General features: G+C 68.0%; 59 protein-coding genes (2 of these 59 only partly in view). 32 read left to right on the top strand and 27 right to left on the bottom strand.

Annotated features, from left to right (window positions below; genetic code table 11):
- The 4 genes in view from bla to HQ308_RS12180 are tightly spaced (at most 60 nt apart) and all read right to left on the bottom strand, a layout consistent with a single transcriptional unit that may run on beyond the window.
- Positions 1-136 carry the start of a class A beta-lactamase gene (gene bla, locus HQ308_RS12165; RefSeq protein ID WP_222628048.1) on the bottom strand. The gene continues 788 nt to the left of window position 1, outside the view, so the window shows 136 of its 924 coding nt (coding positions 1-136); its start codon is at positions 134-136; its stop codon lies off the left edge, out of view.
- Positions 133-402: a metal-sensitive transcriptional regulator gene (locus HQ308_RS12170; RefSeq protein ID WP_027504397.1), complete on the bottom strand. Its 270-nt coding sequence runs from the start codon at positions 400-402 to the stop codon at positions 133-135. Before HQ308_RS12170 ends, bla begins: the two co-directional genes overlap by 4 nt.
- A 60-nt stretch (positions 403-462) precedes the next feature.
- The gene (locus tag HQ308_RS12175; protein ID WP_027504396.1) at positions 463-882 is read right to left on the bottom strand and encodes a DUF302 domain-containing protein; all 420 of its coding nucleotides are present in this window, start codon (positions 880-882) and stop codon (positions 463-465) included.
- 25 nt (positions 883-907) lie between these two features.
- Positions 908-2,974: an MMPL family transporter gene (locus HQ308_RS12180; RefSeq protein WP_222646662.1), complete on the bottom strand. Its 2,067-nt coding sequence runs from the start codon at positions 2,972-2,974 to the stop codon at positions 908-910.
- Between the two features lie 362 nt (positions 2,975-3,336).
- Here HQ308_RS12180 and HQ308_RS12185 point away from each other — a divergent pair, with 362 nt between their 5' ends.
- Both HQ308_RS12185 and HQ308_RS12190 read left to right on the top strand, forming a co-directional pair.
- Positions 3,337-3,768, top strand: a complete 432-nt coding sequence (locus HQ308_RS12185; protein ID WP_222646534.1) for a DUF6153 family protein — start codon at positions 3,337-3,339, stop codon at positions 3,766-3,768.
- An 85-nt stretch (positions 3,769-3,853) separates the two neighbouring features.
- Positions 3,854-4,480, top strand: a complete 627-nt coding sequence (locus tag HQ308_RS12190) for a DUF305 domain-containing protein (protein WP_222646535.1) — start codon at positions 3,854-3,856, stop codon at positions 4,478-4,480.
- Between the two features lie 57 nt (positions 4,481-4,537).
- Here HQ308_RS12190 and HQ308_RS12195 read toward each other — a convergent pair whose 3' ends face one another.
- From HQ308_RS12195 to HQ308_RS12205, 3 genes are read right to left on the bottom strand one after another with little or no spacing between them, the layout of a single operon-like run.
- Complete coding sequence (locus HQ308_RS12195; RefSeq protein ID WP_027504392.1) at positions 4,538-4,948, bottom strand: low molecular weight phosphatase family protein; 411 nt, start codon at positions 4,946-4,948, stop codon at positions 4,538-4,540.
- The gene (gene arsB, locus HQ308_RS12200; protein WP_222646536.1) at positions 4,948-6,036 is read right to left on the bottom strand and encodes an ACR3 family arsenite efflux transporter; all 1,089 of its coding nucleotides are present in this window, start codon (positions 6,034-6,036) and stop codon (positions 4,948-4,950) included. The genes HQ308_RS12195 and arsB overlap by 1 nt, the downstream gene beginning before the upstream one ends.
- Positions 6,033-6,395 (bottom strand): helix-turn-helix transcriptional regulator, encoded by a 363-nt coding sequence (locus HQ308_RS12205; RefSeq protein WP_222646537.1) that lies wholly within the window; start codon positions 6,393-6,395, stop codon positions 6,033-6,035. Before HQ308_RS12205 ends, arsB begins: the two co-directional genes overlap by 4 nt.
- 128 nt (positions 6,396-6,523) lie before the next feature.
- Between HQ308_RS12205 and HQ308_RS12210 the strand changes: the two genes are divergently transcribed.
- Both HQ308_RS12210 and HQ308_RS12215 read left to right on the top strand, forming a co-directional pair.
- Complete coding sequence (locus HQ308_RS12210) at positions 6,524-8,029, top strand: SulP family inorganic anion transporter (protein WP_222646538.1); 1,506 nt, start codon at positions 6,524-6,526, stop codon at positions 8,027-8,029.
- A gap of 79 nt (positions 8,030-8,108) precedes the next feature.
- Positions 8,109-8,492 carry a MerR family transcriptional regulator gene (locus HQ308_RS12215; protein ID WP_222646663.1) on the top strand — a complete coding sequence of 128 codons (384 nt, stop codon included), beginning with the start codon at positions 8,109-8,111 and terminating at the stop codon, positions 8,490-8,492.
- A gap of 1 nt (position 8,493) precedes the next feature.
- Here the strand turns inward: HQ308_RS12215 and nhaA are convergent, their stop codons facing one another.
- The 3 genes from nhaA to HQ308_RS12230 all read right to left on the bottom strand — a co-directional run bounded on the left by nhaA (position 8,494) and on the right by HQ308_RS12230 (position 12,649).
- The gene (nhaA, locus tag HQ308_RS12220; RefSeq protein WP_027504387.1) at positions 8,494-9,816 is read right to left on the bottom strand and encodes a Na+/H+ antiporter NhaA; all 1,323 of its coding nucleotides are present in this window, start codon (positions 9,814-9,816) and stop codon (positions 8,494-8,496) included.
- Between the two features lie 25 nt (positions 9,817-9,841).
- Entirely contained in the window at positions 9,842-11,629 is a 1,788-nt protein-coding gene (locus HQ308_RS12225) for a BCCT family transporter (protein WP_235578789.1), read from the bottom strand.
- 147 nt (positions 11,630-11,776) lie between these two features.
- Entirely contained in the window at positions 11,777-12,649 is an 873-nt protein-coding gene (locus HQ308_RS12230) for an alpha/beta fold hydrolase (protein ID WP_222646540.1), read from the bottom strand.
- A gap of 174 nt (positions 12,650-12,823) precedes the next feature.
- Here HQ308_RS12230 and HQ308_RS12235 point away from each other — a divergent pair, with 174 nt between their 5' ends.
- Positions 12,824-13,183, top strand: coding sequence for a VOC family protein (locus HQ308_RS12235; RefSeq protein ID WP_222639723.1), 360 nt, complete (start codon positions 12,824-12,826; stop codon positions 13,181-13,183).
- Positions 13,184-13,247: 64 nt separating this feature from the next.
- On the opposite strand, the gene HQ308_RS12240 is transcribed toward HQ308_RS12235, so the two are convergent.
- From HQ308_RS12240 to HQ308_RS12255, 4 genes are all read right to left on the bottom strand, one after another.
- The gene (locus tag HQ308_RS12240; protein ID WP_056446493.1) at positions 13,248-14,108 is read right to left on the bottom strand and encodes a helix-turn-helix transcriptional regulator; all 861 of its coding nucleotides are present in this window, start codon (positions 14,106-14,108) and stop codon (positions 13,248-13,250) included.
- 62 nt (positions 14,109-14,170) lie between these two features.
- Positions 14,171-15,217, bottom strand: a complete 1,047-nt coding sequence (locus HQ308_RS12245; RefSeq protein WP_222646541.1) for an NAD(P)-dependent alcohol dehydrogenase — start codon at positions 15,215-15,217, stop codon at positions 14,171-14,173.
- An 81-nt stretch (positions 15,218-15,298) separates the two neighbouring features.
- Positions 15,299-15,961: an SDR family NAD(P)-dependent oxidoreductase gene (locus HQ308_RS12250; RefSeq protein ID WP_222646542.1), complete on the bottom strand. Its 663-nt coding sequence runs from the start codon at positions 15,959-15,961 to the stop codon at positions 15,299-15,301.
- 28 nt (positions 15,962-15,989) lie between these two features.
- Positions 15,990-17,207, bottom strand: a complete 1,218-nt coding sequence (locus HQ308_RS12255) for an MFS transporter (protein WP_308115767.1) — start codon at positions 17,205-17,207, stop codon at positions 15,990-15,992.
- A gap of 233 nt (positions 17,208-17,440) precedes the next feature.
- Between HQ308_RS12255 and HQ308_RS12260 the strand changes: the two genes are divergently transcribed.
- From HQ308_RS12260 to HQ308_RS12285, 6 genes are read left to right on the top strand one after another with little or no spacing between them, the layout of a single operon-like run.
- Complete coding sequence (locus tag HQ308_RS12260) at positions 17,441-18,607, top strand: VOC family protein (protein ID WP_222646543.1); 1,167 nt, start codon at positions 17,441-17,443, stop codon at positions 18,605-18,607.
- Complete coding sequence (locus HQ308_RS12265; protein WP_222646544.1) at positions 18,604-19,539, top strand: fumarylacetoacetate hydrolase family protein; 936 nt, start codon at positions 18,604-18,606, stop codon at positions 19,537-19,539. The genes HQ308_RS12260 and HQ308_RS12265 overlap by 4 nt, the downstream gene beginning before the upstream one ends.
- Entirely contained in the window at positions 19,536-21,083 is a 1,548-nt protein-coding gene (locus tag HQ308_RS12270; protein WP_308115768.1) for a bifunctional 3-(3-hydroxy-phenyl)propionate/3-hydroxycinnamic acid hydroxylase, read from the top strand. Before HQ308_RS12265 ends, HQ308_RS12270 begins: the two co-directional genes overlap by 4 nt.
- Entirely contained in the window at positions 21,073-22,275 is a 1,203-nt protein-coding gene (locus HQ308_RS12275; RefSeq protein WP_222646545.1) for a cytochrome P450, read from the top strand. Before HQ308_RS12270 ends, HQ308_RS12275 begins: the two co-directional genes overlap by 11 nt.
- Positions 22,272-22,469 carry a ferredoxin gene (locus HQ308_RS12280; RefSeq protein ID WP_027504376.1) on the top strand — a complete coding sequence of 66 codons (198 nt, stop codon included), beginning with the start codon at positions 22,272-22,274 and terminating at the stop codon, positions 22,467-22,469. The genes HQ308_RS12275 and HQ308_RS12280 overlap by 4 nt, the downstream gene beginning before the upstream one ends.
- Positions 22,466-23,596, top strand: coding sequence for an NAD(P)/FAD-dependent oxidoreductase (locus HQ308_RS12285; protein ID WP_222646546.1), 1,131 nt, complete (start codon positions 22,466-22,468; stop codon positions 23,594-23,596). Before HQ308_RS12280 ends, HQ308_RS12285 begins: the two co-directional genes overlap by 4 nt.
- A 60-nt stretch (positions 23,597-23,656) precedes the next feature.
- On the opposite strand, the gene HQ308_RS12290 is transcribed toward HQ308_RS12285, so the two are convergent.
- Positions 23,657-24,610, bottom strand: a complete 954-nt coding sequence (locus tag HQ308_RS12290) for a manganese catalase family protein (protein ID WP_222646547.1) — start codon at positions 24,608-24,610, stop codon at positions 23,657-23,659.
- Between the two features lie 207 nt (positions 24,611-24,817).
- Here HQ308_RS12290 and HQ308_RS12295 point away from each other — a divergent pair, with 207 nt between their 5' ends.
- Complete coding sequence (locus HQ308_RS12295) at positions 24,818-25,543, top strand: YoaK family protein (protein ID WP_222639708.1); 726 nt, start codon at positions 24,818-24,820, stop codon at positions 25,541-25,543.
- A 16-nt stretch (positions 25,544-25,559) separates the two neighbouring features.
- Here HQ308_RS12295 and HQ308_RS12300 read toward each other — a convergent pair whose 3' ends face one another.
- Positions 25,560-26,132 (bottom strand): TetR family transcriptional regulator, encoded by a 573-nt coding sequence (locus HQ308_RS12300; protein ID WP_222639705.1) that lies wholly within the window; start codon positions 26,130-26,132, stop codon positions 25,560-25,562.
- A gap of 119 nt (positions 26,133-26,251) precedes the next feature.
- On the opposite strand from HQ308_RS12300, the gene HQ308_RS12305 reads away from it, so the two are divergent.
- The 7 genes from HQ308_RS12305 to HQ308_RS12330 all read left to right on the top strand — a co-directional run bounded on the left by HQ308_RS12305 (position 26,252) and on the right by HQ308_RS12330 (position 29,400).
- On the top strand, positions 26,252-27,298 hold the full coding sequence (locus tag HQ308_RS12305; protein ID WP_308115769.1) for an NAD(P)-dependent alcohol dehydrogenase: 1,047 nt from the start codon (positions 26,252-26,254) through the stop codon (positions 27,296-27,298).
- Positions 27,299-27,368: 70 nt separating this feature from the next.
- The gene (locus HQ308_RS12310) at positions 27,369-27,515 is read left to right on the top strand and encodes a hypothetical protein (RefSeq protein WP_197027715.1); all 147 of its coding nucleotides are present in this window, start codon (positions 27,369-27,371) and stop codon (positions 27,513-27,515) included.
- Positions 27,516-27,524: 9 nt separating this feature from the next.
- Complete coding sequence (locus HQ308_RS12315) at positions 27,525-27,815, top strand: YrhK family protein (RefSeq protein ID WP_308115770.1); 291 nt, start codon at positions 27,525-27,527, stop codon at positions 27,813-27,815.
- Positions 27,816-27,926: 111 nt separating this feature from the next.
- A complete protein-coding gene (locus HQ308_RS22610) occupies positions 27,927-28,091 on the top strand; it encodes a hypothetical protein (RefSeq protein WP_261776058.1) in 165 nt (54 codons plus the stop codon).
- A complete protein-coding gene (locus tag HQ308_RS22615; protein WP_261776059.1) occupies positions 28,088-28,261 on the top strand; it encodes a hypothetical protein in 174 nt (57 codons plus the stop codon). Before HQ308_RS22610 ends, HQ308_RS22615 begins: the two co-directional genes overlap by 4 nt.
- Positions 28,262-28,398: 137 nt before the next feature.
- Positions 28,399-28,755 (top strand): cyclophilin-like fold protein, encoded by a 357-nt coding sequence (locus HQ308_RS12325; protein WP_261776060.1) that lies wholly within the window; start codon positions 28,399-28,401, stop codon positions 28,753-28,755.
- 78 nt (positions 28,756-28,833) lie between these two features.
- Positions 28,834-29,400: a hypothetical protein gene (locus tag HQ308_RS12330; RefSeq protein ID WP_027504369.1), complete on the top strand. Its 567-nt coding sequence runs from the start codon at positions 28,834-28,836 to the stop codon at positions 29,398-29,400.
- Position 29,401: 1 nt separating this feature from the next.
- Here HQ308_RS12330 and HQ308_RS12335 read toward each other — a convergent pair whose 3' ends face one another.
- The 4 genes from HQ308_RS12335 to HQ308_RS12350 all read right to left on the bottom strand — a co-directional run bounded on the left by HQ308_RS12335 (position 29,402) and on the right by HQ308_RS12350 (position 33,570).
- A complete protein-coding gene (locus HQ308_RS12335) occupies positions 29,402-30,130 on the bottom strand; it encodes an SDR family NAD(P)-dependent oxidoreductase (protein ID WP_222639697.1) in 729 nt (242 codons plus the stop codon).
- Between the two features lie 71 nt (positions 30,131-30,201).
- On the bottom strand, positions 30,202-31,983 hold the full coding sequence (locus HQ308_RS12340) for an FAD-dependent monooxygenase (RefSeq protein WP_222646548.1): 1,782 nt from the start codon (positions 31,981-31,983) through the stop codon (positions 30,202-30,204).
- Positions 31,980-32,906 carry a fumarylacetoacetate hydrolase family protein gene (locus HQ308_RS12345; RefSeq protein ID WP_222639691.1) on the bottom strand — a complete coding sequence of 309 codons (927 nt, stop codon included), beginning with the start codon at positions 32,904-32,906 and terminating at the stop codon, positions 31,980-31,982. Before HQ308_RS12345 ends, HQ308_RS12340 begins: the two co-directional genes overlap by 4 nt.
- A 25-nt stretch (positions 32,907-32,931) precedes the next feature.
- Positions 32,932-33,570, bottom strand: coding sequence for a VOC family protein (locus HQ308_RS12350; RefSeq protein ID WP_222639689.1), 639 nt, complete (start codon positions 33,568-33,570; stop codon positions 32,932-32,934).
- Positions 33,571-33,681: 111 nt separating this feature from the next.
- On the opposite strand from HQ308_RS12350, the gene HQ308_RS12355 reads away from it, so the two are divergent.
- The 6 genes from HQ308_RS12355 to HQ308_RS12380 all read left to right on the top strand — a co-directional run bounded on the left by HQ308_RS12355 (position 33,682) and on the right by HQ308_RS12380 (position 40,233).
- A complete protein-coding gene (locus HQ308_RS12355; RefSeq protein WP_222639687.1) occupies positions 33,682-34,269 on the top strand; it encodes a TetR/AcrR family transcriptional regulator in 588 nt (195 codons plus the stop codon).
- Positions 34,270-34,409: 140 nt separating this feature from the next.
- Positions 34,410-34,934 carry a thioesterase family protein gene (locus HQ308_RS12360; RefSeq protein ID WP_261776088.1) on the top strand — a complete coding sequence of 175 codons (525 nt, stop codon included), beginning with the start codon at positions 34,410-34,412 and terminating at the stop codon, positions 34,932-34,934.
- Positions 34,934-36,424, top strand: coding sequence for an NAD(P)/FAD-dependent oxidoreductase (locus HQ308_RS12365; protein WP_051613002.1), 1,491 nt, complete (start codon positions 34,934-34,936; stop codon positions 36,422-36,424). The genes HQ308_RS12360 and HQ308_RS12365 overlap by 1 nt, the downstream gene beginning before the upstream one ends.
- The gene (locus tag HQ308_RS12370) at positions 36,421-38,187 is read left to right on the top strand and encodes an alpha/beta fold hydrolase (protein WP_222646550.1); all 1,767 of its coding nucleotides are present in this window, start codon (positions 36,421-36,423) and stop codon (positions 38,185-38,187) included. Before HQ308_RS12365 ends, HQ308_RS12370 begins: the two co-directional genes overlap by 4 nt.
- Positions 38,181-39,014 carry an SDR family NAD(P)-dependent oxidoreductase gene (locus HQ308_RS12375; RefSeq protein ID WP_222646551.1) on the top strand — a complete coding sequence of 278 codons (834 nt, stop codon included), beginning with the start codon at positions 38,181-38,183 and terminating at the stop codon, positions 39,012-39,014. The genes HQ308_RS12370 and HQ308_RS12375 overlap by 7 nt, the downstream gene beginning before the upstream one ends.
- 34 nt (positions 39,015-39,048) lie before the next feature.
- A complete protein-coding gene (locus HQ308_RS12380) occupies positions 39,049-40,233 on the top strand; it encodes a CdaR family transcriptional regulator (RefSeq protein ID WP_222646552.1) in 1,185 nt (394 codons plus the stop codon).
- On the opposite strand, the gene HQ308_RS12385 is transcribed toward HQ308_RS12380, so the two are convergent.
- Positions 40,177-41,043 carry a short-chain dehydrogenase/reductase gene (locus tag HQ308_RS12385; protein ID WP_222646553.1) on the bottom strand — a complete coding sequence of 289 codons (867 nt, stop codon included), beginning with the start codon at positions 41,041-41,043 and terminating at the stop codon, positions 40,177-40,179. The two genes, HQ308_RS12380 and HQ308_RS12385, sit on opposite strands and share 57 nt — an antisense overlap.
- Positions 41,044-41,229: 186 nt before the next feature.
- On the opposite strand from HQ308_RS12385, the gene HQ308_RS12390 reads away from it, so the two are divergent.
- From HQ308_RS12390 to HQ308_RS12400, 3 genes are all read left to right on the top strand, one after another.
- A complete protein-coding gene (locus HQ308_RS12390; protein ID WP_374198532.1) occupies positions 41,230-42,195 on the top strand; it encodes an acyl-CoA dehydrogenase in 966 nt (321 codons plus the stop codon).
- A complete protein-coding gene (locus HQ308_RS12395; protein WP_308115771.1) occupies positions 42,192-42,944 on the top strand; it encodes a PIG-L family deacetylase in 753 nt (250 codons plus the stop codon). The genes HQ308_RS12390 and HQ308_RS12395 overlap by 4 nt, the downstream gene beginning before the upstream one ends.
- A gap of 161 nt (positions 42,945-43,105) precedes the next feature.
- Positions 43,106-43,648: a trans-aconitate 2-methyltransferase gene (locus tag HQ308_RS12400; RefSeq protein WP_222646667.1), complete on the top strand. Its 543-nt coding sequence runs from the start codon at positions 43,106-43,108 to the stop codon at positions 43,646-43,648.
- Here the strand turns inward: HQ308_RS12400 and HQ308_RS12405 are convergent, their stop codons facing one another.
- The 3 genes from HQ308_RS12405 to HQ308_RS12415 all read right to left on the bottom strand — a co-directional run bounded on the left by HQ308_RS12405 (position 43,649) and on the right by HQ308_RS12415 (position 47,549).
- On the bottom strand, positions 43,649-44,341 hold the full coding sequence (locus HQ308_RS12405; RefSeq protein ID WP_222646554.1) for a glycosyltransferase family 2 protein: 693 nt from the start codon (positions 44,339-44,341) through the stop codon (positions 43,649-43,651).
- 61 nt (positions 44,342-44,402) lie between these two features.
- Positions 44,403-46,790: an HAD-IC family P-type ATPase gene (locus tag HQ308_RS12410; protein ID WP_222646555.1), complete on the bottom strand. Its 2,388-nt coding sequence runs from the start codon at positions 46,788-46,790 to the stop codon at positions 44,403-44,405.
- A gap of 36 nt (positions 46,791-46,826) precedes the next feature.
- On the bottom strand, positions 46,827-47,549 hold the full coding sequence (locus HQ308_RS12415; protein ID WP_222646556.1) for an ANTAR domain-containing protein: 723 nt from the start codon (positions 47,547-47,549) through the stop codon (positions 46,827-46,829).
- A 314-nt stretch (positions 47,550-47,863) separates the two neighbouring features.
- On the opposite strand from HQ308_RS12415, the gene HQ308_RS12420 reads away from it, so the two are divergent.
- A complete protein-coding gene (locus tag HQ308_RS12420; RefSeq protein ID WP_222646557.1) occupies positions 47,864-50,218 on the top strand; it encodes a pyruvate dehydrogenase in 2,355 nt (784 codons plus the stop codon).
- A gap of 13 nt (positions 50,219-50,231) precedes the next feature.
- On the opposite strand, the gene HQ308_RS12425 is transcribed toward HQ308_RS12420, so the two are convergent.
- From HQ308_RS12425 to HQ308_RS12435, 3 genes are read right to left on the bottom strand one after another with little or no spacing between them, the layout of a single operon-like run.
- The gene (locus HQ308_RS12425; RefSeq protein ID WP_027504356.1) at positions 50,232-50,558 is read right to left on the bottom strand and encodes a multidrug efflux SMR transporter; all 327 of its coding nucleotides are present in this window, start codon (positions 50,556-50,558) and stop codon (positions 50,232-50,234) included.
- Positions 50,558-50,890, bottom strand: a complete 333-nt coding sequence (locus HQ308_RS12430; RefSeq protein ID WP_222646558.1) for a multidrug efflux SMR transporter — start codon at positions 50,888-50,890, stop codon at positions 50,558-50,560. The genes HQ308_RS12425 and HQ308_RS12430 overlap by 1 nt, the downstream gene beginning before the upstream one ends.
- A 24-nt stretch (positions 50,891-50,914) precedes the next feature.
- Entirely contained in the window at positions 50,915-51,208 is a 294-nt protein-coding gene (locus tag HQ308_RS12435; RefSeq protein ID WP_037184031.1) for a chorismate mutase, read from the bottom strand.
- 152 nt (positions 51,209-51,360) lie between these two features.
- Between HQ308_RS12435 and HQ308_RS12440 the strand changes: the two genes are divergently transcribed.
- The 3 genes from HQ308_RS12440 to HQ308_RS12450 all read left to right on the top strand — a co-directional run.
- Positions 51,361-52,365, top strand: a complete 1,005-nt coding sequence (locus tag HQ308_RS12440) for an iron-siderophore ABC transporter substrate-binding protein (protein ID WP_222646559.1) — start codon at positions 51,361-51,363, stop codon at positions 52,363-52,365.
- A gap of 285 nt (positions 52,366-52,650) precedes the next feature.
- Complete coding sequence (locus tag HQ308_RS12445; RefSeq protein ID WP_222646560.1) at positions 52,651-53,172, top strand: MarR family winged helix-turn-helix transcriptional regulator; 522 nt, start codon at positions 52,651-52,653, stop codon at positions 53,170-53,172.
- 13 nt (positions 53,173-53,185) lie between these two features.
- Positions 53,186-54,187, top strand: the 5' portion of a protein-coding gene (locus HQ308_RS12450) for a CaiB/BaiF CoA-transferase family protein (protein WP_222639630.1). It continues 195 nt past the right edge of the window; 1,002 of the gene's 1,197 nt are visible here — the first part of the coding sequence; the start codon lies at positions 53,186-53,188; its stop codon lies beyond the right edge, outside the window.

Raw genomic sequence — 54,187 nt, forward strand, 5'->3', positions numbered from 1 at the left:
GCTCTGCTCGACTCGACGTGGAAGCCGGCGAGACGGGCACACCGCCCGAGGGAGCGCACGCGGTGAGGGCCAGGGCGACGACAGCGAGCGCGACGCGCGGTCGGGCCGCCGTGTGCAGGAGTGCTCGTCTCGTCACGCGAGTGCGAGGAACAGCTTCTCGAGTTCCGCCTCGGTCATGGGTTCCTTGTTGTCGGCGGTGGCACCGGTCATACATTCGCGCAGGCCGGTGGCGACGATCTTGAACCCTGCCCTGTCGAGCGCGCGCGAGACGGCGGCGAGCTGGGTGACGACCTCCTTGCAGTCGCGGCCGTTCTCGATCATCGAGATGACCCCGGTGAGTTGGCCGTTGGCGCGCCGGAGTCGGTTGAGTACCAGTGCGATGCTGTCGTCGTCGCCGACCATGATGAACTCCTGTCAGAACTGCCGTGAGCTGTCGATGGTACCCCCGGGGGCATCAGAGTCTCAGTGTCCGGGTGCCGGTTCGTCGGCGAGTGTGGCGATGGCAGCGCGGAGCTTGGTCGCTGCGTCGTGGGCGACGTCGCCGAGCGCCGGCACTCCGGTCGACTGGACCATGATGTCGGGGTTCATGGCGTCGACGATGATCACGTCGGCGTTGTCCGGGTCCTCGCGGACGACGACGTTGCAGGGGAGCAGCAGGCCGATCTGTCGCATGACGCCGACGGCGCGGTGGGCCAGGGGCGGGTTGCACGCGCCGAGAATCAGGTAGCGCTCCATGTCCTCACCGAGCTTGGCTTTCAGGGTGGCCTGCATGTCGATCTCGGTGAGCACGCCGAAACCCTGCTCTGCCAGGGCGTCTCGGGTGCGCTGGACGGCGGTGTCGAAGTCGGTGTCGGTCAGAGTGGTGGTCAGAGCGATGGTCACGAGTGTCGTCCTTCGGTCGGGGGTGTCAGTGGGAGAAGCTGATGGACGGGAGGGCCTTGCGGAGCCAGGCCGGTGACCACCAGGCGGCGGAGCCGGTCAGTCGGAGCAGGACGGGCAGCAGGATCAACCGAATCAGGATGGCGTCGAGAAGCACGGCGACGCCGAGGATGATGCCCATCTCCTTCGGCGGGAGCGGGTCGGCGAGGGCGAAGGTGAAGAACACCGCCACCATCACCGCGGCCGCGGCGAAGATGACCCGCCCGGAGTGGGCGAGACCGTCGATCATCGCCGTCGTCGCGTCGCCGGTGCGCTCGACGTGCTCCTTGGCGGTGGCGAGGAGGAACACGGTGTAGTCCATGGCGATGGCGAAGATCATCGCGAAGAAGAACACCGGTCCCCACCCGTTCAGGAAGCCCTGCGGAGTGAAGCCGAGCAGCGAGGCGCCGTGCCCGTCCTGGAAGATCAGCTTCGCGACGCCGAACGCGGCGGCGGTGGAGAGCAGGCTGACCGCGGTGCCCAGGAACGCGATCAAGGGTGCTTGCAGTGCGACGAGGAGCAGCACGAACCCGAGGATCAGGATGATCGTGACGACGAGCGGCAGGTAGTCGTTCAGGGCCTGCTGCAGGTCGAGGTTCTCCGCGGGTGCGCCGCCGACCAGCGCCGACTCCGGAAGTTCGCCGCGCAGGTCGGCGAGGATGGTGCCCATCGACTCGTCGGAGGGGTCGACCGCCGGAATCGCCTGCAGCAGTGCGTAGCCGGAGCCGTCGGCGGCGGGTTGCGGTGGGGTGACCATGGCGATGCCGGGCACCTGCGCCGCGGCGGCGGCCGTGTCGGCGGCGTCGGCCGAGGGGACGACGATCTGCAGTGCGCCGGGGGCGCCGTCGCCGAACTGCTGCTGGACGAGGGCGTAGCCCTGCCGCACCGGTGCGTCCTCGGGGACCACGGAGATCGACGGCATCGCGACCTTCAGGCCGAGAACAGGAAGTGCGAGTGCGACGAGGACGCCGATCGAGGCGAGCGCGAACGGCCACGGGTGCTTGTGCAGGAGAGCGCCCCACGCGGCGAACATCGGCGAGCGGTGCTGCTGACGCTTGGCGTAGGGGAGGGACGCGGCGTTGACCTTCGAGCCGAGCGCGCCGAGGGCGGCGGGGAGCAGGGTGAGCGTGGCGAGCAGGACGAAGGTGACGGCGAGCATGATGCCGACGGCCATGGTCCGCACCGCGGGGGCGGGAACGATCAGCACGGCGGACAGGCTGACGAGGACGGTGAGTCCGGACAGGACCACGGCTTTGCCCGCGGTGTCCATGGTCTCGGCGACGGCCGCGCGGGGATCGCGGGAGCGCAGGGCGTCGCGGAAGCGGGCGACGAGGAACAGTGCGTAGTCGATGCCGAGTGCGAGCGCGAACATCATGGCGAAGTTCATGGCCCACACCGAGATCGGGGTGATCTCGTTGAGCAGGACCAGCCCGCCCGCGGAGGCGACGAGACCGGCGATGGTCAGCAGCAGCGGGAGTCCGGCGGCGACGAGTGAGCCGAACGCGAGGACCATGATGGCGAGGGTGACGGGCCAGGAGATGAGTTCGGCCTGGATCATCGCGTCGTGGTTGGCCTTGTTGAAGTCCGACCACAGCGCCGACGCCCCGGTGGGGTAGACCTCGACACCGTCGCCGGAGAGTGCGGTGAGCTGGTCCTTGACGTCGTCGACGGCGGTGACCATCTCGTCGGTGGTGCCGTCGGCGCCGGCGATGAGGATGCCGGTGCGTCCGTCCGGGCTGATCGTCATCCCCGGCTGCGGGGGCACGATCTCGCCGAAACGCGGGTCCGCGTTCAGGATGTCGGTCGCGCCGGTGAGCGCGGCGGTCGCTGCCGGGTCGCTCAGCGCACCGGAGTCGCTGTGGACGACGACCTGCACCGCGGCGGAGGAGTTGCCGCCGAAGTGTTCCTCGGCCAGCTCGCGGACCTGCACCGATTCCGATCCGTTCGCCTGCCACCCGGCGCCGGCGAGGGACGAGAACACCGACGGTGCAGCGGATCCGAGGGCGATCAGCAGAATCAGCCAGGTGCCGAAGACCCAGCGGCGGCGGGTGACCATGGCTGCGCCCCACCGGCCGAGGCGGCCGGGGGCACTGTCGTGGTGGTCGCCGGGCCGGGATTCGGCGACGGTGTCGGACTGGGACACGGTGGACTCCTATACGGGTGGGGGTATCCGAGCAGCCTGGATCGGCCATCGTCGAGAAGTGGTGTGAGGGTGTGCTCAGCGGTGGAACTGTGAGCATTCGGCAGGGGGGGGCCACAGGACACTCCTTCCGCGTTCGATCCGCTGGACTGCGCACACCGTGTCACATACGAGGGGGGGTATGCAAGTACCCCCTGGGGTATCTGACCGAGGTTGCCGGGTGTCGGTGCGACGACCGCCGACGTACCCCCAGGGGGTACGTCGGTACACTGGGGCCCGTGTTGCACAGTCTTCGGCAGCGACGTTCGCTGACCCTCGCTGTGCAGATGGCCTGGTGGGCCGTCTCGATCGCACTGGGCGTGGTGCTGATGCACATGGTGGTGCCCGTCCAGACCGCCGCGGCCCATGAAGCGATGCCGAACCACCACGCGTCGATGGACGCGGAGGTCCACGCTGGCGCCGCCACGCACACCGCGGAGCCCGGTCCGGCGGCGGAGCGACTGCCGTGCCCCGGCGGTCACGACATGATGCATCCGTGCATCGGGACGGTCACCTCGTTCCCGCCGATGTCGGTCCCGATCGGGGCCGTCGAGTGCCTGCCGGCGCTCGATGACGCATCCGACCGTGTCGTCGTGATCGTCGCCCGCGCAGGGCGAGCTCCACCATGGGCGCTGTCCTCGCTGGACGACTCGGTACTTCTGCGGGTGTGACGGGGAGCCCGGGGCAGTGATGCCCCGGCGGATCGCACGTCGATTCAGACCCCTTTTCCGTTCGACACACCTCAGGAGTACGCCCATGCATGTCAAGAACACGACAGTCACCACACTCGCCGCTGCCGCGATCGGAGTCGCCCTCGTCGCCGGTTGTGGCGACGACGGGTCGTCCGCGTCGATGGAGGGCCACTCGATGGGTTCCTCGTCCATGGAGTCCGCGCCGTCTCAGGATCCCGCTGCGGACTTCGCCGACGCCGACCTCGCGTTCGCATCGATGATGTACCCGCACCATGCTCAGGCTGTCGAGATGGCCTCCATGGTCGACGGGCGTTCCACGAACCCGGACGTGGTCACGCTCGCCGACGAGATCGCGGACGCGCAGGGACCCGAGATGGACCAGTTGGCCTCATGGCTGGCGGAGTGGGGTCAGCCGTCTCCGTCGGCAACGCCCGACGACATGCAGGGCATGGATCACGGGTCGGGGAGCGGAATGATGAGTTCGCAGGACATGGCCTCCCTGACGGCCTTGTCCGGCGACGAGTTCGACCAGCGGTGGCTGACGATGATGATCGACCATCATCGAGGTGCGGTCGCCATGGCGGAGACGGAGATCGAGGAGGGCTCGAACGACGACGCGGTCGCGATGGCTCGCACGATCGTCGACACGCAGAACGCCGAGATCGCCAGGATGGAACAACTTCTCGGTTGACCTCCGGCCGACGGCCGCCACTCCGACGGGAGTGCCGGCCGTCGGGTGCGGCCCGTGTCAGATCCGCAGTCGCGCCGCGAGTTCGTCGACGCGCGTGGCGATGTCGTCGCGCACCAGGCGCATCCGCTCGATGCCCTCGATACCTCGCGTCGACGGCTCGTCGGTGTCCCAGTTCAGGTAGGTCGGTCCCTCGACCGGGTCGACGGTCGCCTCGGTGCCGAGGGTGACGACGAAGTCCATCCGGGACATCAGATCCGGATCGATCGGCTTGGGGTGCTCACCGGTGAGATCGACTCCGACCTCACGCAGCGACTCGGCCGACAGAGCATTGACTGCACTGCCGGGGGCAGTCCCGGCGGAATGCACCTCGACATCGTCACCGGCGACCGTGCGCATCAGCCCTGCGGCCATCTGCGACTTGCCGCCGTTCTTCACGCAGACGAACAACACACTCGGCTTGCGGTACATCAGGATTCCTTCGTCTGTCGGGCGGGTGAAAATCGTCTGCGCAGTGCCAGCGAGACGTAGACGAGTCCCACGAGCACTGGGACTTCGATGAGGGGTCCGACGACGCCGGCGAGGGCTTGACCGGACGTGGCGCCGTAGGTGGCGATAGCGACAGCGATGGCGAGTTCGAAGTTGTTGCCCGCCGCGGTGAATGCCAGGGTGGTGGTGCGCTCGTAGCCCAGTCCCATGGCGGCGCCGAGGGCGTATCCGCCGCCCCACATCACGGCGAAGTACACCAGCAGCGGGATCGCGATGCGAACGACGTCCAGGGGCTGGGAGGTGATGCGGTCGCCCTGCAGGGCGAACAGGACGACGATGGTGAACAGCAGTCCGTAGAGCGCCCACGGCCCGATTTTCGGGATGAACGAGGTCTCGTACCAGTCGCGGCCCTTGGCGCGTTCGCCGAAGTACCGAGAGGCGAATCCGGCGATCAACGGGATGCCCAGGAAAATCAGCACGGACTTCGCGATCTGCCACGGTGATGCCTCGATGGTGGTCTGGTCGAGACCGAGCCAGCCGGGGAGCACGGAGAGGTAGAACCAGCCGAGGACGGCGAACATGATCACCTGGAACACCGAGTTGATCGCCACGAGAACGGCGGCGGCTTCGCGGTCGCCGCAGGCGAGGTCGTTCCAGATGATGACCATCGCGATGCAGCGGGCGAGTCCGACGATGATGAGTCCGGTGCGGTACTCGGGCAGGTCGGGGAGGAACAGCCAGGCCAGCGCGAACATCAAGGCGGGGCCCAGGATCCAGTTGAGAGCGAGAGAACCGAGCAGGAGCTTTTTGTCACCGGTGACGGTGTCGAGGCGGTCGTAGCGGACCTTGGCCAGCACCGGGTACATCATGATCAGCAGGCCGATCGCGATCGGGAGGGAGACGCCGTCGACGGAGATGGACGACAGGGCGTCGTTCATCCCGGGGATCAGTCGTCCGAGCAGCAGCCCGACGACCATCGCGACGCCGATCCACACCGGCAGGAAGCGGTCGAGGGTGGAGAGCTTGCCGACGACGGCGGGGTGGCCGCTGGTGTTCGCCGCGGTGCTCATGCGGTCACCAGCGTCGGGTCGACGGTGGCCATGACGGCCGACAACTGCTGCAGCGCAGCGGGAATCACGCGGTAGTAGACCCAGGTTCCGCGCCGCTCGGAGCCGAGCAGGCCGGCCTGGCGAAGCACCTTGAGGTGGTGGGAGATGGTCGGCTGCGACAGGTCGAAGGATCCAGAGATGTCGCACACGCACGCCTCACCACCGTCGTGACTCGCGATGAGACTGAGCAGGCGCAACCGGACCGGGTCGCCCAGCGCCTTGAACATCGACGCGAGGATGTGCGACTGCTGCTCGGTCAGAGGTTCACGAACCAGGGGCGAGCATCGGACACCCGTGTCGGGCTCTGACTGATTCGACATTCTTCTATATTGACGCTTGTCGATGGTCTCGGTCAATTCGCACTCTACTCTCCGGTGAGAGTAGGGTTCGGCGCAGTGGAGGGCCGTGCTCGGCCTCCGGCAGTCCCGCACCGTGAAAGAGGCTCGTCATGTCCCACGCCGGCTCGACCGTCGCCCCACCCGAGGACACCTCGGTGCTGGCCGCGCTGCGCTCACCTCGTCGTCTGAAGACCGAGGTGCTGGCGGGCCTGGTCGTCGCGCTGGCGCTGATCCCGGAGGCGATCTCGTTCTCCATCATCGCCGGTGTCGATCCCCGCGTCGGACTGTTCGCGTCCTTCACGATGGCGGTCACCATCTCGATCGTCGGCGGTCGTCCGGCCATGATCTCCGCCGCCACCGGAGCGATCGCCCTCGTCGTCGCGCCACTGTCACGCGAGTACGGCCTCGACTACCTCATCGCCGCCGTGATCCTCGGTGGCGTCCTGCAGATCGTGCTCAGCGTCGTCGGAGTGGCGAAGCTGATGCGCTTCATTCCGCGCAGCGTGATGATCGGGTTCGTCAACGCGCTCGCCATCCTCATCTTCACGTCGCAGTTGCCCTACCTCATCGGCGTGCCCGCCCTGGTGTATCCCCTCGTGGCAGTGGGTCTCGTGGTCATGGTGTTCCTTCCCAAGCTGACGACCGTAGTGCCCGCACCGTTGATCGCCATCGTGATGCTCACCGCCGCCACCCTCGTGTTCGCGCTGCAGGTTCCCGATGTCGGCGACGAGGGCGAGCTGCCGTCCTCGCTTCCGACGCTGCTGCTCCCGAACGTGCCGTTCACCCTCGACACCCTGTCGATCATCGCGCCGTTCTCGCTCGCCATCGCACTGGTGGGTCTGCTCGAATCACTCATGACCGCGAAGCTGGTGGACGACATCACCGATTCGCGCTCGAACAAGACCCGCGAGGGTTGGGGCCAGGGTGTCGCCAACCTCGTCACGGGCTTCACCGGCGGCATGGGCGGCTGCGCGATGATCGGCCAGACCATGATCAACGTGAAGGTCTCCGGCGCACGTACCCGGATCTCGACCTTCCTCGCCGGAACGTTCCTGCTGATCCTCGTGGTGGGACTCGGCGACATCGTGGCACTCATCCCGATGGCCGCGTTGGTCGCGGTCATGATCATGGTCTCGGTGGGCACGTTCGACTGGCACAGCATCCGTCCGTCGACCCTGCGGCGCATGCCCAAGAGCGAGACGCTGGTCATGATCGCCACGGTGGCCGTGACCGTCGCGACCCACAACCTGGCCTACGGCGTCGTCGTCGGTGTCGTCACCGCGATGGTGCTCTTCGCGCGGCGGGTCGCGCACCTCACCGAGGTGGTCGACGTGGCGCACCCGGACGAGAACACGCGCGTCTACAAGGTCCTGGGAGAGCTGTTCTTCGCCTCCAGCAACGATCTGATCCACCAGTTCGACTACGTCGGTGACCCCGAGAACATCGTCATCGACATGTCGGAGTCCCACATCTGGGACGCCTCCACGGTCGCGACGCTCGATGCCGTCACCACGAAGTACGCGGCGAGGGGCAAGAAGGTCGAGATCGTGGGGCTGAACGCGTCGTCCGTGGAACGACGGGACCGGCTCAGCGGAAACCTCGGCGCAGGACACTGATCGGGCCCGGTCTCCGGGTCGGAACTAGAGTCGACGCACACTCGACGTACGACGAAGGAGCGGGACAGTGGGCGAGAGCATGCAGATCGGTGAGGTCGCCGAGCGCACGGCACTGTCCATTCGCACACTGCGCCACTACGACTCGGTGGGTCTCGTCGTCCCGTCGGCGCGATCGGCCGGCGGATTCCGGCTCTACACCGAGGCCGACGTCGAGCGGTTGTTGGTGATCCGGCGGATGAAGCCGCTGGAGTTCACGCTGGCCGAGATGGGCGAGCTGCTCGCAGCCCTCGACGTCCTCGGGAACGGCGATGCCGACGATGAGGACCGAACTGCCGCAACACAATTCGTCGACCAGTGCCACGACAAGGCGCTGGACCGGTGCGAGACGTTGCGACGCCATCTCGCCTACGGCGAGGAGTTCGCAGCTCTGCTCGCGGCCCGCAGGCCGGTCACCGAACTCTGAGTCAGCTCTCCTCGCGGCGCTGATACACGTCGGGGATGCCGTCGTGATCGTCGTCGCGGGTCTCCTCCTCGTGGATCAGCTTGTACGCGCGGTTGCGGCTGCGCAGAATCGCGGCGGCGATGCACGCCGAGATCACCGATCCGGTCAGCACTCCGACCTTGACGTGATCGTCTCGCTCGGTGCTCTCACCGAAGGCGAGGTCGCCGATCAACAGCGAGACGGTGAAACCGATGCCGGCGAGAACGGCGACGCCGAACACGTCACGCCACGCGAGTCCGGCATCGAGAGTGGCACGGGTGAAGCGGGACACGAGATACGTGGTGCCCAGCACGCCGATGGTCTTGCCGACCACCAGTCCCGCGACGATGCCGATGGCGATCGGGTCGCCGAGCGCCTCGAAGAAGCCCGACACGCCGCCGACGGTCACGCCGGCGGCGCAGAATGCGAAGAGCGGCACTGCGACACCGGCAGAGAGAGGTCGGATGCGATGTTCGAAGTGTTCGGCCATACCGGGACCGGCCTCCGGACCGCCGGCGGCGCGGCTGCGGATCACCGGCACCGCGAATCCGAGCAGCACGCCGGCGACCGTGGCGTGAACGCCGGACTCGTGCATGAGAACCCAGGTGACGACCGCGAGGGGAATGAGAATCCACCACGACCGGATCCGTCGCTGCACGGCGACGGCGAAGAGGGCGAGCGGGATCATCGCGGCGCCGAGCGCCACGAAGTTCAGGTCGGCGGTGTAGAAGATCGCGATCACCGTCACCGCGAGGAGATCGTCGACGACGGCCAGCGTGAGCAGAAAGGTGCGCAATGCGAGCGGTAGGTGCGTGCTGACGACGGCGAGAACGGCGACCGCGAAGGCGATGTCGGTCGCGGTGGGAATGGCCCACCCCAGCAGTGCGCCGTCACCGGTGCGCAGATTGACGACGACGAAGATCAGTGCGGGCACGGCCATGCCGCCGATCGCGGCCGCGATGGGCAGGGCCGCACGCGCCGGGTCGCGGAGGTCGCCGGCGACGAACTCGCGCTTGAGTTCGAGGCCCACGACGAAGAAGAAGATCGCGAGCAGGCCGTCCGCGGCCCACGTGGAGAGAGTGAGATCGAGGTGGAGCGCGGACGGGCCCACTCGTGTCGCCATGAGCGTGTCGTAGGCGGCCGACCACGGGGAGTTGGCCCAGACGAGAGCGATCACCGTGGCGACCAGCAACAGGGCACCCCCGACGGTCTCCTTGCGCAGCACGTCGGTGATGCGCGAGGCTTCGGACCACGACCCCCGCGAGAGCAGACTGCGACGCGTGGGAGGTGGCGAGGATGACGTCATGGGGTGCCCTTCGGTGCTCTGACGATCAGGAGTTGTCGTACGCGGTGGCGTCGGTACGGCGTTGGTGGGCTTCGCCTTCGGCGGAGTCCGCGAACTCGGGGGTGTCGAAGACCTCGCCGCCGAGCGGATCGACCGGCTCGTCGTGCTCCGAGTACTGAACGGCGCCGGTGTCCGGGTCGATCTGAAGTCGGCTCTGCGGTACCGACTGGACCGCGAGCAGCCCGGACGGAGTGGACAGGCCGTCCTTCGACGGGGACAGACCGGCGAACGTGGTGGAGATACCGCCGCGCTCCGGCCGTCGCGCCGGTGTCGCGCGGTCCACGGGCGGTGCATCTCCGGCAGGGGTGATCCGGACGTAGGACGGCGTGGTGGCCACCTCGTAGCGGAAGGCCTTCAGGAGTGACACGCACGCCAGCACCATGATGATCGAGAACGGCACCGCGGTCGCGATCGACGCCGTCTGCAAGGCCGTGAGTGATCCGGATCCACCGATCAGCAGCAGAACAGCGGCAGCGACGCCCTCGAGCACGGTCCAGTAGACGCGGGTGATCTTGGGTGTGTCGAGATCACCACCGGTGGAGAGGATGTCGATGACCAGCGAGCCGGAGTCCGAGGAGGTGACGAAGAAGAACACGATCACCGCGATGGCGAGAACGCTCGTGACGGTCGCGAGCGGAAGACCGTCGAGAAGCTGGAACAGGCTCGTGTCCGTGCCGACCGTTCCGTCGTCGGCGAGCATGGTGCCCTCGTTGCGCTGACGGAGGATTCCGGAGTCACCGAAGATGGTGAACCACAGCGAGCCGACGAGAGTCGGTGCGAGCAGCACGCCGAAGACGAATTCGCGGATCGTGCGGCCGCGCGAGATCCGTGCGATGAACATGCCGACGAACGGTGCCCAGCTCATCCACCATCCCCAGTAGAAGATGGTCCAGGCGCCGGCCCACCCGTCCTCGGCGAAAGGCGATGTACGGAGCATCAATTCCGGCAGTGCCTGGACGTACCCACCGAGGTTCTGCACCCACGACTGCATGAGGAACAGCGTCGGTCCGGCGATCAGGACGAACACAGCCAAGCCGGCGGCGAGTGCCATGTTTATGTTGGAGAGCCATTTCAGGCCCTTCGACACACCCGAGACGACGGAATACGTAGCGAGCAACGTGACGAAGGCAATGAGGGCGATGGTCAGCCAATTGTTCGTCTCCACCCAGCCGAGGTAGGACAGACCGGCGGAAATCTGCTGAACACCGAAACCGAGTGAGGTCGCGACGCCGAACAGCGTTCCGATGATGGCGATCGCGTCGATGGCGTGACCGATACCGCCCTCGATCCGTTGCCGTCCGAGCAGTGGCTCGAGGAGCCAGCGAACCGACAGGGGGCGGCCCTTGCGGTAGGTCATGTACGCGAGTCCGAGACCGACGACGACGTAGATCGCCCATGCGTGCAGACCCCAGTGGTACAGGGTGAGCTCCATGGCCTGGTTGGCGGCCGCGTCGGTCGATCCGTCGACACCCCCGGCAACCGGGGGAGTGATGTAGTGCGACAACGGTTCTGCGACGCCGTAAAACACCAGGCCGATGCCCATACCGGCGCTGAAGAGCATAGCGAACCAGGAGAGGACGCCGAACTCGGGGCTCTCGTCGTCGCGGCCGAGGCGAATGTTGCCGATACGACTGGCGCCGCAGTACAGAGCGAACACGACGAATCCCGTCGCCGTGAGGATGTACCACCATCCGACACCATCGGTGATGGCCCCGTTGAGGGCCTCGAAGGCGTCGGCAGCGGTACCCGCGAAAATGACGGAGAAAACGATCATGGCGACGATGATCGCGGACGCGGGAATGAATACCGGTTTGCGTATTCCGCGCCAGGCGGACCGTACTGAATTCACTTGTTCACATCCTGAGAAATAGACGATCGGTCAGTCGATCATGGCGGTGAGGCCGGGGTGGACGCGAATCCGCTACGTCCGGACCCGTCGATCGACCCGCTCGACCGCGGCGGTGAGCGCCCGCGGGCATTCGTGTTCCGGGAGGTGACCGCAGTCGTCGAGCACCGTCGTGTCCCGACCGGTGATCTCCCACACCTGGTCGTCCAGTCGACGGTGGTCGAGCACCGGATCACACGATCCCGCCACCACTTCGAGCGGCACCGCGCGGCTCCACTCCGCGAGCCGCCGCTCCGAGATGTGGCGATCCGCGCGCGTTCCGGCGCAATGCGTCGACACCAGAAGTCGCCATTCCACCAGGTCGTCGTCCGGACGGAAATGCTGTCCGCAGAGTGCGGCCACCGCCCTGGAGGTGCTGTGCGCTGACGTGCGGCGTCGCAGGAACCGCCCATCGGGGCGAGAGACCGGGACGATGCCTTCGGGACGGACCAGCACCATCGCGCCGACCGACGATCGGCAGGTGGCGGAGAGGGCCGCCGCGGCGCCGCTCCCGATGCCCAGCAGAACCGGCCGCGGGCCGCCGATCTGCGTCAGGGTGTCCTCTAGCCAGCGACCGTAGTCGGCCGAGGCCCGGCCCCGGCGCGGGCGCACCCCCGAACTGAGCCCGGGCTGGCCGGGCATGTCGGCGACGTGCACCGTGGCGTCGGGCATCGCATCGATCAGCGGCGTCAGAAGTGCCGCGCAAGACAGCTCGCCGGGCACCACCACGACGGTGCGCTGCGCGTCGGGTCGAACGACGGACGTGACGACGGTCGAGCCGAGCGAGGTGTCGATCCGGCGAACGGTGTGCGGCGTGGACCAGTCGGCGAGTCTGCGTCGGCACCATTCCTGCACGGCGTCTCGGCCTGCTGTGGTCCGGTACGTGCCCGTGTCGACGGCGAGCATCATGTCGAGGTGCCTCTTCCTGCTGGACGTCGTTCGGGGTCGCGGAAGCGACCGCCGACCAGACTTCCCGGCACACCGTGGGAGGACACTACTCGTGCGGTCGGCGGGTTGCCACTCGGCGACAGAGGTCCCGCGGAAGGACACGCGCCGGGCGTGCTCGACCGGCATGATCGGGCAATGGCGACGACCAGGCACCACCGCATCGACTACATCGAGCTGTCGGTCACCGACCTGACGGTCGCTCGGGCCTTCTACGCGGGGGCCTTCGGATGGACGTTCGTCGACTACGGCCCGACGTACGCCGGCATCGTGGGAGCCGACGGCGCCGAGGTCGGTGGGCTGGCCGTGGTCGAGACCCCCGCGCCGGCGGGAGGACCACTCGTGCTGCTCTACTCCGACGACCTGGACGCATCGGCCGAGGCGGTCGAGGCCGCTGGCGGATCGGTGGTGTCCGGCCCCTACGACTTCCCGGGTGGACGACGGTTCCACTTCGCCGATCCGAGCGGCACCGTGCTGGGTGTGTGGGCGTCGTCCTGAACCGTCGCGACGCGATCACGACAGTGGAATCGAGACCCCGGATTCCGGGGTCGGGAGTACACGATCAGCGGGCTGCTTCAGTCGACCAGGACCCCAGCAGTCGCAGTCGATCCGCGCTCGGGGATCCGGGCTCCGCTGTGTAGACCATGAGGACGGAACCGGGGTCCGCGGTGATCACCAGTTCCTCGTAGGCCAGGTGGACCTCGCCGACGACGGGATGGTGGAAGCGTTTGGTCCCGGCGCCGTGAGTGCGGACGTCGTGTGCTCCCCACAGCCTGCGAAAGGTCTCGTCGCGTGTGGACAGTTCGCCGACGAGGTCCTGCAGGCCCTTGTCGTGTGGGTCCCGGCCGGCCTCCGCACGCATGATGGAGACGCACATCTGCGCGAACAGGTCCCAGTCGGGATAGAACTCCCGCGACAGCGGATCGAGGAACTGGAACCGAGCCAGGTTGGGCACCCGGCCGCCGTCACCGATGACGGGCGCGTAGAACGCTTTTCCCAGTTCGTTGGTGGCCAGCAGATCCTGCCGTCGATTGCGCACGAAAGCGACGCCGTCGGTGATGGAGTCGAGTGCCCACTGCAGGCTGATGCGAGGTGGGGTGATGCGCTCCGCCCTGCGACGGGGGCGTCCCGACGTGGGGACACCGTCGGCCGCGCGAGCCAGATCGAGCAGATGCGCATGTTCGGTGTCGGTGAGCTGCAGGGCGCGCGAGAGCGCGTCGAGCACCGACGACGATGCGCCGCCGATGGCGCCGCGCTCGATGCGGGCGTAGTACTCGACCGACAGGCCGGCCAGCGACGCCACTTCGCTGCGACGCAGGCCGGCCACCCGACGGGTACCACTGGTCGTGATGCCCGCTGCCTCCGGTGTCAACCTCGCGCGGCGGGTCATGAGGAACTCGCGAACCTCGGCCTTGGTGTCCATGAATTCAGCGTAGGACGACCGGAGGCGATGAGGGAGGCCCTGTCATGACACCCCTCGCGCGGTCAGGCCAGCGTCGCCGTGTCGATGACGAACCGGTAGCGGACATCGGAGGCGAGCACGCGTTCCCACGCGTCATTGATCTTGTCTGCGGAGATGACCTCGATCTCGGCTCCGAGACGATGCTCGGCGCAGAAGTCGAGCATCTCCTGAGTCTCCGCGATCGAGCCGATGGCGGATCCTGCGAAGGTACGGCGGTGCGGGATGAGCGAGAAGACCTGCAGGGGGAGTGGTTCCGCCGGCGCGCCGACGTTGACCATGGCACCGTCGACGGCCAACAGCGACAGATGTGCGTTCAGATCGATCGACGCGCTGACGGTGTTGATGATCAGGTCGAACGTGGAGGCGAGATCCGTGAACGTGTCCGGATCGCCGGTGGCGAAGTAGTGGTCCGCGCCGAGACGTAGTCCGTCTTCCTGCTTCGCCAGCGACTGCGACAGGACCGTGACCTCGGCTCCCATGGCGTGCGCGAGCTTCACGGCCATGTGCCCGAGTCCACCCATCCCCACAACGGCGACCTTCTTGCCGGGTCCTGCGCCCCAGTGGCGGAGCGGTGAGTACGTGGTGATGCCGGCGCACAGCAGCGGCGCCGCAGCGTCGAGCTCGATGCCCTCGGGGATCGTGACGACGAAGTGCTCGGTGACGACGACCTGCTGCGAGTAGCCACCCTGAGTGACCGTGCCGTCGCGGTCGGTGCTGCCGTAGGTCTGAATGTTGCCGACGAGGCAGTACTGTTCCAATCCCTTGACGCACTGGGCGCACTCGCCGCACGAGCCGACCATGCAGCCGACGCCGACGCGGTCGCCGACCGCGTGCTTCGTGACCTCGGAGCCGATCTCGGCCACGATTCCCGCGATCTCGTGGCCGACGACGAGGGGGTACGGAACCGGGCCCCATTCGCCGCGGGCGGTGTGGATGTCGGAGTGGCAGATTCCGGCGAACGCGATGTCGATCCGGACGTCGTGAGGTCCGACATCGCGGCGGTCGATGGTGTAGGGAGACAGTGGCTCGTCTGCTGCGGTGGCGGCGTACGCCTTCACGGGAGTGGTCATGTCTCCAGTCGACACCCGCATCGGCGGTCGAGGGAGTCCCTGACGAAGGGTGTACCCGCAGGGCACCTCTCGTCGAGACGGTCAGTCCAGAGGTGCTGCGAACGTGCGGAATTCGCCGCGCTCGGTGTGCATGGTCCACAATAGTTCCGCGAGCGCGTCCGGTTCGTGCGACGGCTCACCCGCGCCGATGCCCCGCGGAATGATCAGCTGGCCGACGTGCAGCCCCTCCGGTGCGAGTGCGTCGTGCAGCAGTTGGGCGTAGGCACTCTCGCCGGCGAACGCGATAGACGTTCCGGCAACGGTCGCGCCGGGACGAACTGCACTGCCTCCGTTCACGAACAGCACGGTGCCGCGTCCCAGCGACCGCATTCCCGGCAGTGCCCAGTTCACCGCGGTGACGGGTCCGTAGATGGAGAACTCGACCGGACCGACGATATCGGCCACAAGTGTCTCGAGGACCGGCTTCATGAATTCCCTTGCCGGGACAGGGCTGTACTGCAGCACCTCGACCTGTCCGAGTCGCTCGGCCGCCGAGTCCAGCGCGGTGGTCAGGGACTCGGGGTTCCGGACGTCGGCCGCGAAGCCCGCGGCGGTGATCCCGGCATCGCCCAGCGAGTCGGCGATGCGGTCGACATTGCCCTGCTCTCGTGAGATCAGGGCGACCGAGAACCCCTCGCGGCCGAAGCGGCGAGCGACGGCGGCTCCGAGTCCCTCACCCGCACCGATGATGGCGATCGTGGTCATGGTCGTTACTCCTCTGATCGAGTGGAAGTCAGGACACCAGTGCGTCGTGCTGCGGGGTGGTGCCGGCGCGGTGGCCGTGTCCGGGCCTGGCCATGATCACGAGGGTAGCCAGCGGAACGAGCAGCGCGGCGGCGAACGCTGCGCCGACGACCGGGATCGAGGCCGGGCCGAACACACCGATGGCCCGCGCGGTGACCGCACTCCCCATCGCGGTGCCGAGGTTGAACATGGACGTGCACAGCGACGTGGCCAGGGTGGGTGCACCCTCGGCGAACCTGAGGGCCATCGACATGAGGACCGGGTTCATACCGAGACCGGCGAGACCGGCGATCGCGAGAAGTGCGATCGACGGTGCGGCGTGGCCCGACACCGCGCCGAGCAGGGCGAGTGCCGCCACGACGGCCATGCCCCCGCTCAGAGCAGTCCCGTACGGCGCGCGGCCTGCGAGCCGGCCACTGCCGAGTGTGCCGGTGACGGCACCGACGCCGAAGATCGCGAGACCCACCGGGAGGAGTTCGGCGGACAGGCCCGCACGCTCCGTCAGCAGCGGGGCGATGAACGAGTAGGTGGACATCACGGCCGAGGTGACGAGGACGCAGGCAGCCATGACCACCCACAGGCGCCGCGACATCAGCGCCGCCGTCTGCTCTCGCAGCGGGACGGTGGTCGAGGCGGAGCGACCGCCGGGAACGATGCGAGCGACCGGACCAGTCGCGAGCAGCGCCAGCCCGGCGAGGATCCAGAACGGGCCACGCCACCCGACGAGCTGACCGGCGACGGACCCGAGGGGCACGCCGATGACGGTCGCCAGGATGCCCCCGCTGAGGACCATGCCGATGGCACGCGCGGCGTCGTCCGGGCCGGACACTCGAGCACCGACGGACGCTGCGATCGACCAGAACGCCCCCGTGACCAGCGCGGTCACGAAGCGGGCGACGAGGACGACGGAGAGCTCGTCGGTGAGTGCCACGACGACATGTCCGGCGGCGAACACGGCGAGCGAGAGCAGCAGCGTCGTGCGCTCGGGAACTCGCAGCACCGCCACCGCCACCGCCGGCGTGGCGATCATGCCGATCGCGAATGCCGTGACCAGGAGACCCGCCTCGGAGATCCCGATGGCCAGGTCGCCGGCGATGTCGGGCAGCAACCCGGCCACGACGAACTCGGACGTGCCCATGAGGAACGTGCCCATCGCCAGGACGGAGACGAGGAAGGGCAGCGGTCGACGTTCGGTGGTGGAAGGCACGGTCGTCGACGCTATCGACGTCCTTGCGGCGCAACGAGACCCTGACAGGGAACCTCTCGCTCCCGAGTCACCTGAGTGCAGTGATCCGCGGATACCGCGGATCACTGCACACGAGTCAGCGCTCGAGCACCGTGCTTCCCACTCGAACACCACCTTGTGATGATTTCATCAGAAAGTCTTGACGGGCGATCCGATCATGAGTGACGATGTGATCATCTACTTCAGGAGCGGCCATGACGATCGATCACGCGCACCGAACTCGCGACGTCGACGGGCATCAGGGGATGCACGTCGATCAGGGCGCGCTGCCCGGCGAGCATCCCGGACGCGCCGCGAATCCGGTGATCAAGGTTCAGGACATCGCATGGCTGGAGTTCCGCAAGCCCGATCTGGACCGTGCGCAGACGTTCGCGGAGGCGTTCGGATTCCGCGTGACCGTGCGGACCGACGACGAGCTGCACCTGCGGGGTCTCGCCGACCGGGCGCCGTGCGTGATCATCCGAAAGGGGCGTCGGACGTCCTACGTCGGCGCTGCGTTCCGCGCTGCGGAGTCCGCCGACGTACTTCGTCTCGCCGAGGTCACGGGCCACCGAGCCGAGCGGTTGGCCGACTCGATCGGGGGGATCGGGGTGACCGTGACCGACCCGAGCGGTCAGCCGGTCCGGGTGGTCGCCGACCTCGACGACGGTCGGCAACTGCCGGGTCAGCGCACCCACGACTACAACTTCGGGGCGCTCGACGACGCGGGGATCACGCGCACCAATGCCACGCAGCGGCCACCGCACGAGCCCGCCCTCGTGGAGCGGCTCGGTCACGTGGTGCTGCAGCGCACGCGCTATCTGGAGAACCTGACCTGGTATCTCGAACACCTGGGGCTGATCGTCAGCGACTTCCTCTACTACGACGGGCAACGTCACCGCGGACCGGTCATGAGTTTCATCCGCTGCGACCGGGGGTCCGAACCGACCGACCACCACACGCTCGCGATGACGCTGGGGCCGTCGGACCGCTACGTCCACTCGGCGTACCAGGTGTGCGATCTCGACGCCATCGGTGCGGGGAGTCGCTATCTCACCGAGCGCGGCTACCGGCATTCGTGGGGGATCGGTCGGCACATCCAGGGCAGTCAGATCTTCGACTACTGGCGCGACCCGGACGGCTTCCTCGTCGAGCACTTCAGCGACGGTGACCGCTTCGACGCCACGCTCGAACCTGGCTGGGCGCCGATGACGGCGTCCGGTCTCGCGCAGTGGGGACCACCCGCGAGCAAGGACTTCCTGGGGATCGCACCGAACAAGCGGTCCCTGTCGGAACTGCGATCGATCCTCACCGGACTGCGCAGCGACAACGAATTCGACTCCGAACGCCTTCTCGGCCTGATGAAAGTAGCCTCGACATGAGCATCGCCGTTCTCCGCACCGCCGACGGATGGTGGGTGCAGACCCGCGAGGGTGCTGTTCGGGTGGACACCGCGGCAGTCACCACCGCGGAGCTGCTCGCCGACCGTTCGGCCGTCGATGCCGCCGCGGCCGGCGCCGAGACCGTGCCGGTGGCCTCACTCGAGCTCGTCTCGCCCGTCACCGCACCGTGTCGGGTGGTGGCCCAGATGACCAACTACGTGTCACACGTGAAGGATTCCGGTATGAATCCGGAGACGGTGCCACTGACTTTCTTCCGGAAGTCGTCGGGGTCGATCAGCGGACCGACCGCCGACATCGTCCGGCCGGCCCATGTCACCCTGCTCGACTACGAGGTGGAGATCGGGCTCGTGGTGGGGACGACCCTTCCCGTCGGATCGACGATCGACGACACGACGGTCGCCCGCCACATCGCGGCACTGGTGATCACCAACGACGTGTCGGCCCGCGACGTCCAGCTGCCCAAGACCCAGTTCTACGAGGCGAAGTCGTACCCGACCTTCACCCCCGTCGGCCCCGTCCTCCTTGTTCTCGAGGACGGCGACCTCGATCGTTTCGAGCAACTGCGGTTGATGCTGCGCGTCAACGGGGAGATCCGGCAGAACAGTACGGTGCGAGACATGATCTACCGACCCACGGAAGCGCTGCGGACCCTGACGGGGTTCCAGCGCGTCGACCCGGGCGACCTGATCCTGACCGGCACTCCGGGAGGCACGGCCCTGAAGGCGCCACCGAAGCCCATCGAGATCATCGGCGCTCTGCTGCCGCCGGCCGTGAAGTGGAAGACCTTCTTCAAGCGTCAGGCGAGCAACCCGGCCTACCTGCAGGACGGTGACGTCGTGGAGGTGACCATCGCCACCGACGACGCGATGCTCGACCTGGGGATGCAGCGCACGACGGTGCGGTACGCGTGACGCACCACCCGGCCGTCGTCGTCGGCGCGGGACCCACCGGAATGGTGGCAGCCTCACTGCTCGGACGGCACGGCATCGAGTGCCTCGTACTCGACCGGTGGGAGGACATCTTCCCGCAGCCGCGTGCCGTCCACCTCGACGACGAGGTCCACCGCATCCTCGGTGACCTCGGCGTCGCGGAGGCGTTCACCGAGATCTCCCGCCCCGGACGCGGCCTGCGCCTGGTGGACCCCGCCATGGACACCATCGCCGAGTTCGAGCGTGATCCCGATTCCCGTCCCCACGGCTTCCCTCCGGCCAACATGTTCGACCAACCGGAGCTCGAGCGCATCCTGCGATCGGCGATGACGCGGAATCCTCACGTGCAGTTTCGCGGCGGCGTGGAGATCACCGACGTGGCCACGATGAGGGACCACGTGCAGGTGATCGTCCAGGACGTCGCCACGGGCGAACGCAGCGCCGTCACGGCGGACGTGGTGCTCGGGTGCGACGGTGCGAACAGCGCGGTGCGGGCCGCGCTCGGAACGACGATGCGGACTCTTGCGCCCGAACAGCGGTGGCTGGTGGTCGACGCGTCGAGTCCCGTCGACCCCGGCCTGTGGGACGGGGTGCATCAGCTGTGCGATCCGCACCGCGCGGGCACGTTCATGCGCATCGGCCAGACTCGCTATCGGTGGGAATTCGAACTTCTCGAACACGAGACCGTCGACGACTTCCCGGATCTGGATGCACTCGCATCGCTGCTCGACCCGTGGCTGCGCCGAGCACCGCGCACCGATCTCGAGCTCGTCCGGGTCACCGAGTACACGTTCCGGGCCCAGCTCGCAGACCGGTGGCGTGATCGACGGGTGTTCCTGCTGGGCGACGCGGCGCATCTGACACCGCCGTTCATCGGCCAGGGGATGGGCGCCGGTCTGCGTGACGCCTACAACCTGACCTGGAAGGTGGCCGGGGTATTGGGCGGATCTCTGCCCGAGGCGGCTCTCGACAGCTACGAGCAGGAACGAGTACCGCACGCGCGCGCCATGATCCGCCAGGCAGTTGCCGTCGGATGGGCCATGAACGGCGGCGGTGAGAGGGTCGCGGGTCTGCGTCGCCGGGTGTTCCCGGTGGTGACACGTGTTCCCGGACTGAGTTCCGTCGTCACGGACAGCGCGACTCCGCGTCTGCACCCGTCGATGTTCGTGCGACGTGGATCGATGTCGCCGCGTCGGCTCGAGGGAACGCTGTGCCCCAACGCGCCGACCGAGCGCGGTGTTCGCTTCGATGCCGTGGCACCGTACCGGTTCACAGTGGTCACCACCGTGAAACCCGAACCAGCGCAACGTCAGGAGATCGCCCGCCGCGGCGCGGAGGTCCTTCTGGTCAGCCCCGGCTCCGACCACGGCAGATGGTTACGCCGCGGACGGGTGTCCGCCGCTCTGGTCCGCCCCGACCGGACGGTGATGGCGACCGCGCGGTCACTGTCCGCACTCCACACCCTTGTGCCGCCGTCGCCGAGCCCGTTGCCCCCGAACACGATCGGACGCGCCGATGAGAACTGACACGGCACTTCCTCGCTACACCGAGGACATCTACTCCACCGCGGCCATTCTCGATCCGTACCCGCACTATGCGGAGATGCGGGCTCTGGGTCCGGTGGTGTGGCTGACTCGCCAGAAGGTTCACGCGATCACGCGGTACGCGGAATGCAAGTCGACGCTGCTCGACGACGGCACGTTCGTCTCCGGCGACGGTGTCGCGCTGAATCCCGTCGCCAACAGACTCGGTCGTGGAACGACGCTCAACAGTGACGGCGACGAGCACGCGTTGAAGCGATCCGTGCTCGCACATCGTCTCACTCCGAAGGCCGTCCGGAAGATGGCGTCGGCGGTGCAGGACAAGGCCGAGCAGATCGTCGACGCGGCGCTGACGCAGCAGTGCATCGACGGAGTCGACGACCTGGCCACCGCGCTCCCGACGTCGATCGTTCCCGATCTCGTCGGGTGGCCGGAGGACGGCCGTGACGACCTGCTGCGCTGGGCCGGAGCGACATTCGATGCGCTCGGTCCCCTGAACCGGCACGCGGTGACGGCGACCCGAGCAGCGTCGGAGATGATGGCCTACTCCCGTCGGGTGGTCCGTGAACGCTCGGTGCTGCCGGGCAGCATGGGTGCGGACGTTCTCGCCGCGGCCGACGAGGGGCGCATCGAGAGATCGCAGTGCCCGGCGTTGATGATCGACTACCTCGGACCGTCGCTGGACACGACCATCGGCGCCATCTCCGGTGCACTGCACCTGTTCGCGACCCATCCGGACCAGTGGCAGGCGGTCCGCGAGGATCCGTCCCTGATTCCCAACGCGGTCAACGAGGTCGTGCGATACGAGTCGCCGATCCGTGCGTTCTCCCGCAGGGCGGTGCGCCAGGAGACCATCGGCGACGCGATCATTCCTCGGGGCGCGCGAGTGCTGGTGCTCTACGCGTCGGCGAACCGTGACCCCCGCGAGTGGCACGACCCGGACTCCTTCGACATCACCCGCGATGCGTCCCGTCAACTCGGCTTCGGATCGGGCGTGCACGGATGCGCGGGTCAGGGGCTCGCTCGTCTCGAGGCGTCCACGATGCTGCGAGTGCTGGCCGAGCGCGTCGAGCGCATCGAACTCACGGGCACACCGTCGCGTGCGGTGAACAACGTCATCCACCGATTCGACCGCCTCCCACTGAGGTTGGTCGCAGCAGAGAGGAGATCGTCATGATCGTCGATGTCGACTGGGATCGATGCGAGGGACACGGCATCTGCGCAGAGCAGGCGCCGGAGGTGTTCAGCCTCGACGACGAGGGCGAGCTGCACCATGCCTACGACGGCGCGGACGTCCCGGACGAGTTGGTGCCCGGTGCTCGATCCGCCGTGAGTGTCTGTCCGGTCGCGGCGCTGCGTGAGCGCGCGTGAGCGGTGCCGCACGCCGGGTGGTGATCGTCGGTGATTCCATCGCCGGATGTACCGCCGCACGTGAACTCCGAGCGCTGGGTCACGACGGTCCGATCACCATGATCGGATGCGATCCCGACGGCTGCTATGCCCGGCCGCCGCTGTCCAAACGCGTTCTCGCGGAGGGCATCGGTGCGTCCGATGTCTGGGACCTGTCCGATCTCGACCTGACCGCCGTCACCGCGCTGGCGACCGGAGTCGATGTCGGGCGACGAGTGATCACTCTCGCGGAGGGTGACGACGTTCCGTACGACGCTCTCATCGTGGCGACGGGGGCGGACGCTCGCAGACTGGCTGCACCCGACCAGAGCGGTGAGCTGGTGGTGCGCAGCCTTGCCGATGCTCGTCTGCTGCGGGAGCGGCTGGAGAATGCGACGTCCGCGATCGTCGTCGGCGCAGGGTTCCTGGGGATGGAAGTGGTGAGTGCCTGTGCGGCACGCGATGTTCCGGTCACGGTCATCGACGTGGATCCGCCGTTGCAGCGGATACTCGGCCCGTTCCTGTCCGAGGCGATCACCGCACGGGCGGCTGCACGCTCGGTCGACGTCCGCCGGGTGGACCGGCCCGTCGAGTTGATCGGCGATCCGGTGGGTGGGGTCCGGATCGACGGCATCGAGTCGACGGCCGATCTCGTGGTCAGCTGTGTCGGTGAGGTCCCCGGCACGCACTGGCTCGACGGCAGCGGGATCGGTGACGGCGGCGGCGTGGACATCGACGACCGCTGTGCGACCGCGGTGCCGGGAGTGTTCGCTGCGGGAGACGTCACTCGTGGCTCGGACGAGAACGGCCGGGTTCGCCGTACCCCGTTCTGGTCCACTGCGATCGCGCAGGGCAGGGTCGCCGCGGCATCGGTGTTGGATGTGCCGGCCCGGTGCGCACCGATGGACGACTACTTCTGGACCGAGGTACTGGGATTGTCCATCAAGGTCGTCGGTCCGCTGCCTCTCGTCGGTGCACCCACCGTGTTGGAGGGATCGGTGAAGGACGGCTCGGCTCTCCTCGAGTGGACGCACGACGACGGTCGCAGGACCGTCGTGGCCTACGGGATGAAGAAGGCTGTCGGGTTGTTGCGACGCATGGTGTCGTGATCACCGATGCGGCACTGCGCGAACGAGAGTCGCGCAGTGCCGCATCGGTGAACTGTCAGATCACTTCCCGAGTTCGCCGAACGTGGCGTCGATGTCGGCCATCTCCATCTCTGCGGTCTGCTGGATCAGCTCCATGAGCTCCGGATCGAGCCCGGGTGCGAACTCCTCCGGTCGCTCGGGCGCGATGTCGAGGGATGCACCCGCCGGCGCCTGTTCGCTCGCGTCGAGATCCGTTCCGTCCTTCGACGGCGACATGCCCTGGTAGATACGGCCCGCCTCGGACGCGCCGGTGAGGTCGAAGGTGTACTGCTTGCTCTGCAGGCCCATCTCCACGAGCTTCTGCACCTCGGGGAACTGCTCGGCGTTCGTCTTCGGAATGGGCAGCGTCTTCTTCCAGTCGACACCCAGTGTCTCGAGTGCCTTCGCGTAGCCGTTCTCGTGCGCCTGGTCCCGAACGATGAGGTAGGAGATGGTGGACCGGGCGGTCTTGTTGTCGGTCATCTCGTACATGCGGCACTTCTGCAGGCGGCCCGTCGATTCGAGCATCAGGTTGTACAGCAGATCGAGCACGAGGTTGCCCGAGTTGTAGACGTAACTGCCGCTCCACGGGTTGCCCACCGAGTCGACGGGCATCGCGCCCTGAGCACCGACGAGGTAGTGGTGGATGTTGCCCTCGGACAGGGCGATGTTCAGCGGCACGGCGCCGCCCGCGCCCGGTGTGTCGAGCGGATCGTTCTGCTTGCCCTGGTATCGCGGCGACCCGTCGAGCAGGCGAGAGATGGTGGTGCCGATGAGTTCGACGTGACTGATCTCCTCGGTACCGATGCCCTGGATCAGGTCCCGGTAGGGCTTGGCTGCGGCGCCGCGGAAGTTCATCGACTGGAACAGGTACTGCATCATCGTGCGCATTTCGCCGAACTGACCACCGAGGCCCTCCTGCAGCGCGTTCGCTGCGGCGGGATCGGGCTCGTCGGGAACGATGTCGTGGATCAGCTTCTGTACGTGCAGATACATGGGGCCTCCTCAGGCGTGGGGCGGAACTGCCGCCCACGCAGCACGGGTGCCCCGAGTCTGACCACCCTCAATCCTTCGGTGTTGTTCCAGCCTTCGGAGAACGCTGTTGTGACCCACCACATTTCACTGGTGTTAAGCATCTTTATTGTTCTGTGATACACGCCTCACGGAGCCGTCCGAGCACATTCCGTCCGGAGAATGACAGGTATGACCTCATCTGTGGCGATCAGCCGTGACACAGCAGTCGGCCCGGAAGCCCGGTTGTCCTGGATTCTGTCGGGCCTCGCCGGGATGGTCGGCGCCGTCGCATTTCTGCATTCCGCCGGATACTTCGTCACCTTTATGACGGGAAATACCGAACGCGCGGTCGTGGGACATTTCGGTGAGCCCGCCGGCAAGGAGGTGGCTCCGGGCGCATCTCCCTGGGCCGCACTGGCTCTGATGGGATCGTTCCTGCTCGGCGTGGTCATCGCGTCGATCTGCCGACGGAAGTACTGGTCGAACCATCCGCACGGTGCCACCGTGGTGACGACGATCGCGCTCGCGGTGGCGGGGTCGATCGACATCGCACTGTCCGGGTGGTCGTCCGCCGACGTGAACTTCTATCCGATCCTTCTCATCGCTTTCGCGCTCGGCGCGTTGAACACCGCCTTCACCAAGAAGGAGGAGACCTACATTCCGCTGAGTTATGTCACCGGAACGCTGGTCAAGATGGGGCAGGGAATCGAACGCCATCTGTGCGGTGGCGGAACCCGCTACGACTGGCTCTGCTACCTCATGCTGCTGGGGTCGTTCTCGCTCGGCGGTGCGATCGGCGCTTTCATCGGCGTCGTCATCACCGGTCCCCAGGTGCTCCTGCTCGCCGCGCTGTTCAGCTTCGGCGCCACGATCTTCACCTTCACCCACACCGAACGGCAGACGGTCTTCGGCTGACAGGTGCCTCGTCGGCTCAGATCGCGTGGAACGCCCTCCGCGCTGTCGTTGCCAGTGCCGCTCGTCGGCGATCGTGGTCGGACGCGCTCTCACCCGCGTGCGCGGTGTGGACGATCGCGGACTGCGCCCACGCGGCGGCGAGCGACACCAGCATCGACCAGAGATCCTCCGCCGCGACGTCGTCGACGAGAGTGCCCCGCTTCTGTGCGTCGCGGATGGCGTCCAACTCGGCGCGACCGGCATCCTCGCGGTGCGCGAAGAGGGGGCCGATCGGAGTCCGCTCCAACCGCGCCCAGGTCACCAGGCGCACCAGCTCGGGATCGCCGATATACATGTCGTAGAGGGCCGCGACGTATCCGGGCAGGTCGTCCGCGTCGAGCGGGACGTCCGCCATGTCGACGTCCACCCGGTTGTCGAAGACCGCGTCGAACAGTGCCTGTTTGCTGCCGAAGTACGCATAGATCTGCGACTTGTTGATGGCGGCGTTCGCAGCGATGCGGTCGACGCGCGCCCCCGCGATGCCGTGCTCGGCGAACTCGGCCGTCCCTGCACGGAGTATTCGTCGTCTCGTCTCGGCGGCGTCACCCATGGGTCGAGCCTACGCAGTGACCAACTGGTTGGTCACTTCGATCGTTCTCGGTTACGCTTCCAACTAAACAGTTGGTTGCCACCGACCGGTCCACGTCGAAGGGACATCCAGTGCGAACCGTGGCCGCCTACAGCGCATCCGTACCCGGAGCCCCGTTGATCCGGGACTCGGTGGAGCAACGGGACCTGCGGGCCGACGACGTCGCCGTGCTCGTGAGCCACTGCGGTGTGTGCCATTCCGATCTGCACGCGCTCCGGGACGACGCGGGGTCCTTCCCGCTCACCCCGGGCCACGAGTTCGTCGGAACGGTGCTCGGCGTGGGCAGCGACGTCACGGACTTCGCCCCGGGGGACCCCGTGGCCGTCGGCAACATCGTCGACTCGTGCGGCGTGTGCGACATGTGCGCTGCGGGGCAGGAGAACTACTGCCGTGAGTTCCCCACCCTCACCTACGGCGGGCGGGACCGCGTCGACGGATCGACGACGGCAGGAGCCTTCTCGGCGGAGTACGTCGTGCGGGATCGCTTCGTCTACCACCGGCCGAAAGGCCTCGACGCGGCCGCGGTCGCTCCCCTGATGTGCGCGGGCATCTCGGTCTGGGAGCCGTTGCGCCGCTGGGGCGTCGGTCCAGGGTCGCGCGTCGGTGTGGCCGGAATCGGTGGCCTCGGTCATCTCGCCGTGCGATTCGCGGCGGCGCTGGGCGCCGAGGTCACCGTGTTCACCACCTCGTCGGCCAAGGCGGAGGAGGCGCGGGAACTGGGTGCTCACCACACCGTACGGTCGACCGACGACGCCGCGATGGCGGCGGTGCAGGGCGGACTGGATCTCGTCGTCGACTGCATCCCGGTCGCTCACGATCCGCAGCCGTACCTCGCGAGCCTGGCGCTCGACGGAACCCTCTGTCTGGTGGGCCACCTCGGCTCGGTCTCGATCGAGACGGTGGATCTCCTGGTCGGTCGCACATCGGTGAGCTCGTCCGGCAGCGGTGGTCGCCGGCACACGCAGGAGATGCTCGACTTCTGCGGCGACCACGGCATCACCGCGCAGGTGGAGGTGCTGCCGTCGGCCCTCGTCGGCATCGCTCTCGATCGCCTCGAGGCCGGAGACGTGCGCTACCGGTTCGTGCTCGACATGGGTGATCTGGTCGGCGACGGCACACCCGCCTGAGGGTTGCGGAATCGGGGCGCGGGGCATTCAGGGCGTGACCCGACCACCGATCAGAGAGCAGGACCCCGCGATGACGATGCCCAGTGATGCTGCGGACGCCGTGCCCGCCGCCGGAAGCAACGACGGACCGCGCGAGCACGAGCAGGACACCGAGCACACCGCGTACGTCGACGAGGAGAACGTGCCGCACCCCGGGGATGCGAACACCGACTCCTGATCGGCGACCGTGGGTATCGACACCAGCGGGAAGACGCTGACACTCACCATCGGACACGACGAGTTGATCGTCCGTCAGCGGTGGGAAGTGGTCAGCATCGTCAACGACATCGCGATCGCGGTGTGGTTCATCGCGGGCAGTGTGCTGTTCTTCTGTGAGTCGACCACCGAGCTCGGAACAGTCCTCTTCCTTGTCGGGAGCATCGAGTTGCTCGTCCGACCTGTCATCCGCCTCGTTCGACGGGTGCACATTCGGCGAGTACGTGGTGGCTCCGACGGAGTGGACAGCCTCGACTTCTGAGTGTCGTCGGGAGACCGCAAAGGGTGCCCTCGTAGGGACTCCCTCGCGTGCGATCACGTCTCTAGCGTTGGTGGGGCCAGACCAACCCTCCGACGTGACGAGGTACCAACCGTGAAGAGACCGTTCGTGATTGCCGCGCCGGCGGTCGCTGTGCCCGCACTGGGCGCGGCGTGTACGGCGTCGGAGGAGGCGAGCCCGCTGGTGGGGGAGTGGCGCATGACCGGGCTCGGCGTCGACCCTGCAGGTGGTACGAGTCGTTCCACGATGATCTCGTGACCGAGTCCGACGGAACCTCGGGGACGTTCACGATCTCGGTGGAGGCGGCTCCGGCGCGCGGTCTCATCGGGCAGACCCTTCATCGTGCATACGAGGTGGATGGTGACACTCTCGTTCCGACACCGAGCGATCCTGCCCACGGCTTCCGGGTCACCTACGAGCGTGGATGATGCGCCGCGGAGCGATTGCCCTCGCGTCCGCAGTCTCTCTGCTCGCCGGCTGCTCGGCTGAGAGCGACACCGTCGGTTCGTCGGCGTCGTCACCGGCGACCACGCAGCCGACCGCCGCAGAACCGAACGGAGAGACGATGCGCATCGCGATCGACGTCGAGGGCACCACGGTGATCGGAACCCTGAACGACAGTGAGGCGGCCCGCGATCTCGTGGCACTTCTGCCCGTGACGGTGGAGATGTCGGATCACGGCGGGGTGGAGAAGACGGGCCCGCTGCCGGCGGTGCTGAGCACGGACGGGTCTCCCTCAGGGGCGGATCCCGATCCCGGCGACATCGGGTACTACGCGCCGTCGAACGACGTCGTTCTGTACTACGGCGATCAAAGCTACTTCCCCGGCATCGTCGTACTCGGGACCATGGACCCGTCCGGAGTCGGCGTGGTCGGTGCGCTCGGTGGCACGGTGACGGTGACCATCACGTCGGCCGACTGATCGCGCCTGGCCTCACCACGGCCCATGTCTTCGGAGCCGAGCGTGAGTGCGGACGGTCCCGGGGCGCATACTTACCGGATGCCCCCCAACGCGAAGCGCACGATTCTGAGCAACGGCGCCGACCGCGTCACCGTCTTCCACGACGGGAGGGTGAAGGTCACCTCGAGTTCGCACGTCTGGGACATCGTTGATCGCGGACGCCACAGTGCCCTCGGCCAATACGTCACCCTCGCGCCCGCACCGGCCCGCCACGCGGACGTACGAGCGGACGACCGCGAGGCCGCGCCGGGCACCCCCGACTTCGTCGCCGAACTGAACCCCGAGTTGGGGTCGGCCGTCGCCGGAACCGCAGCGGCCACGAACGGCACCTTCGTCCAGTTCGTGCACGACGGGACCATCATCGTCGGCAACGACGGTCGCGACCTCGCCGAGACGTTCAACACCGGTCGCGAGGCCACCGAGGAGGCCGCTGCGGAACGCGGTGGCGCGGTGACCGTGACGTTCAAGGGATCATATCGGCCGCGTGACATCCGTGAGCACGACTGGCTCATCGAGATCCCCGTGAACGAGAAGCCGTTCAGCAATCGCCTCTACCGGGGGGACTACGAGAACTCGGAGAACAAGGTGGGTCCGCACCGCAGGTAGTTCACAGTCCACCGGCCACCCGGAGCACCGCACCCGTCACGTAACTCGCGTCCTCGGACATGAGCCAGACGACGGCTCCCGCGATGTCGTCGACGGTGCCCGCTCGACCGAGCGGCACCGTCGGGGCGACCTGCGCAGGCCGGTCCGGCTCCTGGTGGAAGTCGGTCCAGATCGTGCCGGGCGACACGGCGTTCACGCGAATCGCGGGGGCAAGTTCCTTCGACAGTCCGAGTGTCAGTGCGTCGACTCCGGCTTTCGCTGCCGCGTAGTGGACGTACCTCGACGGACTTCCGAGCGTCGCGGCCGCGGACGAGATCGAGACGATCGATCCACCGCCCTGTCTCATGAGTGCTGCCTGCGCGAACTTGCAGCAGACGATCACTCCGAAGAGGTCGACGTCGAGGTCCCGGTGGATCGCCGCGAGGTCGTTGTCCTCGAGCCGCCCCACTGCGGTGGCCGCGCCGGCGTTGTTCACCACCCCGGTCACCGGCCCGAACGCCTCCGCTGCCGCGAAGAACGCGGCGACGGAATCCTCGTCGACGATGTCGACCGCGCAGCACAACGCGCGGCGACCGAGGGCTGTGACGTCAGCTGCGACGGCGTCGGCCGAGTCCGCGTCGGAGTGGTAGCCGATCACCACGTCCCACCCGGCGCGGGCCAGGGCCAGGCTGATGGCCCGTCCGATCCCGCGTCCACCGCCGGTCACGATGGCGACCCTCGTGTCAGTCATGGGCACAGTCAACCCCGCCGGTTCCGGTGCTGCCGAAGGAATCGGAGCGCGGAACCCTCGACATGCCGCTGTCACCGCATCGGATAGTGCTGGCGCCAGCGTTCGAGGAACCTCGTCAACTCGGCCACACCCGACGACGCCGGCGAGGTCGTACGCCAGGCCACGTGCCCGTCCGGGCGGACCAGCACGGCTCCCTTCTCGCCGACCTCCAGCAGGTCGATCAGTCGACGTCGGTCTGCGGGATCCGGTGCGTCGACGGGGACCACCACGACGCCCGGGCCCACGATGCGGTGAGTGCCGAGCTCGTTCTCCCACCCGTCGCCGTCGAGGGCGAGGAGGGTCAACGAGGTCCGGTGGAGTACGTCGTGGATGCCCGTGGTGAGCCCGCACGTCGAGATCATCGCGTGGGGAAGCCGGGCGCCGGGGTAGGTGGTGGGGAGATAGTCGACCACGTCCTCGGGCGGCCGCACTGCAGAGTCGTCGTCGGCGACGAGGTCGCTCGTGTGCAGATAGCCGAACTGCAGACCGGTGGAGACGAAGTGTTCGATCTGACCGGGCAACGCCTCCGCGATCTGCCCGCGCAGTGCCGTCGAACCCGGAGCCCTAGGATGCAGTCGCCGCGCTCGACGCATCTGCCGACGCATCATCGCCGTGGCCATCGGCGCGACGAGCCGGTCGGGGAGCGACGCGAGCGGTGCACGCGCCGCGACCCGGGTCGCGACCGCCAGCATCCTGTTGGTGATGCCGATGCGTCCACCGATGTCGTCGAGCCGGAAATGGTTGGCCACACTCTGCTCCGCGAACTTCTCCACCACCGGTCGGCGTTCCGTCTCGTAGGTGTCGAGCAGAGTGGGAGAGGCAGTGCCGGACAGCACCGCGTCGAGCTTCCACGCGAGATTGTGCGCGTCCTGCACCCCGGAGTTCAGGCCGAAGCCGCCGGTGTGCGGGAACCGATGCGCAGCGTCACCGAGGAGCAGGAGCCGCCCGCGGCGGAACGAGTCCGCGGTCTGCGACGTCATCACCCAGGTGCCGGTCGACTCCAGCTCGAAGTCTTTGTCACCGAGCATCTTCGGCAACATGTCGGCCCAGAACTGGCGGCTGTTCGCGGCGATCTCCTGGGCCGGGTGCAGGTAGGCCGTCATGAGGATGTACCGGTGATCGGCGTGCGAGATCAGGACGCCGCACAGATCCGGCGTGTAGATCCAGCTCAGAAGTGGACGAGCGTCGTCCGGGAACAGCGTGTGCGAGGTGAAGAACGCGCTGCCCATGTTCGCCAGGACCGGCCCGTCGAGGTCGATTCCACTGGCATCGCGAACAGGGCTGTTGGCCCCGTCGCACCCCAAGACGTACCGAGCGGTCAGCTCTCCGTCGTCATCTCCACTGCGCGTTCGCACTCGGGCGACCTCGGGTGTGGACTCGACATCCAGAACCGTGACGCCGCGGCGGAAGTCGATGAGCGGGTCCTCGTCCAGCGCGTTCCACAGCACGGGCATGAGCAGGTGCTGTCCGATGTGCGAGACCATGTACGGGCTCTGGCTCTCGACGACTGCTTTCCGCTCGGGATCGGACAGCAGGTCGATGGACCCGATGGGGCCGTCGCCGATGCCGCCGAACCAACTGATGAGGTTCACCTCGTCGTGCGGAGGCGACATCGACGCGATGACCGACGCGAGATCGGGGCTGTACTCGTGCCAGATCTCGAGCGTGCGGGCATTGATCACGTGTGCGGCCGGATGGAAGAGCGGCGTGGCTCGACGCTCCAGGACAACGGTGCGGATACCCCTGCGAGCCAACAGCAGTGCGGCTGTGGCGCCTGCCGGTCCCGCGCCGACGATCACCACCGGAGTCGTCATCGGACGACGGTCCGCTGAGTGCCGAGATCGATGGTGCCGTCGGCCGTGCGGATGGTGGCGGTCACGACGTCGTCGACGGAGAGGTAATGGGGATTGCGCGCCTGTCGAGCGAAGAAGATCTTCCACTTGACCGCCGGCGGAAGGAGTTCGCCGATCTTCTGCACGATCTTCGGTGGGGCGGAGATGGCGGTTCCGACCGGCGTGCCCGTCAGGAGAACGTCTCCTGCGGAGAGGGACTGGAAACGAGACAGGCGGGTGAGTGCCTCGGCGGGTGGCGTGATCAGGTCATCGCCGATGGTCTGATCCTGACGGACGTCGCCGTTGACGGACAGGGTCATGTGCAACTCGGGGAGCCGCGCCCAGTCTGCTGCGTCGAACAGGACGAGTCGCGGGCCGAGTGGCGTGAAGGTGGGATACGACTTGCTCTCGTAGACCTGGACGCGGGTCAGCTGGATCTCGCGCGCCGACACGTCGTCGGCCACGACCACCCCCGCGGCGTAGTGCGGCAGGGTGTCCTGCGTGACCGTGGTCCCGACAGGGACGTCCGCCCCGATGACGATGCCCAGCTCGATCTCGTGATCCAGCAGGGCGACCTCGGCGGGTTGGCGGATCGGGTCGTTGGGGCCGCTGATGGAGGCCGACGATTTCCGGAAGAACGTGGGGTACAGCGTTGCCGGGTCGGCTCCGATGTCCAGCGCGTGCGACCGGTAGTTGAGCAACTGAGCCACGACGCGGCACGGTGCGGTGATCGGCGAGAGGACGTCGAGATCCGCCACGACGGCGTCCTCGCCGTGTGCGCTCTCGACGGCCGCACGATCGGCGAGCAGATCACGGGTGGTGTCGGCCGTGGTGTCGATCCGGGCCGCGGTCTCACCGTGCAGGCGCCACCATCCCTCGGCAGTGCGAACAATGTTCACGGGCATGGTGATTCGCTTTCTCGAGAAGGGATCACAAGGTACGGAACGAGATGGTCTTCTTGTTCGCCACGACCGGTCGGCCCGGCCTGGTCCCGGCCTCCCGCCGCCGCAGCTCCTTCGGCGACTCGCCGTTGCGCAGTCGGCTCAGCAGGTAGTCGGGGTCGATGTTCACGCCGATCGGATTGCGGGCGAACTCGTCGCTGTAGAAGAACGCCGCGGTGTGATCCGGGTCGAAGTTCTCCACCTGGAACTCGAGTCGGATGCCGTCGGGATCCTCGTAGTAGAGGGAGATGGTCGGGCCGTGGTTGATGGACCAGACCGGGCGGATGCCCTGGCGCTTCAACCGCACGTAGTTCTCGAGCAGCCGTTCGAGGGACGTGAAGGTCAGCGCGATGTGGTCGATGCCGTAGACCTTGCGCTTGAGCCTCGCGAGCGGGAAGAGAAGCCGCAGAACCGGGGGCACGGCGATGATCGCCAGGCGGTGCGACTCGTCGTCCCAGGTCAGGAACGTGATCTCGTCGTCCTGATACGCGACCTGCGCCCCGAAGACGGTGCCGTACCACCGCACCATCTCGTCGGTGCGAGTCGATTTCACCACCCAGTGGGCGATGCGATCCGGTCCGTGCCTGCCGAGACCGGCCGAGCCGGTGTGGTCACCCGTCGCGTTCATCGTCGCCTCTCGTCGTGGGGAAGTGACCGCGACGCTACGAGCACTTTGACTGTCAGTCAAGAAATTGACTCGTGCTCGAGGTGCGGGGCGGGGTGCACTACCCTCGGTGCCATGTCCGCGAACCCCCCCGACGGCGCGCGTCGTCCGCGACGGGATCGTCGACAGGCACTCATCGATGCGGCCATCGCCCTCATGAGCGAGGGCGGCGACGCGGACATCAGCGCGGCCGCCATCTCCCGGCGGGCCGACGTGGCCCACGGGTTGCTGTTCTACTACTTCACCGACAAGCAGGGCCTGGTGGCCGCGGCGCTCGCAGACGTGTTGTCGCGCTTGGTGCATCACCAGAGCCCGAGGGTGGACGAGCAGACTCCGGAGCAACGCCTCGACGGTTTCGTCCGACGGCACATCGAGTTTCTGGAGAACCATCGGACGCTGTACGTCCGCGTCGTCGTCGAGGGCGTGCTGGGAGATCAGGCCGTCGAACGTGCGCTCCGCGAGGCACGCGCGGCAGGCGCGCGTCAGGTGGCGGACATCGTCGGACTGGAGCAGCCCCTGACTCCGGTGATGCAGACGGCGGTCGTCGCCTGGACGGGATTCCTCGACCGGGCGGCCGACGAGTACGTCGAGCGCGACGACCTGTCGCTCGACGACGTCGTGGACCTCGTGGTGAGAGCCTTCGGCGTGGTCACCGGGCACTGACGCCGCGCATCCCTCGTGGCGGTGGGCACGTGCACAACGCAACGTGCGGCGCCGTGTCGCGACAGCCATCGTGCGCGACGCTCCCGAAGGCCACACTCGAGTGATCGATACCGTCGTCCGGCGAGGAGTGGCCCGTGATCATGATGCTGCGCTGGGTCCTCCGCATGCACTCGTTCGGACGGACGGCGCGAGTGGGTGATCCTCTCGAGACACGGTTCCGCGTACTCCCGGCGGATCTCGACATCCTGATGCACATGACCAACGGCCGGTACCTGTCCGTTCTGGACGCGGCCCGCATCGCGTACTACGCGAGAACCGGTCTGTGGCGCCAGTTCCGCGTGCGGGGCTGGAGTCCCGTCGTCACGGCGCAGAGCATCACCTACCGGCGCTCGCTGACCTTCCCGCGTGCGTATCGGGTGCGGACCCGTCTGATCGGTACCGATGCCAAGAACCTGTACTTCGAGCAGGTCTTCCACATTCGCGACGTCGACCATGCCACCGCGGTGGTGTCCGTCCGACTGACCGATCGGGGCGGCGGGTCGGTGCCGCCGGCGCGGATCCTCGCTCTCGACGGCACGTTCGTGCTGCCCGACCTCATCCCGACAGCAGTCGCGGAATGGTCGGAGTTCGCCCGTCACCACCACGCAGGGAAAGAGGGTCAGTGATGACATCGTCCGGGACCACCACGAGTTCCGACCACCACACGCTGGCGGTCATCGGCTCGGGTTTCGCGGGAGTCGGAGCAGCGATCGGGCTGGCACCGTTGCACCAGGGAAGCGTCGTCATCTTCGAGCGGGCGGCGACGCTCGGCGGGGTGTGGCGCGACAACGACTATCCGGGTGCTGCGTGCGACGTCCAGAGCCTCCTCTATTCGTTCTCGTTCGCTCCCAGCCACCGGTGGCGTCACACCTACGCACGGCAGCCCGAGATCCGCGAGTACCTCGACCGGGTCGCGCGGGACCACGGGTTGCTCCCGCGACTCCGTACTCAGTGCCCGGTCACGTCCCTCACCTGGGACGCGGCAGCGGCGCGGTGGACTCTCGAGACGCCGCGCGGGACGTCGACCGCGGATCACGTCGTTCTCGCCACGGGGTCCCTCGCCGACCCCTCTCTCCCCGCCGTCGACGGCATCGAGTCCTTCGCGGGTCCGATGTTCCACTCGTCGCAGTGGGACCACGACACGGATCTGACGGGTATGCGCGTCGCCGTCGTCGGTACCGGTGCCTCCGCGATCCAGTTCGTCCCGAGAATCCAACCGCTGGTGGAGTCCCTGACCCTGTTCCAGCGCACGGCACCGTGGGTGATGCCGCGCGACGACAAGCCCATCTCCGCACGCACGCGGACCCTGCTGAAGTCGGTTCCCGGATACCAGCGTGCTGCGCGCGCGGCCATCTACCTCGAGCGGGAGGTGAAGCTCCTGGCCTTCCGCCACCCTGCATTGATGGCGATCGGGGAGCGCGAGGGTCGTGCGCACCTCGCACATGCCGTGAGCGATCCTGTTCTGCGGCAGAAACTCACACCGGACTATCGGATGGGCTGCAAGCGGATCCTGCTGTCCGACGAGTACTACCCGGCCCTGGCGCAACCCAACGTGTCCGTCGAGACGGCGGGCGTGGCGACGGTGACTCCGACCGGAGTGATCGACACGAACGGCACCGCTCACGAGGTGGACGCCGTCATCTTCGGCACCGGGTTCGACACCAGTCGACTTCCGCTGACGGACAGTGTCTTCGACGGGTCGGGTCGATCGATGGCGGACACGTGGGGCGACAGTCCGCGGGCCTACCTGGGAACGACCGTCGCGGGATTCCCGAATCTCTATCTGATGCACGGACCGAACATCGCACTCGGCCACACGTCGGTGATCCTGATGTTCGAGTCTCAGATCGCATACATCGAGAAGGCGATGCGTCGTGCGATGACCGCACGCGGTTCCATCGAGCCGACCGCCCGGGCGCAGGCCGAGTACTCGACCGACATCGACGACCTCACCGACGGGACGGTGTGGACGAGCGGTGGGTGCTCGAGTTGGTACCTCGACCCCGCCGGCCGCAACAGCAATCTCTGGCCGGGCAGCATCCTCGGGTATCGACGCCGTGCCACGCGATTCGACGAGAAGCACCACGCGGTCCACGCGGACGCGGTGCCGCGATGAGCGAGCCCGTCGTCCTCCTGCACGGACTCGGCGGGTCGCCTGCGATCTGGGATCGCGTTCGATCGCTGCTCACCGGTGCGGTGCTCGCGCCCGAGATCGCGGGTACCGCGTCGATCGAGCAGGACGCCCTCGACATCGCCCGGGCGGTCCGGGCCGCCGGCATCGGTCCCGCTGTCGTGGTGGGGCACTCGCGTGGCGGACTCGTCGCCACGTCCCTGGCGGAGCAGTTCCCGGGCCTCGTGACCCGTCTGGTGCTGGTCGCGACTCCGCCGACCACGGCGAGTCGGCTGACGGCCAGAGGTGTCTCCGAGATGGTTCTCGGTGTGCCGGTCCTCGGCGCCGCGGTGTGGACGATGCTGCCCGAGCGCAGGCTCCGGTCCGGTCTCGCGTCGGCGTTCGCTCCCGGTGGTCCGGTTCCCGAGTTCGCGGTGCGGGACCTCGTCGCGACTGGACTGCGTCGGTTCCGCGCGTCCTCGACGGCGATCGACCACTACGTGACCGAAGTGCCGCTGAGAGAACGACTGTCGAGACTGTCCGTCCCGGTCTCACTGGTGTACGGCCTGAACGACCGACGTGTGGATCCGGCCGCGATGGCCGACAGTGCAGGCGGCCCGCGCACCACCGCGTATCCGCTGCGGCGTGAGGGGCACGGTGCCCCGTGGAGTTCGGCCGGTGCCGTGGCCGCCGTGATCGCCGGCGACGCGCACCCGAGCGAGGCCGTTCGACCCACTTCCACGGTGGCTCCGCGACTACGCCCGGTCCGGTGGACTCCACCGAGCGCGCCGGCCCGAGCACGGCAGGTGACGAGCAGGGAGCCGGTGGCGTCGATCCGGCGTCTCGAACTACCGGGCCGCGGGCCGGAGGACGTCAGGCTGGACTCGCGGGGGCGAGTACTCACCGGCCTGGAGGACGGGCGCATCGTCCGGGTCACCATCGACGACACCGGTCACGGCGTCGAGACTCTCGCGCACACGGGAGGTCGACCGCTCGGCATCACCGTCGTCGACGACGCCACGTTGCTGGTGTGCGATGCCGAACGAGGTGTTCTCCGCGTGGATCTCGGCACCGGGGTGGTCGACGTCCTTCTCGACCGACTCGACGGCGAACCGATCACCTTCGCGTCGAACATCGTCCAGGGGCGGTCGGGCAACATCTACTTCACGGTGTCCACCCGGCGGTTCGGGTTCCACGACTTCCTCGCCGATCTCCTCGAGCACTCCGGCACGGGCCGGCTGGCGGTGGTGTCGCCCGACGGCGCCGCGCGCACGCTCGTCGACGGTGTCCAGTTCGCCAACGGGCTGGCGGTCTCGGACGACGAGGATTCCGTCACCGTGATCTCGACAGGCGACTTCGCCGTACTGCGGTACCCCCTCGTCGACGGTCACGCCGGACCGCCGCATGTCGTCGTCGACAATCTGCCTGCCTTCCCCGACAACGTCTCGGTCGACGGTGACCTTCTGTGGGTGGCCCTGGCGACGCCGCGCAGCACACTGCACGATCGGGTCGCGCAGCTCCCCGGCATCGTCCGGAGGTTCGCGTACCGCCTCCCCGAGAGTGTGCGACAGGGCGAGTCCACGACGTGGGTGATCGCTCTCGACTCCGGCGGCACGGTCGTGCACGACCTGCAGTCGGCATCTCCCGAGTACTCGATGGTGACCAGCGTGGTCCGACGCGGCACGCAGCTGATTCTCGGAAGCATCACCGAATCCGCGCTGGCGGTCGTCGACCTCCCGCCCACGTCACAGGGGAGAGTCGAATGGTGAGCCGCCTCGACGGCCAGGTCCTCGTCGTCACGGGCGCGGCCGGAGGCATCGGTTCCGCGACGGCGCGGCGGTGCTCGGACCTCGGTGCGATCGTCGTCCTGCTCGACGTGGACGAGGGCGGTCTGACCCGCACCGCGCGGTCGCTGACGGGCCCGTGCGACACCCACGTGCTCGACGTCCGGGACGCCGATGCCTGCCGCCGAGTGATCGACACCGTCGTCGCCGAGCGGGGGCGGGTCGACATCGTGTGGGCCAATGCCGGTGTGTCGGAGTACGGTCCGCTCGACCTTCTGCCCGACGGAGCGTGGAAGCGCATGATCGACATCAACCTGGTCGGTGCCCACAACATCGTGCGGGCCGCGCTCCCGGCTGTCCTGGTCTCGCGCGGCCACATCGCCTTCACGTGTTCCTGGGCGTCCTTCGCTCATCAGCCCGGCCACTCGGGCTACGCCGCGGCGAAGGCCGGGCTGGAAGCGTTCGCGAACGCCCTGCGACTGGAACTCAGCGGCACCGGGGTGCGCGTCGGATCCCTGCACCCGGGATGGATCGACACGTCGATGGTCACGGGAAAGATGGCGCAGCCCGCGTTCGCGGCCCTGCTCGCCGCCCTTCCCGGCCCGTTCGGTGCGGTCAGCCCCGTCGACGACATCGTTCCGCACATCGTCCGCGCGCTGGAGCGGCGGTCGTCGCGCATGGTGTACCCGAGAGCCGGCCGCGTCCTCCTCGTCCTCCGTGCCGCGCTCCCGACGGCACCGTTCACTGCGCGGAGTCGAGCAGCAGCCCCGCGGATTCGTGCGCTCGCTGCTCGGGATGTGCGACGCTCGTGAACCGGACAGGCAGGGTGGTGGAAGAGGAGGCGCGATGAGCGACCGGACGGGTACTCCGCGGGAGCGGGAGATCGCCGCGCGCATCGCCTCCCTCGTCACCGACGCCGAGCAGGAACTCGATGCCGTCGCGTCGGACCTGACGTCGTTGTACCGCAGAAGCATTCCGGTGTACGACTCGGTGGCGCACGAGGAGGTGCAGCGCAACACGCGCGCCGTCCTGGACATCGTGCTGTGGCGAGTGCGCAGCGATGCACCTGCCGTGAACGAGCGGGACGTCGCCGACCTGGTCCGGCGGTGGGCCGATCAGCGGATCCCCCTCGAACTCGTCGCACACAGCATCCAGCTCGGTGCCCGCGAGCTGTTCAAGATGATCCGGCGCAACGCCGTCGAGCAGCAGTTGTCGACCGATGTCATCGACGACATGCAGGACATGATGTGGGAGTGGGCCACGTCGTACTCGGCCGCCGTGAACACGGTGATGCAGGAACGAGCGGTCACGGGTGCCACCCGGCGTGCGGATCTCATCCGGCAGCTCGTCGACGGGTCGTACGTGCCCGCGTCCGTCGAGCGGGACGCCCGTGAGCACGGTATCGCGCTCGATCACCACTACAGCGTCGCCTGTGTGACCTGGAACGACTCGTCGATCGTGTCGGACATCCGGTCGATGCTGCGACTACGTTGCGGCACCGATGATCTCGGCGTGGTGGACGCGGTCATCGACGGCTGTCTCGTCGCCCTTCTGCCCGTGGTTCCGGACCGCCTCGCGGCCTCGGTGGCGGTCGGTCTGGGCGATGCTCGACCGGCCACGGACGCGCGCGCGTCGTACGGGCAGGCGCGGCACGCACTCGACCTCGCCACCCGCTTCGCGAGGACGGGGGTGGTCGACCTGGCCGCACTCGGACCGCTGCCACTCCTCGCGCTGGGGGAGGAGGCCGCGGATCGACTCGCGTCCGCGCATCTGACCACGGTGGCCGAACGCGGCGAGGCGGGTCGCGAGATCCTGGACACCGTCGCGGCGTACCTCGACCACGATCGGCGCGTCGACGACACCGCCGCCGCCCTCTTCGTGCATCGCAACACCGTGCGCAACAGGGTGGCGCGTTTCGGTGATCTGACGGGCCTCGACATCGACCGGACAGCCGATCTCGTCCTCGCCTGGTGGCTACTGACGCGTGAGCGCAGCGCGCGCTCGGCTCTCGAGGATCCCCCGCTCCAGTAGCGGAACCGTCTTCCGCATCTTCGGACGGAGAATCGCGTCCCACAGCGAGCCGGTGAACACACCGCGGATCTTGTCGACGCCGCGCAGAGCGCCCGGCACGTACACCTTCCGGCGGCGCCGGACGATGGCGTCGACGAACGCGTCGGCGCAGTCCTCGACGTCGGTGACGACATCGAACGGCCAGGGCAGTTCCTCGATGCTCGCCCGCACCGACTCGATGCTGTGCTGCGACTCGAACATCGGAGTCCGGACGAATGCGGGATGCGCGACCCCGACGCCGACGCCCTTGTGTGCCACCTCGAGGCGCAGTCCGCCGCCGAATGCCTCGACACCCGTCTTGGCGGCCGCGTAGGCGGACTGGCCCGGCACGGTCTTCAAAGCGGCCGCGGACGAGACCAACAGATAGAAGCCGCGCTGTGCGGTCACGGCGGGCAACGTGGCGTGCACGGTGCGGATGACGCCGTTCAGATTGATGTCGACGATGCGGGTCAGTGTCTCGACGTCGCTGATGGCGACGGTGCCGGCCTCCGCGATGCCCGCATTGGCCACCACCACGTCGAGGCACCCGTACTCCGAGAGAATTTGTGCGACAGCTGATTCGAGCGACGCGGTGTCCGTGACGTCGGCAGTCACGGCCAGGTGCCGGCCGTGAGCGCTGGTGTCCAGGCTCCCGATCACCGATGCGGGTATGTCGGATCGGTCCACGAGCACCACGTGCGCGCCCCGCGACGCGAGTCGGCGTCCGGTTTCCAGACCGATCCCGGACGCACCGCCGGTGATGAGTACGACCTTGCCTGCCATCGATGCCATGCGCTGTCCTTCACGGGTCGTCGTTCGCGGTCCCCTCAGCGTCGCCCGGCGAGCAGCCCCGCGACAGGTGCGTGACTCCACGTCGGGTCGGCCTGCGCTGTGCAGCCGCACAGCGAGCGATCGACTGGTCTGCGTAGGTCTGACGCCGATCGGGTACCCCGCGGAACGACGACAGGAGCAACTCACGTGAGTACGGACGATCTCGACCCCGGTGTCGCCGCGGCCGTACGGTCCCGCATCGCGTCCGCTGGTGAGATCCCGCTGCCGGGGTCCGGTGCGACCAGGCGACGCTGGGATCTGCTGACCGCGTGGTGCCGCGACGACGCGGTGGTCGGCCGGTTGCTCGAAGCCCACTTCGACGCCGTCGCCATCTGCGCGGAGCTGGGTGGTCCCGCGACCTCGTCCGAGCAGATGTGGGGAGTGTGGGCCGCAGAGACGCCGCCGCCGGTGGACGCGGTCTCCGACGCGCACGGTTCCTGGTCGCTGACCGGCCGGAAGATGTGGTGCTCGGGCGCCCACAGTTGCTCGCACGCGCTGGTGACCGCACGGGCGGGGGAGGACTCCGCCTTGTTCGCCGTGGCGCTGGACAGCGGCACCGTGACCCCTGAACCGAACACGTGGCACGCGACGGGAATGCGCGAGAGCGATTCCGGCGCAGTGTCTCTCGCGGGAACGTCCGCGGTCGCAGTGGGGCAACCGGGTGACTACACCGCGCGTGCCGGATTCTGGCACGGGGCGATCGGAGTGGCCGCCTGCTGGTTCGGGGTGGCACTCGCCGTCGCCGACCCGCTCTACCGCCGGGCCGCTGCGGACCGGGCCGGACCGCATGCGCTCGCGCACCTCGGAGCAGTGGACGCGGCACTGACGGCCTGTGTCAACACCTTCGACGTCGCTGCCGGCGAGGTGGACCGAGACCCACTGGCTCTGGACGAGGCGAGAGTCCGCGCCATGCGGGTTCGCGCCATCGTGGAGCGGGCCTGCACCGAAGTTCTCGACCGGGTCGGCCGCGCGCTGGGTGCGGCACCCCTCGGTCTGGACGCGGAGCACTCCCGCCGGGTGGCAGACCTGACGACGTATCTTCGCCAGAGCCACGCCGAGGTCGATCTGGAGAACCTGGGCCGGGCGGTCGCGGCGTCAGGTTCCGCATCGTGAGTGTGGACAGGTTCGCGGAGCGCCCGGTGGCACAGCATGGAACGCCGGAGTCCGTGTGGCGCGAGAACGGTCCGACGTACCCCGACCTTGTCCACGACGGGCTGGCGCATCTGGTCCTCGTCGCTCCGCACCCCGATGACGAGGTCCTCGGTCTGGGCGGCTGGGCATCGATGCTGGCCGCGTCCGGTGTTCCGGTGACGATAGTCGCCGTCACTGACGGGGGCGCGTCTCACACCCCCACGCCCGCGCGGTCGCGCGCCGACCTGGAAGCGGTGCGCAGAGCCGAGAGTGCGTCGGCGCTGGTGGATCTCGGTATCGTCGACATCCGTCGGCTGAGCATGCCCGACGGACAGGTGGCCGAGCACGAGCGCGCCCTCGTCGACGCTCTCGTCGACGTGCTCGACACCGTGGGGCGCGGTACGACGGTGTGGTGCGCGACGACGCTGCGCGGCGACGGCCACCCCGATCACGAAGCTGTCGGGCGCGCGTCGGCCGCGGCGGCGAGCCGGAACGGGTGCACGCTCGTCGAGTACCCGGTGTGGATGTGGCACTGGGCAGAACCGGGGGACGAGGCCGTGGACTGGGAGTCGGCCCGCACGATCACGCTCGACGCGGACGCGATCGCGCGCAAGGAGGTAGCGGTGAGCAGATTCGTCAGCCAGACGACTCGGGACGGGAACGAGGACGAGATCCTCCCGCCGTGGGTTCTGGAGCGGCTCCTGCGTTCTCACGAGACGGTGTTCGTGTGAGCGGGCAAGCCGGAGGCCGGTCGGAATCGGGCGGGCAGGCCGGAAGCCGGTCGGAATCGGGCGGGCAGGCCGGAGGCCGGTCGGAATCGGGCGGGCAGGCCGGAGGCCGGTCGGAATCGGGCGGGCAGGCCGGAGGTGTCCCGGCGAGTTATTTCGAGCGCATGTACGAGGCCGATCCGGACCCGTGGGGGTTCGAGAGCCGGTGGTACGAGCGACGCAAGTACGCCCTCACGATGGCAATGCTTCCGAACGAGCGGTACCGGTCGGCCTTCGAGCCGGGGTGTTCCGTCGGAGTTCTGTCCGAACTCATCGCGGGCCGAGCCGATCGCCTGCTCTCCACGGACATCGCGGAGGCACCGTTGCGTCGCGCGCGGGAGCGTGGGATTCCGAACGTGGAGTTCCGCCGAGAGTCGCTGCACGACGGGTGGCCGGACGAGCAGTTCGATCTCGTCGTGCTGAGCGAGATGTGTTACTACGTCCACCCGACGGAGCTCGACGCTCTGGTGTCGAAGGCGGTCGATGCGGCAGAGCCCGGCGGAACCGTGTGCGTCGCGCACTGGCGCCACGACGTTCCGGAGTACCCGAGCACTGCGGCCGAGGTGCACACCGCGTTCCGCGCGTCACCGCACCTGCTCCTCCGGGCGGAGTACCGCGACGACGACGTTCTCGTCGACGTCTTCACGCGGGGCACTGGCGCACTCTGATCAGGCGGTGACGGGAGTCGCCATCTCGTCGAGGAACGTGGCGAAACCACCTGTGGTGCGCGTACTGGTGCGGGCCGACGTGGTCACGCACGGAGCGCCGGTGCGGCGTATGCGGTACCCCCGGCGTCCGAGTCGCGCGACCAGATCGACGTCCTCGTGGACGGCGAGCGCACGGAATCCGCCGACCGCACGGTAGGCGTCGGCGCGCACCGCGAGGTTGGCTCCGTGGACCTGCAGGAGACCGCGTCGTTCACGGTCCGCGTAGTCGCGCCGGAATCGCCGGAGCACGACGGGATCACGCAGGCCCTCGTCGACGCGCACCGGTCCGGGGACGACGTGTGCCTGCGCAGCGCACGCCACGATCGATCGGAAGTGGCCGGGGTCGACCAGCGAATCGGCGTCGGTGTTGACGTACCAGGTGGACGATCCGGCGCTCGACGTCTCGGACCGGAACCCCAGGGCCCGTGCAGCTCCCACGTTCGCGACGTCCGTCGTGACGCACCGGACGCCCCCACCCACCACCTCCGCGGTGCGGTCACTGCAGGCGTCCAGCACCACCACCAGTCGGACGGGGACCGGCGACAGCGTGCGAGCGGTGCGCAGGGCATCGAGGCACGCAGACAGCGACGCGTCCTCGTTGTGGGCGGGCACCACTGCGACGATGCGCTCGACCCGGGCCGGCGTGAAATGCACACCTGTGAAATGCCCGATTCCCGTCGTCGCCAATCATGCGCAGCGCGCGGTGCTGTGCGCGCTACGCCGTGCGGTGCGCGCGGCGCCGCATGGCGGGGCGTACCGCCTCCAGGACCGCGATACCCACTGCCGCGGAGACGAAGGCGAGCACGGTGTAGGACACGTTGCCCGCATCGAGCTCGAAGAAGCGGGCGAGCGGCGGCACGGTGAAGATGACCGCGTAGGCCGCCACGGACACGGTCAGCAGAGTCACCTTCCACCACTGCATGGGCCGGGCCACCGTCCCGAGGACCCACATCGCGACGACGATCAGCGTGATGAGCGCCGAGGTGCTCGACTGGATCCGGTCCGCCCGCGAGGCATCGGGTCCGTCGTAGGTGGCGAGGTAGGTCGCGAACGTGGCGACACCCACCACCAGTCCGGCGGGGACCGCCTTGCGCAGCACCCGAGGGACGAAGCCGGAGCGGGCCCGTTCGTTGTTCGGCGCCAGCGACAGCAGGAACGCGGGAATGCCGATGGTGAACCACGCCGCGATGGTGACGTGGCGGGGAAGAAACGGGTAGGGCAGCGGGTCGACGTTCACGACCAGGGACAGCAGACCGGACAGCCCGACGAGGACCGCGAGCACCACCGAGTAGACCGTCTTGGTGAGGAACAGCGTGGAGACCCGTTCGATGTTGCCGATGACTCGTCGACCCTCGGCCACCACGTGGGGCAGCGTCGAGAAGGCGTTGTCCAGCAACACGATCTGCGCCACGGACCGCGCCGCGGGACTTCCCGCGCCCATGGCGACACCGATGTCGGCCTTCTTCAGTGCGAGAACGTCGTTGACGCCGTCACCCGTCATGGCCACCGTGTGACCACGGCTCTGCAAGGCGGTGACCATGTCCCGCTTCTGTTCCGGGCGTACCCGTCCGAACACGGCATGACGCTCCATGGTGTCCGCGAGATCGTCCGTGTTCGACGGGAGACTGCGAGCGTCGACCGCATCACCCGACGGCAGAGCATCGAGCGACCCGGCCACCGCGCCCACGGACACCGCGTTGTCGCCGGAGATGATCTTGACCTGGACGGACTGATCCGCGAAGTAGTTCAGTGTGTCGCCGGCGTCCGCCCGGATCTTCTGCTCGAGCACGACGAGGGCTCGGGGCGTCACGACACCCGGCGCGTCGGCGTGATCCATCGGGAGGTCGCTGGTGGCGAAGAGCAGCACCCTCTTTCCGGCCGCGCCCAGCTCGGTGGCGCGTGCGGAGGCCTCCGATGCCGGATCCAGCAGCACGTCCGGAGCACCGATCAGGAAGTTGCCCGCGTCGGGGAAGGAGACTCCGCTCCACTTCTTCTCCGACGAGAACGGAGCCCGCGCGGACGCCGTCCGGGCAGGCGCGGTCGGAAGCGCGTCGGCGACGGCGATCATGCTGGCGTTCGGTCGATCGTCGTCGGCGACGACGGCGGACAGGTCGCGCCGGACGTCCTCGTCGGACTCGGCCGACAGCACGAGGAGGTCCGACATGACCATCGCGTTCTCGGTCAGCGTTCCGGTCTTGTCGGCGCACACCACGTCGATACGGGCCAGCCCCTCGACCGCCGGAAGCTCCTGCACGAGGCACTGTCGACGTCCGAGGCGGACCACGCCGACGGCGAAGGCCAGTGAGGTGAGCAGGACCAGTCCTTCCGGCACCATCGGGACCAGCGCCGCCACCATGCCGTTGAGCGCGGGGCCGAGCGGCTGGCCCGTGACGACGAGCTGGTTGACGACGATGACGATGCCGGCCGGGACCATCACCCGGGTGATGTGGCGGAGGATGCGGTCGATACCGGACCGGAGTTCGGAGTCGATGAGCGTGAACTTGCCTGCCTCCTCGGCCAACTGGGCCGCGTACGCTTCCCTCCCCACCTTGGTGACGCGGTAGGCTCCGCGGCCGGCGACGACGAACGACCCGGAGAACACGGAGTCGCTCGGGGTCTTGGTCATCGAGTCGGACTCACCCGTCAGCAGTGATTCGTCGACGTCGAGCGAGTCCGCCTCGATCACGTCGCCGTCGACGATGATCTGATCGCCCGGACCGAGTTCCACGACGTCGCCGAGCACCACCTCGTGGGGAGCGAGGTCCCGTGCACGGCCGTCTCGTCGCACGAGGGGCCGACTCTGGCCCACGATGGCGAGCGCGTCGAGGGTGCGCTTCGCGCGCAGTTCCTGGATGACGCCGATCCCGCTGTTGGCGACGATGAGCAGACCGAACATCGCGTCGATGATCGATCCGGTCGACAGCACGATGACGAGAAGTACCGCCAGAATCGCGTTGATGCGCGTGAAGATGTTGCCGCGCAGGATGTCTGCGACCGACCTCGAGGAGCGGGCCGGCACGTCGTTGGACCGACCCTGCGATGCGAGGGTCTCCGCTTCCGCTGTGGTGAGTCCGACTGCGGTGGGGACGTCGCTCGACAGCATGAAGGGGAGCCTAGTGGGTGTCGGCGACGACGGTCGTCAGCCTCGTTGGTCGTCCAGCACCTGTCGAGCCTGCTCGGTGACCGTGGTCCCAGCGCTGTAGGCCTGTGCTCGCAGCAGTGCCGACGCGGCCTGGACGCCGAGGTGGTGCCGAGCGACCACCACGCCGATCGCCAGGTGCACGGTCGACAGGTCGAAGCCGTGGTCGGGCCCGCCGTCGACGGCCGTGAGGACAGTGTCTCCGTCCAGGTCGTCGCACAGGGGAACTCGCGGCGCCAGCAACTCCGGGCGGCGTTCCACGAGCGCCGCGATGGCGGCGTCGGAGTGCGTGCTGCTGCGGCGTCGACCACGCCAGTACATCTGGAGCGTTCCCAGGGGGGTGGCGGGTGCACCGATGGGGAACGTCGCGACCTCGACGACTCCGAGGGTCGCCAATTCGTCGACGAGAGTGGTCCAGCGGACGCCGTGGTCAGGGTCCTCGACATCGAGTCGGCTGTGTCCCGCTCCCGCCATCGACTCGGTGTGCGGTCCGCAGCCGAGCAGGTACTGGAGGTCGGCCAGCCGCTCCGCCAGGTCGTCCGTCGCGTACGTGACGAGCCGGACGTCGGCATCGGCCGCAGATTCCGCCACCACGGCGGCTCCGTCCGCCCGGCACCACTGCACGCACGCGGCCAGCCATGTCTCCGCAGTGCGTCCGGACCGCAGGGCGCCCATGACGCGTTCGTCTGGTGGATGGGGCTCGCGGGCCGAGTTCGATGCCATGGGGCGTCCTTCGCTGCGTTCGTGTAACCGGTTCGTGGACCGCAGCTGAGGGTGTGTCTCGCCGTTCATCGTGTACCCGTCCGTCGGCTCCGCACACCACATCCGGCCGGTGTCCTCGAACACGGGCGCCCACTCACCGGGTGTTGCCGGTCACCCGAGTGGTCGACACGCTCGGAACACCCACGACGACATGCGGTGCTGTGCGCAGAATGCTCGGTCGCGGAGCCGGATCTTGCGCAGTCGGCAAGACCGTGGTCACCTGGGGATCTCCGCGAAGCATCGAGCCGGAGATGACGTCCTGAGGGGGCAGCGCCATGACCAGCAACGAGCATGTCGACGATCGAGCGCCACAGACGGTGGAGACCCTGGAGGAGATCGCACAGCGTGTGTTGTGGCTGTCGACCTCGATGATCCACCACGCCAATCGAATTCGGCCCAACCCCAGCGGACTCAAAGTCGGAGGCCACCAAGCCTCGTGCGCGTCGATTGTGTCGATCATGACCTCCCTGTGGTTCGAACAGTTGCAGCCCGGGGACCGGGTGTCGGTCAAGCCGCACGCGTCTCCGGTGCTGCACGCGATCAACTACCTCCTCGGTGAGTTGGACGAGAAGTACCTGACGACGCTGCGGTCCTACGGCGGGCTGCAGTCCTACCCCTCGCGCGCCAAGGACCCCGACACCGTCGACTACTCCACCGGGTCCGTGGGAATCGGAGCGACCGCACCGATCTGGGGCGCGATGTCGCGCCGCTACGTCGACGCCGCCTTCGGTGACGCGCACGACGACGCCCGGACAGCGACCGGATTCCGGGGGCGGCAGTACTCGCTCGTCGGCGACGCCGAACTGGACGAGGGCGCGGTGTGGGAGGCGGTGATCGACCCGGGAATCGCCGACCTCGGCGAGATCGTGTGGATCGTCGACCTGAACCGCCAGTCGCTGGATCGAGTGGTGCCGAACTTCGCTGCGCGGCGGCTGGAGAAGATGTTCGACGCCGCCGGCTGGCAGGTCGTCACGGTCTCGTTCGGCACCCTTCTCGACGCATTGTTCGCCCGTCCCGGCGGCGAGGCCCTGCGCGAACGCATCGTCGACATGCCCAACCCGGAGTACCAACGCCTCCTGCGCTGCACGGCGGACGAACTGCGCACCCGACTGCCCGGCGCCGGGCCCGGTGCCGAACGGATTCGTGCCCTCGTCGCCGATCTGGACGATGCCGCTCTGACGGAGGCCGTCCGTAACCTGGGCGGACACGACCTCGCCGCACTGCGCGCCGCGTTCGCCCGTATCGACGACACCCGTCCCACCGTGATCATCGCGTACACCGTCAAGGGCTTCGGGTTGCCGACGCAGGGTCATCCGCAGAATCACTCGTCGTTGCTGACGGTCGAGGAGTACGCCGAACTCGCGGGCGCGCTGGGCACCGACCCCGACGCGCCCTGGGCGCGATTCTCGGACGACAGTCCGGCCGGGCGGGTGTGCGCGGACACCGCGGACCGGCTGCGCCGGGAACCGATACACACGGCCGAGCCTCCCTCGGTGCCCACCGACATCGGGCGCACGCCCAAGGGAACGGCGACGACACAGGCCGCGCTCGGTCGCGTCCTGCTCGACCTCACCAGAGCGGCTCCGGACGCCGCGCGGCGGGTCGTCACCGTCAGTCCCGACGTCAGCTCCACCACCAACCTCGGCGGCTGGGTGAACAAGGTCGGCGTCTGGTCGTCCTCGGAACGCCACGACTGGTTCGGTGACGACGCCGAGACGATCATGCACTGGCGCGAGAGCCCCACGGGGCAACACATGGAACTGGGCATCGCCGAGACCAACCTCGTCGGACTGATGGGCGAGCTCGGTGCGACGTGGAGCCGGTGGGGAGAGCCGCTGTTCCCGATCGGAGTCATGTACGACCCGTTCGTCGAGCGCGCGCTCGAGCCGTGGTCGTACGGCATCTACGCAGGCGGACAGTCCATCCTCGTCGGCACCCCCTCGGGAGTGACCCTGGCGGCGGAAGGTGGTGCGCACCAGTCGATCAAGACCCCGTCGATCGGTCTGGAGCAGCCCGGGTGCGTGAGCTGGGAACCGGCGTTCGCGATCGACGTCGAGTGGACGCTGCTGGCGGCGATCGGACGGTTGGGGCGCCCGGGCGGCACGTCGGCGTATCTGCGCCTGTCGACCAGGCCGGTCGATCAGTCGCTGGCGAACGTTCCGGCGGATCCGGCGGCGCGGGGACGCCGACGGCGGCAGGTGGTCGCCGGGGGATACCCGCTGGTGCGGCGGGACGGTGCGGTGGTGACCATCGCGGCGATGGGCGCGATGGTCACCGAGGCCCTCGACGCGGCGGAGCGGCTCGAACAGATCGGGCTCGCTGCCGACGTCCTGTGCGTCACGAGTCCGGGGGAGCTGTATCGGGCGGTGCAGGCACGGCAGGGGCATCTCGAGGCGGAGTCGTGGATTCTCGATCATCTGCTGCCGGCAGAGCGGGCGACGCCGATGGTGACGGTCCTCGACGGTCATCCCCACACGCTCGCGTTCCTGGCGACGGTGAATCGGGTGCCGTCCACGTCTCTCGGGGTGAGTGAGTTCGGTCAGGTCGGCGCACTCGACGAGGTGTACCGCCACCATCAGATCGACACCGACTCGATCGTCCGGGCCGCACTCGACGTCACCGGTCACTGACTGCTCGGCAGGTTCATCGAGCGGCCGCGGCACCGAGTTCGATGAGCAGGACGCCGACGACGATGCATGCGATCCCGCCGAGCATGCGGCGGGTCAGGGGTTCTCGAAAGAGGTACCGGGAGGCCACGGCGGTGAGGGCGACTCCGCACGCGGCCCAGATGCCGTAGGCCACTCCCAGGGCCAGACCCGAACGGAGCGCACCGAGCAGGGCGACGAACGCGAGGAGATAGCCGAGAGCGACGACCCCGTAGAACGCGGGGCGTCCGGTGGCCGCCACGCGGAGCGACAGCGTGGCCGACACCTCGAGGAGGATGGCGCCGAGGAGGAAGAGGTACTGCATCACGGTTCCCGCTCTGCGGGGTGGGACCCGGTCTCGATGAGGAGTACACCGACGATGACCAGTCCGATTCCGAGACCCATCACGATGGTCAGCGGTTCACCGAAGAGCGCTGACGCGAGAAGGGCGGTGAGAGCGACACCGCTTGCTCCCCAGATACCGTAGGCGACACCGAGGGCCATACCGCGGCGCAGTACGGACGCGAGTCCGACGAAGGCCAGCAGATAACCGATGATCACCACGACGTAGAGGACGGGACGGGTCTCGGAACCTTTGAGCGACAGGGTGGCGGACACTTCGGCCACCACGGCCGCCGCCAGAACGAACCACACCATGCGGTAGTTCTACCGCGGGCGGGACTAGCGAGCGATCTGTCCGCGGCCCATGCGCAGGAGGAGCATGCCGAGGGTGCGGCCCTCGCGGCCGAGATCACCGAAGTGCTGGAGCACCGACATCTCGCGTGCGGACGATGCGGCCGAGCGGGGCTCCATCATGCCGACAGTGCGAGTGAGCTCGGTGCGTCGTGCCACTGCGGCCAGGATCTGGGCGTCGAGACGCTCGATCTCGTCGTGCATGGAGTCGATGTCGTGGGCGGTGTCGGCACCGTGGTTGCGCGTGACGTCTGCGGTGGCGAAGTCGGTTGCAATGCTCATGTCTACTGAATCGCGCCCATCCCGAATTTCATTACCGATCTGCCGAGATATTTTTCGGCGACCAGTCGAGAACGGGTCTCACCTGCGGTGATGCTGATTGTGAGCTGGATCGCAGTGCGCCCGTGGGCCTCAGGTTAGGTTAGGCTAACGCAATGTTTCTCACCGTGTGTGCGCCCGTGAGGCGACTGATCCCTGTACTCGTCGCGACGGTGGCCCTCACCGTGTCGTGCTCGTCGGCCGCCACCGAGGACGGCCGCGACGCGGCGCAGACAGCGGCCGGCGGCGTCTATCCCGCGACGGTCGACACCGCGTTCGGCGCCGTCGACCTCGAATCGGCGCCGACGCGCGTCGTGGCGCTGGGGTGGGGGGACGCGGAGACGGCATTGGCCCTCGGGTTCCAGCCGGTCGGTGCCAGCGACTGGCTCGACTTCGGCGGAGAGGGCGTCGGTCCGTGGGCGGAGGGTCTCTACGACACACCACCCGAGATCATCGGAACCCTGGAACCGTCCTACGAAGCCGTGGCGGCACTCGAGCCGGATCTGATCCTCGACACCAAGAGCTCGGGCGACGTCGGCCGGCACGACCGCCTGGCGGCCATCGCCCCGACCGTCGGCATCCCGGAGGGTGCGGAGAACTACACGACGTCCTACGAGGATCAGGTCACCATGGTTGCCGCGGCGCTCGGTGTGCCCGAGAAGGGCGCCGAGCTGATCGCAGGGCTGGACGACGGCTTCCGCACGGCCGCTGCGGACCATCCGGAGTTCGCAGAGAAGACCGTGACGGTGGGCGCCCTCAGCGGAACCGGCTACGGCGCCTACATAGAGGACAGCGAGCGGGTGCAGTTCCTGTTGCGGCTCGGGTTCCGGCAGAACCCGACCATCGCATCGATGACCCCGGTGCGGTTCTCCGTACCGATCGCGGACGAGCAGCTGGGTCTGCTCGACGCGGATCTCGTCGTCATGTTTCCGATCGGCAAGACTGCGCAGGACATCGAGCAGAACCCGCTGTTCCGCAGCATCCCGGCCGTGGCGCAGGGGCATGCGATCGTGTTCGACGACCCGGCGGTGGCGAAGTCCTACTCCACCAACTCGGCGCTCTCGCTGCAGTACGCACTCGACACCGTGGTGCCCATGCTGGCGGAGGCGCTCCGGTCGTGATGCTCGGAGGCGATCGCTCACGCGTGCCTTCACCAGCGGCGCGACCTCGGTGCCGAGCAACTCGATGCCCCGCAGCATGGTCCGTCCAAGAGATGCGCCACCCGCTCGCGAGCGGTGACGCGGTGGCCGGTGTCGTACTCGACGACGGCCGACACGGAGTTGTCGATCCCGATCTGCACGGCGGTGCCGTTCTGCCGATGTAGTGAAGTGTCAACACTCTGTGGTGTCGTCGAGTTGCATCGTCACGTGAGGGCAGTGAAGGTTCACGACACCTAGGCTGGGTGTGTGAACGACGACGTCGAGTGGCTGCGACCCGACGAGGTACGCGCGTGGCTCGCGGTCGCAGGCCTCCTCGAGGCGCTCCCCGCAGTACTGAACTCGCAGTTGAAGAACGCCACGGGGGTCAACCACTTCGAATACATGCTTCTGGCCGGTCTGTCCGAGTCTCCTGGTCGGAGTTCGCCGACGAGTGAGATCGCTGCCTTCGCCGCAGGATCACTCTCTCGGGTCTCCCATGCACTCACGCGTATGGAGTCGCGGGGATGGGTCGAGCGGGGGCCGCGCGGAGGCCCCGGTGGGCAGACCGCGGTGACGTTGACCGACGAGGGCATGGAGATCGTTCGTCGCGCGGCTCCCGGTCACGTCGCGCAGGTGCGAGAACTGGTCGTCGACCGCCTCGGTCGTGAGGACGCACTCGAGCTCGGGCGACTCGCGGGCCGGGTGCTCGAGGGTGCGAACCCGGCGGTCCACAGGATGCTGATGGACCGGTATCCCGAGCAGGACGTGCGCCCGGACGACCGGGACTGACGGAGAGGACCCCATGTCGCTACCGCTGACCGGCATTCGAGTGCTGGAGCTCGGCAACTACATCGCCGCGCCGACCGCGGGACGCATGCTCGCGGACTTCGGCGCGGAGGTGATCAAGGTCGAGCGACCCGGCACCGGCGACGAGATCCGGAACTGGCGTCTCTATTCCGGTACCACGTCGATGTTGTACCGGACGATCAACCGCAACAAGAAGTCGATCGTGCTCGATCTGCGCACCGAGCAGGGGCGGCAGGACGTGCTGGATCTCGCCGCGCAGTGCGACATCGTGCTCGAGAACTTTCGGCCCGGCACTCTCGAGAAATGGGGACTCTCGCCGGAGCGGTTGAGCGAGAGGAACCCCGATCTCATCATCACCCGCATCTCCGCTTTCGGGCAGACCGGTCCGATGGCCGAGCGTCCGGGCTTCGCCGCCGTCGCGGAGGCCTACGGGGGATTTCGCAACCTCGTCGGCGACCCCGACCGACCACCGGTTCGCGTCGGAGTGTCGATCGGTGACTCCATCGCCGGCCTCTACGCCGCCTTCGGTTGTGTCATGGCTCTGTTCCGACGCCAGACCGCGTCGAGCGAGCTCTCGCTCGAGCAACGCTCGATCGACGTCGCGCTCAACGAGTCGATTCTGTCGATGATGGAATCGCTGGTACCCGACTACCTCGCCTACGGAGTGGAACGCGAACGCACCGGTGGGCGGATGGAAGGCATCGCGCCCTCGAATGCGTACCCTTGCAACGACGGTCACTCGATCATCATCGCCGGCAACGGCGACGCCATCTTCCAGCGCTACATGGAGACGATCGGTCGGCCGGATCTCGGCGCGGATCCCGAGCTGTCCGCCAACGCCGGCCGCTGGCGACGTCGGGACGAACTGGACGCGGCCATCTCCGCCTGGACCATGCTGCACTCCCGCGACGAGGCGTTGGCGGTGCTCGATCGGGCCGGTGTGCCGTCGGGGCCCATCTACACGGCCGCCGACATCGTGCGGGATCCACAGTACCGA

The sequence above is a fragment of the Rhodococcus sp. BP-241 genome (genome assembly GCF_019836145.1).
GTDB lineage: Bacteria > Actinomycetota > Actinomycetes > Mycobacteriales > Mycobacteriaceae > Rhodococcoides.

What these genes read in the sequence shown, in the direction of transcription:
- HQ308_RS12340 (WP_222646548.1), bottom strand. Translation starts at nt 31,983, where the DNA reads ATGACGACTCCGGTGGTGATCGTCGGCGCGGGACCGGCAGGCGCCACA.
- HQ308_RS12440 (WP_222646559.1), top strand. Translation starts at nt 51,361, where the DNA reads ATGTTTCTCACCGTGTGTGCGCCCGTGAGGCGACTGATCCCTGTACTC.
- arsB (WP_222646536.1), bottom strand. Translation starts at nt 6,036, where the DNA reads ATGAGCACCGCGGCGAACACCAGCGGCCACCCCGCCGTCGTCGGCAAG.
- HQ308_RS12210 (WP_222646538.1), top strand. Translation starts at nt 6,524, where the DNA reads ATGTCCCACGCCGGCTCGACCGTCGCCCCACCCGAGGACACCTCGGTG.
- HQ308_RS12425 (WP_027504356.1), bottom strand. Translation starts at nt 50,558, where the DNA reads ATGCAGTACCTCTTCCTCCTCGGCGCCATCCTCCTCGAGGTGTCGGCC.
- HQ308_RS12275 (WP_222646545.1), top strand. Translation starts at nt 21,073, where the DNA reads ATGAGAACTGACACGGCACTTCCTCGCTACACCGAGGACATCTACTCC.
- HQ308_RS12295 (WP_222639708.1), top strand. Translation starts at nt 24,818, where the DNA reads ATGACCTCATCTGTGGCGATCAGCCGTGACACAGCAGTCGGCCCGGAA.
- HQ308_RS12385 (WP_222646553.1), bottom strand. Translation starts at nt 41,043, where the DNA reads ATGGCATCGATGGCAGGCAAGGTCGTACTCATCACCGGCGGTGCGTCC.
- HQ308_RS12240 (WP_056446493.1), bottom strand. Translation starts at nt 14,108, where the DNA reads ATGGACACCAAGGCCGAGGTTCGCGAGTTCCTCATGACCCGCCGCGCG.
- HQ308_RS12265 (WP_222646544.1), top strand. Translation starts at nt 18,604, where the DNA reads ATGAGCATCGCCGTTCTCCGCACCGCCGACGGATGGTGGGTGCAGACC.
- HQ308_RS12290 (WP_222646547.1), bottom strand. Translation starts at nt 24,610, where the DNA reads ATGTATCTGCACGTACAGAAGCTGATCCACGACATCGTTCCCGACGAG.
- HQ308_RS12310 (WP_197027715.1), top strand. Translation starts at nt 27,369, where the DNA reads ATGACGATGCCCAGTGATGCTGCGGACGCCGTGCCCGCCGCCGGAAGC.
- HQ308_RS12345 (WP_222639691.1), bottom strand. Translation starts at nt 32,906, where the DNA reads ATGCCCGTGAACATTGTTCGCACTGCCGAGGGATGGTGGCGCCTGCAC.
- HQ308_RS12225 (WP_235578789.1), bottom strand. Translation starts at nt 11,629, where the DNA reads ATGATCGTTTTCTCCGTCATTTTCGCGGGTACCGCTGCCGACGCCTTC.
- nhaA (WP_027504387.1), bottom strand. Translation starts at nt 9,816, where the DNA reads ATGACGTCATCCTCGCCACCTCCCACGCGTCGCAGTCTGCTCTCGCGG.
- HQ308_RS12300 (WP_222639705.1), bottom strand. Translation starts at nt 26,132, where the DNA reads ATGGGTGACGCCGCCGAGACGAGACGACGAATACTCCGTGCAGGGACG.
- HQ308_RS12420 (WP_222646557.1), top strand. Translation starts at nt 47,864, where the DNA reads ATGACCAGCAACGAGCATGTCGACGATCGAGCGCCACAGACGGTGGAG.
- HQ308_RS12205 (WP_222646537.1), bottom strand. Translation starts at nt 6,395, where the DNA reads ATGTCGAATCAGTCAGAGCCCGACACGGGTGTCCGATGCTCGCCCCTG.
- HQ308_RS12195 (WP_027504392.1), bottom strand. Translation starts at nt 4,948, where the DNA reads ATGTACCGCAAGCCGAGTGTGTTGTTCGTCTGCGTGAAGAACGGCGGC.
- HQ308_RS12215 (WP_222646663.1), top strand. Translation starts at nt 8,109, where the DNA reads ATGCAGATCGGTGAGGTCGCCGAGCGCACGGCACTGTCCATTCGCACA.
- HQ308_RS12410 (WP_222646555.1), bottom strand. Translation starts at nt 46,790, where the DNA reads ATGCTGTCGAGCGACGTCCCCACCGCAGTCGGACTCACCACAGCGGAA.
- HQ308_RS12350 (WP_222639689.1), bottom strand. Translation starts at nt 33,570, where the DNA reads ATGAACGCGACGGGTGACCACACCGGCTCGGCCGGTCTCGGCAGGCAC.
- HQ308_RS12245 (WP_222646541.1), bottom strand. Translation starts at nt 15,217, where the DNA reads ATGACCACTCCCGTGAAGGCGTACGCCGCCACCGCAGCAGACGAGCCA.
- HQ308_RS12325 (WP_261776060.1), top strand. Translation starts at nt 28,399, where the DNA reads ATGCGCATCGCGATCGACGTCGAGGGCACCACGGTGATCGGAACCCTG.
- HQ308_RS12260 (WP_222646543.1), top strand. Translation starts at nt 17,441, where the DNA reads ATGACGATCGATCACGCGCACCGAACTCGCGACGTCGACGGGCATCAG.
- HQ308_RS12170 (WP_027504397.1), bottom strand. Translation starts at nt 402, where the DNA reads ATGGTCGGCGACGACGACAGCATCGCACTGGTACTCAACCGACTCCGG.
- HQ308_RS12415 (WP_222646556.1), bottom strand. Translation starts at nt 47,549, where the DNA reads ATGGCATCGAACTCGGCCCGCGAGCCCCATCCACCAGACGAACGCGTC.
- HQ308_RS12360 (WP_261776088.1), top strand. Translation starts at nt 34,410, where the DNA reads ATGATGCTGCGCTGGGTCCTCCGCATGCACTCGTTCGGACGGACGGCG.
- HQ308_RS12250 (WP_222646542.1), bottom strand. Translation starts at nt 15,961, where the DNA reads ATGACCACGATCGCCATCATCGGTGCGGGTGAGGGACTCGGAGCCGCC.
- HQ308_RS12355 (WP_222639687.1), top strand. Translation starts at nt 33,682, where the DNA reads ATGTCCGCGAACCCCCCCGACGGCGCGCGTCGTCCGCGACGGGATCGT.
- HQ308_RS12400 (WP_222646667.1), top strand. Translation starts at nt 43,106, where the DNA reads ATGTACGAGGCCGATCCGGACCCGTGGGGGTTCGAGAGCCGGTGGTAC.
- HQ308_RS12375 (WP_222646551.1), top strand. Translation starts at nt 38,181, where the DNA reads ATGGTGAGCCGCCTCGACGGCCAGGTCCTCGTCGTCACGGGCGCGGCC.
- HQ308_RS12380 (WP_222646552.1), top strand. Translation starts at nt 39,049, where the DNA reads ATGAGCGACCGGACGGGTACTCCGCGGGAGCGGGAGATCGCCGCGCGC.
- HQ308_RS12230 (WP_222646540.1), bottom strand. Translation starts at nt 12,649, where the DNA reads ATGATGCTCGCCGTCGACACGGGCACGTACCGGACCACAGCAGGCCGA.
- HQ308_RS12365 (WP_051613002.1), top strand. Translation starts at nt 34,934, where the DNA reads ATGACATCGTCCGGGACCACCACGAGTTCCGACCACCACACGCTGGCG.
- HQ308_RS12435 (WP_037184031.1), bottom strand. Translation starts at nt 51,208, where the DNA reads ATGAGCATTGCAACCGACTTCGCCACCGCAGACGTCACGCGCAACCAC.
- HQ308_RS12190 (WP_222646535.1), top strand. Translation starts at nt 3,854, where the DNA reads ATGCATGTCAAGAACACGACAGTCACCACACTCGCCGCTGCCGCGATC.
- HQ308_RS12335 (WP_222639697.1), bottom strand. Translation starts at nt 30,130, where the DNA reads ATGACTGACACGAGGGTCGCCATCGTGACCGGCGGTGGACGCGGGATC.
- HQ308_RS12430 (WP_222646558.1), bottom strand. Translation starts at nt 50,890, where the DNA reads ATGGTGTGGTTCGTTCTGGCGGCGGCCGTGGTGGCCGAAGTGTCCGCC.
- HQ308_RS12370 (WP_222646550.1), top strand. Translation starts at nt 36,421, where the DNA reads ATGAGCGAGCCCGTCGTCCTCCTGCACGGACTCGGCGGGTCGCCTGCG.
- HQ308_RS12280 (WP_027504376.1), top strand. Translation starts at nt 22,272, where the DNA reads ATGATCGTCGATGTCGACTGGGATCGATGCGAGGGACACGGCATCTGC.
- HQ308_RS12235 (WP_222639723.1), top strand. Translation starts at nt 12,824, where the DNA reads ATGGCGACGACCAGGCACCACCGCATCGACTACATCGAGCTGTCGGTC.
- HQ308_RS12180 (WP_222646662.1), bottom strand. Translation starts at nt 2,974, where the DNA reads ATGGTCACCCGCCGCCGCTGGGTCTTCGGCACCTGGCTGATTCTGCTG.
- HQ308_RS12330 (WP_027504369.1), top strand. Translation starts at nt 28,834, where the DNA reads ATGCCCCCCAACGCGAAGCGCACGATTCTGAGCAACGGCGCCGACCGC.